We start from the raw sequence: 56,259 nt of genomic DNA on the forward strand, positions 1-56,259 counted from the left end.
TCTCTTCTTTTCTGTTGAGTTTTACCCAATATGATTTGATGAGCCCGCCTGAGTTTAACGGCATTGAAAACTACCGTTACATGGTCTCAGAGGATCCGCTGTTCTGGAAATCCCTTGCGGTCACGTTTGTGTACGTATTCGTTACTATCCCGTTGAAGCTGATGTTTTCGCTGTTCATCGCCTTCGTGCTGAATTTCAAACTGCGCGGTATCGGTTTTTTCCGCACGGCGTACTACATTCCCTCCATTCTCGGTAGCTCTGTCGCCATTGCGGTACTGTGGCGCGCGCTGTTTGCTATCGACGGCCTGTTGAATAGCTTTACCGGCGTATTCGGTCTGGATCCCATCAACTGGCTGGGTGAGCCGCCGCTGGCGCTGTTTTCCGTAACGCTGCTCAGTGTATGGCAGTTTGGTTCCTCAATGGTTATCTTCCTGGCCGCACTGCAAAACGTGCCGCAGTCGCAGTACGAAGCGGCGATGATCGATGGCGCCACCAAGTGGCAAATGTTCCTGAAAATTACCGTACCGCTGATTACGCCGGTCATTTTCTTCAACTTCATTATGCAAACCAGCGGCGCATTCCAGGAGTTTACTGCGCCGTTTGTTATCACCGGCGGCGGCCCAACCTACTATACCTACCTGTTCTCACTCTACATCTACGATACCGCCTTCAAGTATTTCGACATGGGATACGGTGCTGCGCTGGCATGGGTGCTGTTCCTGGTGGTGGCCATCTTCGCGTTATTGGCCTTTAAGTCATCGAAATATTGGGTCTTCTACTCAGCCGACAAGGGAGGTAAAAATGAGTGATCAACATATCATGACGGCAACCGCAACGGATGCGGCAAACGAGGTGGCCCGCACGCTGCGTCGCGAAAAAATCAGCCGTAATATTCGCTATGTGATTTTACTGCTGGTTGGTTTGTTGATGCTCTATCCGCTGGCGTGGATGTTCTCCGCCGCGTTCAAGCCGAATAGCGAGATATTCACCACCCTGAATCTCTGGCCGACCCACGCTACCTGGGACGGGTTTATCAACGGCTGGAAAACCGGCACGGAATATCACTTCGGCCACTACATGCTCAATACATTTAAGTATGTGATCCCAAAAGTGATTCTGACTATTATCTCCTCCACCATTGTGGCTTACGGTTTTGCCCGCTTTGAAATCCCGTGGAAGAAATTCTGGTTTGCCACGCTTATCGCCACCATGCTGCTGCCGAGTACCGTGTTGCTGATCCCGCAATATCTGATGTTCCGCGAAATGGGTATGCTGAACAGCTATCTGCCGCTTTACCTGCCAACAGCGTTTGCCACGCAAGGGTTCTTCGTCTTTATGCTGGTGCAGTTCTTGCGCGGCGTGCCGCGCGACATGGAAGAGGCCGCGCAAATCGATGGCTGTAACTCCTGGCAAGTGCTGTGGTATGTACTGGTGCCGATTCTTAAACCGGCGATTATCTCTGTTGCGCTGTTCCAGTTTATGTGGTCGATGAACGACTTTATCGGCCCGCTGATTTACGTCTACAGCGTGGATAAATATCCGATTGCGCTGGCGCTGAAAATGTCTATCGACGTCACGGAGGGGGCGCCGTGGAACGAAATTCTGGCAATGGCGAGCATCTCCATTCTGCCATCTATCATTGTGTTCTTCCTGGCGCAGCGTTACTTCGTCCAGGGCGTATCCAGCAGCGGAATTAAAGGCTAAGAGGGAATATCATGGCTGAAGTGATTTTTAATAAACTGGAAAAGGTGTACTCCAACGGCTTCAAAGCGGTACATGGTATCGACCTGAACATTGCCGATGGCGAATTTATGGTGATTGTTGGCCCCTCCGGCTGTGCGAAATCCACGACCCTGCGTATGCTCGCCGGGCTGGAAACCATCAGCGGCGGTGAAATTCGAATCGGCGAAAAAGTGGTGAACAACCTGCCGCCAAAAGCGCGCGGCATTGCGATGGTGTTCCAGAACTACGCGCTTTATCCGCACATGACCGTGCGGGAAAATCTGGCATTTGGTTTGAAACTGAGCAAACTGCCGAAAGAACAAATCAATCAACAGGTTGAAGACGCTGCCAAACTTCTGGAACTGGAAGAACTGCTGGATCGCTTACCGCGTCAGCTTTCCGGTGGTCAGGCTCAGCGCGTGGCGGTAGGGCGCGCAATCGTCAAAAAGCCGGATGTATTTTTATTTGATGAGCCGCTCTCGAACCTTGATGCCAAGCTGCGCGCATCCATGCGTATTCGTATTTCGGATCTGCATAAGCAGCTCAAGAAATCGGGCAAGCCGGCGACCACCGTATACGTGACCCACGATCAAACCGAAGCGATGACCATGGGCGACCGTATTTGCGTGATGAAGTTGGGCCACATCATGCAGGTCGATACGCCAGATAACCTGTACCATAAACCGAAAAACATGTTTGTCGCGGGCTTTATTGGCGCGCCTGAAATGAACATTAAACCGGCAAAAATTGTACGTCGCGATGACGGCCTCCATATCACCGTCGGCGAAGATTTACTGGCCCTGAACGCGAGTCAGCAGGATAAAGTGGCGCACTACGTTGATAAAGACGTGCACTTTGGTATTCGCCCTGAATATGTTGATGTTTCCACGACGTCGTTCGGCGCGAGCTGCGGGCGAGGGAAGTTAATCCGTATAGAAAACATGGGGCATGAATATTTTCTGTATTTACAGGTCGGTGATGTTGAATTGACGGCGCGGATCTCATCCGATCAGGCGAAACCGATTATCGACAATGGATTACAGCAGCAGGTGTGGTTCCGTTTTGAGATGGACAAATGCCACATTTTTGACGGGGAAACGCAGGAAAATATTTCGCTGTAAAAAAGCCCGCCAGGTTCGCTGGCGGGCTTTATGTTTACTCTTCTTTCAACAGGTGGCCCATCTTGGCCGCCTTGGTATCGAGATAGTAGGCGTTTTTCGGGTTGCGTCCCACAATCAGCGGGACGCGCTCTACGATGTTGATACCCGCTTCGGTCAGGATCTCAACCTTTTTCGGGTTATTGGTCAGCAGACGCACCTCGTCCACGCCCAGCAGCTTGAACATATCAGCACACAAGGTGAAGTCGCGCTCATCGGCGGCAAAGCCGAGCTGGTGGTTGGCTTCAACGGTATCGTAGCCCTGATCCTGCAACGCATAGGCGCGAATTTTATTCAACAGGCCGATATTACGACCTTCCTGACGATGATAAAGCAGAATGCCACGGCCTTCTTCCGCGATGTGCGTGAGGGCCGCTTCAAGCTGGAAACCGCAATCACAGCGCAGGCTAAAGAGCGCATCGCCCGTCAGACATTCGGAGTGAACGCGTGCCAGTACCGGGGTTTGCCCGGAAATGTCACCAAAAACCAGGGCGACGTGATCCTGCCCGGTTGCCAGTTCTTCAAAGCCCACCATCAGGAAATCGCCCCAGGGGGTTGGCAGTTTGGCTTCTGCCACACGTTTAAGCTGCATGTGATTCTCCAGATTATGTCAGCGCGATTAGCGCTTTCTGTTTTTTGTATTTTGCCACAACGTGCTTTGGTTCACCTAATAGTGCGCAAGTGACTGCTGTTAAAGCGCACAATTTTGACAGTTTCGCCCTTATGTTATTATTCGGTTATTATTGAGGATTCAGAGACAAAGGAGCCGTTATGCTAACAATTGCCAGACGAACTGCCGTGGGGGCCGCCGCATTGTTAGCGATGCCGCTCGCAGTCTGGATCTCCGGCTGGACCTGGCAGCCTGGACATTCAGAAATGTGGCTGAAAGCGCTGTATTGGGTCACGGAAACGGTCACTCAACCGTGGGGAATCATTACCCACGTGGTGCTATTTGGCTGGTTTTTATGGTGTCTGCGCTTTCGTCTGCGCCCGGCTATCATGCTCTTTGCGATTCTTGCCGGGGCGATAATGATCGGGCAGGGGGCAAAATCCTGGGTAAAAAGTGTGGCTCAGGAACCGCGGCCTTTTGTTATCTGGCTGGAAAAAACGCACCATATTCCCGTTGATGAGTTCTACACTTTAAAACGTAAGGATCGCGGCGTGCTGGTCAAAGAACAGCTTGCACAACAACAGGATATCCCTTCGTTCTTGCGTAAGCACTGGCAAAAAGAGACTGGGTTTGCGTTTCCGTCCGGGCATACCATGTTTGCGGCCAGTTGGGCGCTGCTGGCGGTTGGCTTGCTGTGGCCCCGTCGACGCACGTTCACCATCGCGATTTTGCTGGTATGGGCAACGGCGGTTATGGGCAGTCGCCTGCTGTTAGGCATGCACTGGCCACGCGATTTAGTGGCGGCAACGTTGATGTCCTGGCTGCTGGTTACCGTGGCGACCTGGCTTGCACAAAAGATATGCGGCCCACTGTCACCACCGGGTGAAGAAGCGCAGGAAATCAGGAAACGCGAGCAGGAAAAGTGAGTGAGGGTTGATTTTCCCCCCTTTAACCCTCAAATCCTGAACTGGCCGCGTGCTTTTCCATTTCGTCTACGCGGCGAAAATGGTACTTTATAAGGCTTGATGCGATAGATCGAACGGGATTTATCAGCTGAAACCACATAACGGGAAGTCGTGTGAAATATTTTCTCATTTTCTTATTGGTGTTAGCGGTCTTTGTCATTTCAGTGACGCTGGGCGCACAGAACGATCAGCTCGTGACCTTTAACTATTTACTGGCGCAGGGCGAGTTCAGAATCTCAACATTACTGGCGGTATTGTTTGCCGTAGGTTTTGCGATTGGCTGGTTGGTTTGTGGCCTGTTCTGGCTGCGTGTGCGTGTTTCTCTGCTGCGTGCAGAGCGTAAAATTAAACGTCTGGAAAATCAGATTGCGCCTGAGAGTGTGCCGTCCGTAAACCCGACCGTGCCAGTAACGAAGGAATAACGATTTATGCTGGAGTTGTTGTTTCTGCTCTTACCCGTTGCGGCAGCCTATGGTTGGTATATGGGGCGCAGAAGTGCACAACAGTCCAAACAGGACGAAGCAAGCCGTTTGTCACGTGATTATGTGGCAGGGGTTAACTTTCTCTTAAGTAACCAGCAAGACAAAGCGGTTGACCTGTTCCTCGACATGTTAAAAGAGGATACCGGCACCGTGGAAGCCCACCTTACGCTGGGCAACCTGTTCCGTTCACGCGGCGAGGTTGACCGCGCCATCCGTATTCACCAAACCTTAATGGAAAGCGCCTCGCTGACCTACGATCAGCGTCTGCTGGCGGTACAACAACTGGGGCGTGACTACATGGCCGCCGGGCTCTATGACCGCGCAGAGGACATGTTCAGTCAACTGGTGGATGAAACAGATTTTCGTATCAGCGCGCTGCAACAGCTGTTACAAATCGCGCAACTGACCAGCGACTGGCAAAAGGCTATCGACGTGGCCGAACGCCTGGTGAAACTCGGTAAAGAGAAGCATCGCGGCGAAATCGCCCATTTCTGGTGCGAACTGGCCCTGCAACAGATGGGCAACGATGATATGGATAAAGCAATGACGCTGCTGAAGAAGGGCGCGTCTGCCGATCCATCCAGCGCGCGCGTCTCTATCATGATGGGCCGCGTCTGGATGGCGAAGGGCGATTACGCGAAAGCGCGTGAAAGCCTGCTGCGCGTCATCGATCAGGACAAAGAACTGGTCAGCGAAACACTGGAAATGCTGCAAACCTGCTATCAACAACTGGGTAAAATCGATGAGTGGGAATCTTTCCTGCAACGCTGCGTAGAGGAAAATACCGGTGCTGCGGCAGAACTGATGCTGGCGCAGGTGCTCGATCAGCGTGAGGGCGGTGAGGTCGCGCAAACCTACGTGACACGACAGTTACAGCGGCATCCTACGATGCGCGTCTTCCATAAATTGATGGATTATCACCTCAATGAAGCAGAAGAAGGGCGCGCGAAAGAGAGCCTGATGGTGCTGCGAGACATGGTTGGCGAGCAGATCCGCAGTAAACCGCGCTATCGCTGCCAGAAGTGTGGCTTTACTGCCTATACGCTTTACTGGCACTGTCCATCTTGCCGCGCGTGGTCCACCGTTAAGCCGATTCGCGGCCTCGACGGGCAGTAATATTTAAAAAAACACTCGCTTTAGTTACAACATACTTTTCATTTTTTACCCCTCGCACATTCAGCATCGAGCGTGTCAGGCTCAGCAGGGCGAATCGCGCCTGTCAATTTGCCCCACTCGCAGGTAGAATGCTCGCCGTTTACCTTTTCTGCGCCTGAATAGCCGGGCGCCCATCAACAAGAAGGTCTGGTCATGACGTCTACTGCTTCATCTTCTTCCCGTATTGTCACATCCTCTCCTGTCGTTGTTGCTCTCGATTACGATAACCGCGATAAAGCGCTCGCTTTTGTCGATCGTATCGACCCGCGCGACTGCCGTCTGAAAGTCGGAAAAGAGATGTTCACGCTGTTTGGCCCGCAGTTCGTGCGTGATTTACAGCATCGTGGCTTTGATATCTTCCTGGACCTGAAATTCCACGATATCCCGAATACCACAGCCCATGCCGTTGCGGCAGCGGCAGAGCTGGGCGTGTGGATGGTGAACGTACATGCATCGGGTGGGGCGCGCATGATGACGGCGGCGCGCGAAGCGTTACTGCCATTCGGAAAAGATGTGCCGCTGCTGATTGCGGTCACCGTGCTGACCAGTATGGAAGCCAGTGATCTGCTGGATCTTGGCGTGACGTTGTCACCTGCGGATTATGCCGCCAAACTGGCTAAACTGACATGTGATTGCGGCCTCGATGGCGTGGTGTGCTCCGCGCAAGAAGCGGTGCGCTTCAAGCAGGAGCTGGGACAGGCCTTTAAACTGGTGACGCCAGGCATTCGCCCCGTGGGCAGTGAAGCGGGTGACCAGCGCCGTATCATGACGCCTGAACAGGCACAAGCGGCAGGCGTAGACTACATGGTCATAGGCCGTCCGGTAACTCAATCAGCGGACCCGGCGATGACATTGCGCACCATTAATGCCTCGCTGCAAAAGGAGGCGTAATGAGCGACTCCAATAGCCGTCTGGTGTACTCCACCGACAGCGGTTGTATCGACGAACCAAAGGTCGTTGTGGAACGCCCAAAAGGTGATGGCATTGTGCGTATTCAGCGCCAGACCAGCGGGCGGAAAGGCAAGGGCGTGTGCCTGATTACGGGCATCGATCAGGATGATGAATCACTGGCAAAACTGGCTGCAGAGCTGAAAAAGAAATGTGGCTGCGGCGGCTCAGTGAAAGATGGCGTGATTGAAATTCAGGGCGATAAGCGCGACCTGCTCAAAACATTACTCGAAGCTAAAGGGCTGAAAGTAAAACTGGCGGGTGGTTAAGAAACAAAAGGGCCCCGATAAAAATCGGGGCCCTGAATTCTTATTTTAAATATACGGACGATTAATTATTTGCCCACCTGGTGGCCGATAATCCCGCCGACTGCCGCGCCGCCCAGGGTACCCAGGGTGCTGCCGTCAGTTAATACTGCACCGCCCAGCGCGCCAGCGCCAGCGCCAATAGCTGTGTTACGGTCGCGTTTGGACCAGTTTGAACATGCGCTCAGTGACATTACTAAAGTGGCAGCAATTACCGCTGCAGTGATTTTTTTGTTCATTGAAGTCATCGTATTTTCTCCTGAATATTCGATTCACGGAAAAAGCCTTTTTTAATTTTAGCCGCGGGCCAGAGATAAAAACGGCTTATGTCGTGAAGCATGTTGCGCAGGTTGTAGAACTGTTACTTAGTCACGCAAGTGATAGTTACTTCCTGTTATATCGCTAACATTAATTCTACTTTCTTATCGTATATTAGACAGGTAAAAAGTCCTAATTGAGCCTTAGGAAAAATCTCATAGCGGAATAAAGAAAACAATACGAGGAATGGATGTTTTGCGAGGGGAAAGGCCCCTCACCCTAACCCTCTCTCACAGGGAGAGGGAACCGACCGAGCACTATTTAAATATTCGTGCGTTTTTCTCCCTCTCCCTGTGGGAGAGGGCCGGGGTGAGGGGGACGCACAATTGCCTATGGCCGCTTAACAATATCCACCTTCAGCCCGGATCGCTCCAGTTGAGCCTGCTGCTCTGCCGCCAGCCCGTCATCGGTGATCACCCGGCTAAACTTCGTCATCGGCCCCAGCGGGTACGCGTGAGTGACGCCAAACTTGCTGCTGTCACTCAACGCAATCGCTTCACACTCTTTTTCCAGCACTGCATTCACCACATCAGCACGCATCATGTCGCGGCCCGTAAAGCCCGTTGCAGCCTGCCAGCCGTCGATACCAATAAACGCCTTGCTGAAATGGACCTGCTGGATGTACTGGCGAGTCAGTGGGCCAACCATGCTTTCGCTTTTCTTCTGGTAGATACCGCCAAGCAGGATAACTTCTGCCGGCATCTCTTTAAGCAGGTGAGCGATATAGCTGCTGACGGTGATAATCGTGATATCCGGTTGCTCGGCAAGCGTACGCGCCAGCAGGGCATTACTGCTGCCGTTTTCGATGAACACCGTTTCGCCCGGAAGCACCAGTGATGCAGCAAAGCTTGCCAGCTCGCGCTTAAGCGCAAAATTATTCATCATGCGGGTTTCTACGTCTTCGCTGTCCAGTGGAACCGCAAAGCCGTGGGTACGGCGCAGATAGCTCTCTTTCTCGAGCAGGTTCAAATCCTGACGGATGGTGACCTCGGAGACGCCGGTCATTTTAGCCAGATCGGCGACGCTCATGCGGCCTTTATCGATAACCATCTGTAGGATGGATTGTTGTCGGGCATTCATAGTTAATTACGTATCAAAAGTCGGGGCGAAAACGCGCAGGCGCATTTTCGCGAGGTGAGCGGTGTCAGATTTCCCACGGGGATTTAGGCTGACCTGTTTGCGTAGCTTGTTGATCGGCAATTTGTGCCAGCAGTTCAGCTTTAAGAATTTCCAGGTTATTGATTGCAGAGTGGTAATCACCTGCCACCAGGATATCGAGAACGGTATCAATACGTTGAGCAACCTGATGCGCATCAAGATTGGACATGGTGTAACCCTGTTTAGAAATTTGAATGAAATCAATGATGCTAAAAATAGCGGCAAAAGAGAAGAGAAAAAAATGGCAGACGATACAACATTAAGTGAAAAGCGGCTTCGTTTAACGAAGCCGCTGTTTTATCGGGCTTAAACCGCCGGACGGGCGATGACGCTGCGGGTTTCCATGCGCACTTCGGCGATGGTCACATCGATAACGTCAGTCACTTTATAGGCGACTTCGCCTTTGATCTGTACGGTGCCGTTTTCCTGGCTGCAAACCATTTCATCACGCACGGCGTGCAGGAAAGGCGCCGGAATAAAGGCCACGGCGCCATTGTCGACCAGACGCACGCGCATACCGCCACGGCTGATATCGATAATTTCTGCCGCGAAGCGCGTTTCTTTGCCCGCCTGCGGGTGCAGATAGCGCGCGTACAACCAATCAGCGACATCACGTTCCGCCATGCGGTTCAGGCGACGGCGCTCTGCCATTTGTACCGTAACATCATCCTGCGGACGCTGAGCGCTTTCGCCTTTGATGATTGCTTTCAGCAGACGATGGTTGATCATATCGCCATATTTACGAATTGGTGAAGTCCAGGTTGCGTAGGCTTCAAGCCCCAGGCCGAAATGTGGGCCTGGATCGATACTGATTTCAGCGAACGACTGGAAGCGGCGGATGCGGCTGTCCAGGAAACCTGACGGCTGGGCATCCAGCTCACGACGCAGCTTACAGAATCCATTCAGGGTCAGAACTTCTTCTGGGTCCACATGGACGTCGTGCGTTTTCAGCAACGCCGCCAGCGCTTCCGTATTCGCCGGATCAAAACCGGTATGCACGTTATAAATACCGAAACCGAGCTTGTCGCGCAGCACGCGAGCCGCGCAGATGTTAGCCGCAATCATTGACTCTTCAACGATACGGTTAGCAATGCGGCGTGGTTCAGCCACGATATCCAGCACTTCGCCTTTTTCACCCAGCACAAAGCGGTAGTCCGGGCGGTCTTTAAACACCAGCGCGTGGGTTTTACGCCATTCGCTGCGCAACTGACACACACGTTCCAGAAGCGTGATTTGACGTGCGATAGTCTCGCTGTCCGGTTTCCAGTCGCCAGTTTTCTCCAGCCAGTTGGACACATCGTCGTAGGCCAGTTTGGCTTTCGATTCAATAGTTGCCGCGAAGAATTCGATGTTGTCTTCGATGGTGCCATCGGCGGCCAGCGTCATGCGACAGGCCAGCACCGGGCGCACTACATTGGCACGCAGCGAGCAGAGGTCGTCAGAAAGTTCACGCGGCAGCATCGGGATGTTAAAGCCCGGCAGATAGTTGGTAAACGCGCGCACTTTGGCGATGTTATCAAGCTTGCTGCCTGCGACGATCCATGCGGTTGGGTCGGCAATCGCCACGGTTAAATTCAGCTTGCCGTCGGCGGCTTCTTCCACATACAGCGCATCATCCATATCTTCGGTGCTGGCGCTATCGATGGTGACAAAGTCGAGGGCGGTAAGATCGCGACGTTCCAGTCCTTCATCCTGCATCTCTGTTGCCACGCCATCCGGCGCTTCTTTTTCCAGATTATGACGGGCGAGGGTAACCCACCACGGTACGAAATGATCGTCGCCGAAGGTGATGAACTGGGTCAGTTCTGCGTAGAAGGTGCGATCGCCTTTCAGCGGGTGGCGGCGCATTTCCGCAACAGCCCAGTCGCCTTCTTTAAAATCGTGATCCACGCCGCGCTCAGCGCGACACGGAATGGAATCTTTGATCAACGGATGATCGGGAACAATAGAGAGACGGTCATCTTTGCGGTGCACGCGCCCGACAAAGCGGCTCAGGAACGGCTCGACCAGTTCTTCCGGTTCGGCGCTCTCTTTCTCTTTTTCAGAATGGATCACAGCGATAATGCGATCGCCGTGCATCACTTTTTTCATCTGCGGCGGCGGAATAAAGTAGCTTTTCTGCGCATCGACCTCGAGGAAACCGAAACCTTTTTCCGTGCCTTTGACAACCCCTTCCGCACGCGGCGTCTGGGAGTGAAGTTGCTGTTTTAGCTGCGCGAGCAGCGGGTTATCCTGAAGCATAATGATGTATTTTCTTGGCCAAAAGAGCGGCTGACAGTTTTACGCGATTCTCACTGTTGCGGCAAGCGCTCTTTCATCCTTTTACGCAGGTTGCCGCTCGCTTCTGAGCGCGATCCGCAGTCGATTTAACCAGCCAAATAGTGCGCTCCAGGCGAGCAGTGCCGTGCTCTCTTCCGTACTGACTCCGTTTTCCGTCAGCGACGCAAATTGCGCAGGGCTAAAACGGTCCGGCGCACGCGTCAACAGACCAATAGCCTGGGTCACGGCCTGTTCGCGCGGATATTGATGACACCACGCCTGCACGGCGCGATCGCCATTACGAATGGCATCGGGAAGCCCGCTGGCGCCTTGCCACTGTGTGCTGTAGTGATTGAAGCAGCTCACACTGCCGTTAATGCGGGCAGGGACCAGTGCCGCCAGAGCGTGCAAGGGTGGATTTGCGGGGAGCGTAGCGATTAACTGCCCAAGAGCATCCAGAATCGTTTCCTCGTGCGCTAACAGTGGTGCTAACGCAGAGAGCATCGGCTGTGATTGCCAGCGTAGCAGTGATTGTGCCTGCGCTTTGCTGGCATAACGTGCATCGACGATGGGCAAATCGCTCAGCCATTCGCTTTCTGTCGCCACGAACACCTCAGCGGCGGCATCTTCCTGTGTTGGCATACCGGGGATCCAGCGAACGGGTTGCCCCAGTTGGGCCTGAAAAATAGCCACTACACGCGCCTGAAAGCCGACAAAACCCACAATCTGATTAATCAAAATAATGTCATAGGGGGTTAACCCGACATCGTCGAGTTGCTGTCGTGCCAGGGGCGTTATCACGGAAGGAGAACTGGCAAGCTGACGGGCGTACTGGGTAATTTGGGCAAGGCGATGGTTGCTTTCGCGTGACGAATCTGGGCCCGGGAGCGGCGCCAGGCGGGCGGCATAGTGATTACAGAGCCGTTGTACCCCGCAGACCTGTGCGACCGTCAGCGCGCTGCTCAGGCGGTCGTAGGCGCTGAAAGTTCTTAAGCGGCTGACAGCGACGTCATCAGGGAACAGTTCATTTGCCAGACCCCGACAGACGTTAAGCCAGGGAATGCTGTCGCGGTGTAACGATTCCGGCAGCAGTAGCCCCAATAAAAAACGGTCTTCAACGTGAGCGGCTTCAGGCACAAGGGGCAGAACATCACTGTGTTGCGATCGGGACTGGGTCTCATGATACCAGTGGCTTTTACCGTAAGCGCGGCGTTGCTCCATGGGCATTCCTTGAATGGTAAGTGGCGAACCGATGCAAGAATGAGAGGCAACACCGGATCGTTATGGATAAATATCCTGGCGTAAGCGCGCGAGAGGAGAAAATATTGTTCGGTGCTAATTAATAACTTACTGGAATAACAGAGGGAAAACGGGGGGAGGGGAAACCCTTCCGCCAACGCGGAAGGGTAAAGAACTTATTTCAGTTCCAGTTCGTTCATTGCAGCGATGCTGAAGCCGCCATCAACGTGAACCACTTCACCGGAGATACCAGCAGAGAGGTTGGAGCACAGGAATGCAGCAGAGTTACCCACATCTTCAATGGTAACGGTACGACGAATCGGGGTAACCGCTTCGCAGTGCGCCAGCATTTTACGGAAATCTTTGATACCGGAAGCCGCCAGCGTACGGATCGGGCCCGCAGAGATGGCGTTAACACGAATACCTTCCGGACCCATAGCGTTAGCCATGTAGCGAACGTTAGCTTCCAGAGACGCTTTCGCCAGACCCATCACGTTGTAGTTAGGAATAGCACGTTCTGCACCCAGGTAGGACAGGGTCAGCAGAGCTGAATCCGGGTTCAGCATGCCGCGGCAGGCTTTCGCCATTGCAACAAAGCTGTATGCGCTGATGTCGTGCGCAATTTTGAAGCCTTCACGGGTGACGGCGTTAACGTAGTCGCCATCTAACTGGTCCGCTGGCGCGTAGCCGATGGAGTGAACGAAACCGTCAAATTTCGGCCATACTTTCGCCAGTTCAGTGAACAGGGATTCGATGCTTTCATCTTCAGCCACGTCACACGGCAGCACGATGCTGGAGTTCAGTTGTGCAGCAAACTCTTCTACGCGGCCTTTCAGTTTCTCGTTCTGATAGGTGAACGCCAGTTCAGCCCCTTCACGGTGCATCGCTTGCGCAATACCGTATGCGATGGACAGTTTGCTGGCAACGCCAGTCACCAGAATGCGCTTACCGGAAAGAAAACCCATAGCTTTTAATCCTTATATTCATTGTTATGGCGACCTGCCTGAAAACGGCGAGCCGTCGTTAAATCGCGGCGATTCTAGCATGAGTCGCCGGGAGAGTTAATCCGACCACTTCATCTCTGTCGGATTGGACGTGAAAACTTTGCCAATGGCGTCTGACTATTATCTGTCTTTTCGCCACGCATCCGCCGTCAGCGCCTCGCCAAAATGCCCGGCGATCAAGCGCTTAGTCAGGTCGTGCAGCGGTGACGCCAGCACATCGGCGGTACTGCCGCGCTCGACCACTTCACCCTGGTGCATCACCAGCACCTGGTCGCTAATATGCTTCATCATGCCTAAATGCTGGGTCACATAGATATATGAAATGCCCTGTTTCTCCTGCAACTCCAGCATCAGGTTTACCAGCTGTGAGCGCATCGACATATCCAGCGACGCCAGCGCTTCATCACAGACAATCACTTTAGGGCGCAGAATCAACGCGCGCGCCAGCCCCAGACGCTGTTTCTGTCCTGGCGCCAGCATATGCGGGTAATAGCTGACGTGATCCGGCAGCAGCCCAACCATACGCAACGTTTCAATGATCCGCTTACGGCGATCCTCTGCTTCGAGTTCCGTGTTCAGGCGCAGCGGGAAATCGAGAATCTGCGAGATTCGCTGACGTGGGTTCAGCGACGTTGACGGATCCTGAAAAATCATACGAATACGTTGGCTACGGAACGAGTAATCGCCATAGTGCAGGGGATGATCGTCAATCAACAGCTCACCGGTGGTGGGCTCAATCATTCCGGCCAGCATCTTCGCCAGCGTCGATTTCCCCGAGCCGTTTTCGCCAATAATAGCCAGCGTCTGTTTTTCGCGTAGCGTAAAGCTAAGCGGTTTAACCGCCTGAAGCGTTTGACGATGAAACCAGCCAGTACGATAGCGGAAAGTTTTACTCAGATTGCGCACTTCAAGTAATGTTTCGACCACGTCACTCTCTCTCCATGTTCAGCGGAAAATGACAGGCGAAAAGATGGTTTTTCGCACCGGTCAAACGCGGCGTTTCTATGCATTCCCGCTGTGCATAAGGGCAACGCGGCCCGAGGCGGCAGCCGATCGGCAGCTGCTCCAGCAAGGGGATCGCGCCCGGCATGGTATTCAGGCGGCTTTTATGCGGCATCGGGCTTCCAAAGTCAGGGATGGCGCGAATTAATGCCTGTGTATACGGATGATGGGGAATGGTCACCAGATCTTCACTGGGCGCCGTTTCCACGGTTTGCCCGCAATACATGACGTTGATTTTATCCGCCCATTTGGTGAGCATTTGCAAATCATGTGAAATCAACAGAATCGTGGTGTTGTTGTTCTGGTTCAGGCGCGTCAGCAGGCGGAAAATCTGCGCCTGTGTGGTCGGCTCCATGGCGTTCGTCGGCTCATCGGCAATCAACAAACGCGGCTGATTCGCCAGGGCGATGGCAATCATCACTTTCTGGCATTCACCTTCCGTCAGCTCGTAAGGGAAGCTGCGCATGGCGTCTTTATGATCTTTAATTCCGACTCGGTGCAGTAGTTCGATGACACGACGCTTACGCCAGCCAAAACGTTGCCACCAGCGGCCTTTGTAGGTCCAGCCGGGGATATTCTGCTTGAGCTGCTTACCGATGCGTTCTGACGGGTCGAGACAGGATTGCGGCTCCTGGAAAATCATCGACACATTATGACCGACCAGCTTGCGTCGCTCGCGGTTGGAAAGGCGGAGCAGGTCGATATCATCAAAACGCATACGGTCTGCGGTAACACGCCAGTTATCTTTATTGACGCCACAAATCGCTTTCGCGATCAGGCTTTTTCCCGAGCCGGATTCGCCAACCAGCCCACGAATTTCGCCTTCAGCCAGCGTCATACTGACGCGGTCGACGGCTTTCACCCAGCCTTCGTTGGTTTTAAGCTCGATGGTTAAATTACGAATGTCCAGTAACGGCATTATTCCACCCCCGCGTTAATGGCGCGACGAATACCGTCGCCCAGCAGGTTAACCAGCAGTACGCTAAACATGATCGCTGCACCCGGCAGCATCACCGTCCATGGCGCAACGTAGATAAGCTCCAGCGCATCGCCCAGCATCGCACCCCATTCCGGAGACGGTAGCTGTGCGCCAAGGTCGAGGAAACCGAGCGCGGCAATATCCAGAATCGCCATCGACAGCGCGCGGGTGATTTCCGTCACCAGCCCCGCGGCGATATTCGGTAAGATCGCGAACCACAAAATATTCAGCGTTGATGCGCCATCCAGACGGGCGGCCACCACATAATCACGCTCAAGCTCATCGTGCACCATGCTGTAAATGGAACGCACCATGCGCGGTAACAATGCCAGCCAGACGGCAAACATGGCGTGCGACAGATGCGGGCCGGCGAAGGCGACGACGATAATCGCCAGCAACAGCGACGGAATAGAGAGCAGGGTATCAAGGATATGGTTCAGCATAGCGGAACGCAGGCCACGCGTTGACCCGGCGAGAACACCGAGCACCAGCCCGCACAGCGTGGCGGCCAGCGTCACCACAAAGGCACCGCCAACGGTCGGTGCAGCACCGCTCAGCAAGCGGCTCAGCACATCGCGCCCGAGATCGTCCGTACCAAGGAAGAAGGAGACTTCACCATAGCGCGACCACGACGGCGGCAGCAGTTGATAACCGAGAAACTGCTGATCGATACCATACGGCGCGAACCAGCTTCCGAATACGCACAGCAGCACCAGCCCGCCGCAGCCGTAAAGGCCAATCATCGCGGTGGTGTCGCCGTAGAATTTACGCCACACGGTGCGCAGCGCACCGGGCGGGCGCTTCTCGATGTAGACGCTATCGTAAGGCATACCATTCCTTATGTTTCAGAGGGTTAGCCATTGCACCCAAAATATCAGAGATGACGTTTACCACAATCACCAGCGCGCCAATCACCATCACGCCCGCAGAAATCGCGGCGTAATCTTGCTGGCGAATGGCATTAATCATCCAGCGCCCCAGTCCGGGCCAGCTAAAGACCATTTCTGTAATCATCGCCAGCGTCAGCATGGTGGAGAATTGCAGCCCTAAGCGCGGGATAACCGGCGGCAGCGCATTATGCAGCACATGACGACGCAAAATGGTTAACCGGGAGACGCCGCGTGTAGCGGCGGCTTTCACGTAGTTGGAATCGAATACCGCCATGGTGCTTAAACGCATCAGGCGCACCACTTCGGTTGTGGGCGCCACCGCCAGCGTCAGAACCGGCAGCACCATATGACGCAGCGCGCTGGTAATCATCTCTTCACGCCAGGGGGAATCAGAGAGCCAGGCGTCAATCAGCGCAAATCCGGTCACGCTTTTGACCTGATAAAGCAGATCAAAACGTCCGGAAACCGGTAGCCAGCCGAGCGTCAGCGAGAAGAAGAGGGTGAACAGCAGCGCGAGCCAGAACACGGGCACAGAAAAACCGACCAGCGCCAGCGCACTGATTAATTTGTCCTGCCATTTATTGCGCGTAATACCGGCTACCATTCCCACCGGAATACCGACCAGTAGGGCAAAACCGAAGGCGAGGATACATAACTCCATCGTCGCCGGGAAAACCTCTTTTAGCTGTTCGGAAATCAGCTGGCCGTTGATGCTCGAAACGCCGAAATCCCAGTGCAGCATGCCGTTAAACCAGAACACCAGCGCATTCCAGAACGATGCACCCTGTAAAGGTGCATGCGGCGTGAAATAGCTCAGGCTGAAGCCGACAAGAGCAAGAAAGATGAGCGTCACCAGCAGAAGCAGTAAACGACGAAGGGTAAAAATGATCATGGCTTTTTCACCTCATCTTCTTTCTCACGTGAGACGCCGGCAAACGAAGCGTTGCCGAACGGACTTAGCACCAGGCCTTTAATATCATAGCGATAAGCCTGTAAACGCAGTGAAGAGGCCAGCGGCAGCACCGGCAATTCGCGCGCCAGGATCTGCTGGGCTTCATCGTAGGCATCGATGCGCGACGCCAGTTGCTGTGAAGCCAGCGCTTTGCGCAGCACGTCATCGAACTCGCGGTTACACCAGTGGGCAAAATTGGTTTGCGAGGATATGGCCGCGCAGCTTAACAACGGGCGGAAGAAACTGTCCGGATCGTTACTGTCTGTCGCCCAACCGGACAACGTCAGATCATGGTTCATATCCATCAGGCGCGCCTCCTGGAAACGGCCTTCAACTGGCACAATCACTACCTTCACACCAACCTGAGCCATATCGGCCTGAATCAGTTCGGCGGTTTTCAGCGGGCTGGGGTTCCATGCCTGGGAACTGGTCGGCACCCATAACTGAAGCGTCAGGTTTTCCGCACCCAGCGACTTCAGCAACTGACGTGATTTTTCCGGATTGTATTCGGTAATTTTAGCCTCGTTATCGTAAGCCCAGGAGGCACGAGGCAAAATTGAGGCCGCAGTTTCCGCCGTACCATAATAAATCGACTGCATCAGGCGCTGGTTATTAATTGACAGGGCCAGCGCGTGGCGAATTTCCGGATTATTCAGCGGCGGTTTATCAGTATTAAACGCGAGATAAGCGATGTTCATCCCCGGACGCAGCGTCAGGCGCAGACGTGGGTCGTCACGCAGAATGGTCAACTGACTGGCAGCGGGCCAGGCCAGTACGTCACATTCACCGGTCAGCAATTTCGATAAGCGACCGGTTCCGCCGGAGCCTAAGTCAACAACAACCTGCGGCATCAAAGGCTTACCACGCCAGAAATTTTCGTGACGTTGTAACCGAATGTATTGCCCGGTGCGATACTCATCGAGCAGGAATGGCCCTGTACCTACTGGCTGGCGATCGAGTAGCTCTTCGCGATCCTGCTTCGCCAGTTGATTGGCATATTCCGACGACATGACGGAAGCATAGTGGGTCGCCAGGTGCCATAAGAAGGAGGCATCCGGGCGATTAAGACGGAATTCTACCGTGTGGCTGTCGAGTTTACGTACGCTCTGAACGGTATCGGCGAATTGCAAACTGTCGAAATACGGGAAGTTGCCGCCATTGACGTTATGCCAGGGGTGATTACGGTCAAAAATACGTTCGAAGGTGAAGACGACATCGTCTGCATTAAGGTTTCTGGACGGTTTAAACCAGCGAGTGGTCTGGAACTGCACGTCGTTGCGCAGGTGGAAGCGGTAGGTTGCGCCGTTATCCAGCACCTCCCAGCGTTCCGCCAGTTCCGGAACCAGACGATAAGTATACGGGTCGACATCCAGCAGGCGATCATAAAGCTGGGCCGCCAGCGTGTCGACGATAAGACCGCTGCCTGCTTTTTGCGGGTTAAACGTGTTGACCTGCCCACTGACACAGTAGACAAAGCCGCTATCGCGAATGTCGGCATTGGCGGGCAGGGAAGCGGGCGGCGCGGCAATCGCCTGGCCACAAACTAACCCTACTGCCGCCATGAGTGATGACAAATTCAGGCGCATAATTCTTTTGTATTTTAGAGTGATCTGCAAAGTGTATCGCACTTCAGGCACTCAGGTACAAATGTCTGAAAACAACTGCTGAAAAAGCCGTCAGATTACAGGGGGAATTCGCCCAATGGGGGATATTACGGAACATAAAAGCCTATGGCTATGCAATTCATTGACGTTACAGTTGCTGTTTTTTTATCCGTTTCCTCGGTCGATTAAACCAGGACATCACCCCTGACAAAAGCAGCACCACCCACACGCATTCGTGTAAAAACACGCCGATATAGACGCGATTGAAGATGAAAAGCAGGTACAGGAGCGTTACACAGCAAAAAATCGTGAAGCTATAGCGAAAGGTTTTAGCGCGCATTATGAGGTTTCATTTGATAAAGATAAGTAAGTATACGATCACAACCGCATGTATACGTAATCAGTTTTTGCTTAAGCAATCAGTCCACTTCAGGCATCCCTTGACCTAAACTTTACCTAACCCCTTTTCTCAACTTATCGACGACGATAGGAGGTAATAATGAGCCTCTATCAACGTATTCATGGCGACCTCTGGCGCAATATCTGGGTGGTGGGCGATCTCCACGGTTGCTACGGGTTATTGATGCACCATCTTGACCGCGTTGCGTTTCAGCCGATGCAGGATCTGCTGATTTCGGTGGGAGATTTAATTGATAGGGGAAGTGAAGATGTAGAATGCCTGATGTTGCTGAATCAGCCCTGGTTCCGGGCGGTGCGCGGCAATCATGAGGAGATGATGCTGGACGCGCTGGAGGGGAACGGTCACGCAAATCTGTGGGTGGCCAACGGCGGTGGATGGTATTTTGACCTGAACGTAAACGAGCAACATCGCGTGAAAACGCTGCTGTATCGTATTGCCGAATTACCGTTGATTATCGAAGTGGTGACCGGGGATAAAAAAATGGTTATCTGTCATGCGGACTACCCGGACGATCATTATGCCTTCAACAAACCGGTTGACCCTTTTCAGGTGGTGTGGAACCGCCGGCGCATCAACCGCGCCCAGCGCGGTTCCATGAGTTTGATTGGTGGGGCCGATCAGTTTTTCTTCGGCCACACGCCTGTGCGTAAACCCTTCAAATCGGCTAATCAACTCTATATCGACACGGGCGCCGTGTTTTGCGGTAACCTGACGCTGATTCAGCTTCAGCATCGTGTTAAAGCTGGTGTTTCTTCAGTAACGCCCGTAGCTGGTGATAGGTAAGCCCAAGGAGTTCTGCCGCCTGCTTCTGATTAAACCGCGCCTGATGCAAACTCGTTTGCAGCAGATCTTTTTCCTGATCCAACTGAAACTGGCGTAAATCGAGCGGTAATTCAGGCGTGTTCTGACTGCTTTTTTCCACGGCTTTTAGCTCACTTCGCCGTTGGAAAGGATCGATAATAATGTCGTCCAGCGGGATTTCGCTGCTGCCATGTCGATAAACGGAGCGCTCTACAACGTTTTTCAGTTCACGAATATTTCCGGGCCAGCGATAATCCATCAATGTTTCACGGGCATGCTCAGTGAAACCTGGAAACAGCGGCATCCCGAGTTCACGGCACATCTGAATAGCAAAGTGGTTTGCCATCAGCATGATGTCGCTTTGACGCTCGCGCAGCGGCGGGAGCTGTACGACGTCAAAGGCTAACCGGTCAAGCAGGTCGGCGCGGAACGTACCGTCTTCTACCATCTGCGGTAAATCGGCATTGGTGGCGCACACCAGACGTACATTAACCTGCAACGGCTGGCTGCCGCCGACGCGCTCCAGTTCGCCATATTCAATCACGCGCAGCAGTTTTTCCTGCACCAGCATGGGCGCGGTCGCCAGCTCATCAAGAAACAGTGTGCCGCCGTCGGCACGTTCAAAACGCCCCGGATGACGCTTTTGCGCGCCAGTAAATGCGCCTGCTTCATGGCCGAATAATTCCGAATCGAGCAGATTTTCATTTAGCGCCGCGCAGTTAAGCGAGATAAACGGCCCTTGCCAGCAGGAGGAGAGATAATGCAGACGGTTAGCAATCAGCTCTTTCCCCGTACCTCGTTCACCGATGATTAACACCGGTTTATCCAGTGGCGCGAGGCGTGAAACCTGCTCCAGTACTTCCAGAAAGCGGTTGGCTTCGCCGAGAAGATTGTCTTTGTATTCTGCCATGATGAAATTCACCACTTGTTAGTGTAATTCGCTAAGTCACTCTACGTCTAAAGCGGGTGAATTTCAATCACCTTAAGTAGAATCAATAAGATACAAAGTTGGCACGCGAATTGTATTATCCATACAGCAGGCTAATGCCTAAAACAGAAATTATGAGGACTATATTATGGGTATCTTTTCTCGTTTTGCCGACATCGTGAACGCCAACATCAACTCCCTGCTGGAGAAAGCGGAAGACCCGCAAAAGCTGGTACGTCTGATGATTCAGGAAATGGAAGACACGCTGGTGGAAGTGCGCTCTACATCGGCGCGTGCGCTGGCAGAGAAGAAAGATCTGACGCGTCGCGTTGAGAAAGCCTTTGCACAGCAGGCCGAATGGCAGGAAAAAGCCGAACTGGCGCTGCGTAAAGAGAAAGAAGATCTGGCGCGTGCGGCATTGATTGAAAAGCAGAAGCTGACTGATTTAATCACCACCCTGGAACATGAAATTACCCTGGTGGATGAAACTCTGGCGCGCATGAAGAAAGAGATTGGCGAGCTGGAAAATAAACTGAGCGAAACGCGTGCTCGTCAACAGGCGCTGGCATTGCGTCATCAGGCGGCAAATTCGTCCCGCGATGTGCGTCGTCAGTTAGACAGCGGTAAACTCGATCAGGCGATGGCGCGTTTTGAATCCTTTGAACGCCGTATCGATCATATGGAAGCGGAAGCTGAAAGCCACCGTTTCGGTAAACAACCGTCGCTGGATCAGCAATTTGCCGAGCTGAAAGCCGATGATGAAATCAGCGAACAGCTGGCGCAGTTGAAAGCCAAAATGAAGCAGGACAATCAATAATTATTCAGGCGGCACGCGGCGTGCCGCTGCTCATCATTGTAAGGAGTACCTATGAGCGCGCTTTTTCTTGCCATTCCGCTGACATTGTTTGTGTTGTTTGTTCTGCCGGTATGGATTTGGCTGCATTATAGCAACCGCTCACGCAGCAGTGGATTAACGCAAAATGAACAGCAACGTCTGTTACGCCTCACCGATGATGCCCAGCGTATGCGCGAACGTATCCAGGCACTTGAAGCCATTCTGGACGCTGAGCACCCGAACTGGAGGGATAAATAATGGCCTTAGATTTTAATAAAAAACTGTGGCGTATTCCCCAGCAGGGCATGGTGAAAGGGGTTTGCGCAGGTATTGCCCACTACCTGGATGTCCCGGTAAAACTGGTGCGAATTATCACCGTGCTGGCGATGTTATTTGGCCTGTTTTTCTTTGTGGTTGTCGCCTACATCATTCTGACTTTCGCGCTTGATCCGATCCCGGAAGGGGCGATGGGCGAGGCGAATAGCCCTACCAGCAGTGAATTGTTGGATGCGGTGGACGCACAACTTGCTGCAGGCGAACAGCGCCTGCGTGAGATGGAACGCTACGTCACGTCCGATACTTTTTCACTGCGTAGCCGTTTTCGTCAACTGTAATTGAGGATACACATGAATACTCGCTGGCAACGTGCCGGGCAACAGGTAAAACCCGGTTTAAAAATCGCAGGTAAGCTGGTGCTTCTGACCGCGTTACGTTACGGCCCGGCAGGGGTTGCTGGCTGGGCGGTGAAATCTGTCGCCCGACGTCCGTTGAAGATGCTGCTGGCCGTGGCGCTGGAGCCTTTACTCAGCCGCGCGGCGGCGAAACTGTCGAAACGGTATAACCGACAGTAAAATAAACTAAGCGGCACAACAGGGGTTGTGCCCATTGTTTTCTCTGAGCTTTTACATCTTTCCTTTTCACCCTCATGTAATATCTACCTAATACGTTTTTCCTTCAGGGCATAATGGAACCGCTATGAAGCGACTAAAAAATGAATTCAACGCGCTGGTTAATCGTGGTGTTGACAGACACCTGCGTCTCGCCGTTACCGGCCTGAGCCGCAGCGGCAAAACCGCGTTTATCACCGCGATGGTGAACCAGCTATTAAGCCTGCATGCCGGGGCGCGTTTGCCGTTGCTGAGCGCAGTACGGGAAGAGCGTCTGATCGGTGTCAAGCGCGTGCCGCAACGTGATATGGGCATTCCGCGCTTTACCTACGATGAAGGGCTGGCGCAGTTGTATGGGCAACCGCCGACCTGGCCTACGCCTACGCGTGGCGTCAGTGAAATTCGCCTGGCGTTACGTTTTCGCTCCAATGAATCGCTTTTACGCCACTTTAAAGACACGTCGACGCTGTATCTGGAAATTGTCGATTACCCCGGCGAATGGCTACTGGATTTGCCAATGCTGGCCCAGGATTACCTGAGCTGGTCGCGACAGATGACCGGCTTGTTACAGGGGCAACGCGGCGAGTGGTCTGCGCATTGGCGTAAGCTGTGCGAAGGGCTCGATCCGCTGGCGCCTGCCGATGAAAATCGTCTGGCGGCGATTGCTCAGGCGTGGACCGATTACCTCCATACCTGTAAACAGGAAGGACTGCACTTTATCCAGCCGGGGCGCTTTGTGTTGCCGGGTGATATGGCGGGTGCGCCTGCGTTGCAGTTCTTCCCGTGGCCGGATGTCGATGGCGTCGGCGAGGCAAAACTGGCACAGGCCGATAAACATACCAATGCGGGTATGCTGCGCGAACGTTTTAACTACTATTGCGAAAAAGTGGTGAAAGGCTTCTATAAAGAGCATTTTCTACGCTTTGACCGTCAGATTGTGTTAGTTGACTGCCTGCAGCCGCTTAACAGCGGGCCACAGGCCTTCAATGATATGCGTCTTGCCTTAACGCAGTTAATGCACAGTTTTCACTACGGTCAGCGCACGCTGTTCCGTCGGCTGTTCGCGCCCGTTATCGACAAGCTGCTGTTTGCCGCCACTAAAGCGGATCACGTTACCGTCGATCAGCACAGCAACATGGTGTCGTTGCTCCAGCAACTGATCCAGGATGCCTGGCAAAACGCGGCCTTTGAAGGCATCACGATGGATTGCCTGGGGCTGGCGTCGGTTCAGGCGACGCAAAGCGGGCTGATTGAGGTGAACGGAGAGAAGATCCCGGCGCTGCGCGGTCACCGACTCAGCGATGCTCAGCCGCTCACGGTTTATCCGGGGGAGGTTCCTGCGCGTTTACCGGGACAAGCGTTCTGGGATAAGCAGGGTTTTCAGTTTGAAGCGTTTCGTCCGCAGGTAATGGATGTTGACCAGCCGCTTCCGCATATTCGTCTTGATGCGGCGCTGGAATTTTTGATTGGAGATAAATTGCGATGAACGAACCGTTAAAACCGCGCATCGATTTCGACGGCCCGCTGGAAGCGGAAAAAAGCGAACAATTCCGGCAGTCACAAACCTTCGTTGATGATGTGGCAGACAAGTTTGCACCTGCGGTGCTTGATGAAACCCTGCCGGAAGAGGGACAGGCGGAAGCGGTTGTAGAATCAGTGCTGCGCCCTAAGCGCAGTTTGTGGCGCAAGATGGTGACTGCCGGGCTGACTATCTTTGGTATTAGCGTGGTGGCGCAGGGCGTACAGTGGACGATGAATGCCTGGCAAACGCAGGACTGGGTGGCGCTGGGCGGTTGCGCTGCCGGGGCGCTAATTGTCGGCGCGGGTGTGGGGTCGGTGGCAACGGAATGGCGGCGCTTGTGGCGTTTACGTCAGCGTGCGCAGGAGCGGGATGAAGCCAAAGAACTGATGCAGAGTCACGGTGTCGGCAAGGCGCGCGCGTTTTGTGAAAAACTGGCGCAACAGGCGGGAATCGACCAGGCGCATCCGGCGCTGCAACGCTGGTATGCGGCTATCCACGAAACACAAAACGATCGTGAAGTGGTGAGCCTTTACGCGCATCTGGTGCAACCGGCGCTGGATGCACAGGCGCGGCGGGAAATCAGCCGCTCAGCGGCGGAATCTGCCATGATGATTGCCGTCAGCCCGCTGGCGCTGGTGGATATGGCGTTCATCGCCTGGCGCAATTTGCGTTTAATTAATCGCATCGCCACGCTTTACGGCATTGAACTGGGCTATTACAGCCGCCTGCGCCTGTTCAAACTGGTGCTGCTCAATATCGCTTTTGCCGGGGCCAGTGAACTGGTGCGCGAAATCGGTATGGACTGGATGTCGCAGGATCTGGCCGCACGGCTTTCCGCCCGTGCCGCGCAGGGGATTGGCGCCGGGTTGCTGACCGCAAGACTGGGCATTAAGGCGATGGAACTGTGTCGTCCACTGCCGTGGATTGACAACGATAAACCCAAGCTCGGCGATTTCCGTCGTGAGTTAATTGGTCAACTAAAAGGCGTCGTTCAAAAGAGCGGCGCGAAGTAACCTTTTACAGGCCGACGGCGCGTCGGCCTGTACAGATTTCCTCTCTGAACGTTAATCTTTACGGCGCAATGGCGTTTTTTCCGCCATACTGTCAATAATTGTTGACAGCCTGCTTCCCGCCGAACGATAAGTGTCTTATTATTCACGAGTCTTTGGCTTATAAGGGTGAAAATTCCCATGCGTCTTGAAGTCTTTTGTGAGGACCGCCTCGGTCTGACACGTGAATTACTCGATTTGTTGGTACTGCGCGGCATTGATTTGCGCGGAATCGACATTGACCCTATTGGCCGAATCTACCTCAATTTTGCCGAGCTGGAGTTCACCAGCTTTAGCACCTTAATGGCGGAGATCCGCCGCATTGCGGGTGTGACTGACGTGCGCACCGTGCCGTGGATGCCCTCAGAACGTGAGCACCTGGCATTAAGCGCGCTACTCGAAGCGATGCCCGAGCCGGTGCTCTCGCTCGATACCCGCAGTAAAATCGAACGCACTAACCCGGCAAGCTGCCAGCTGTTTGGCATGAGCGCCGACAAAATGCGCAACCACAACGCCAGCCAGCTTATCAGCGGCTTCAACTTCCAGCGCTGGCTGGAGAGCGAGCCGGTGGAAACACAGGCGGAACACGTGGTGATCAACGGGCAAAACTTTTTACTGGAAATCACCCCGGTATACATGAGCGGCGAGCATGAGCAACGTATTCTTGCCGGGGCCGTTGTGATGCTGCGATCGACCGTTCGTATGGGCCGTCAGTTACAGACGCAGACGCCACAAGATGTAAGCGCATTCAGCCAGATCGTCGCCGTGAGCCCGAAAATGCGACATGTGGTCGATCAGGCGCGCAAACTGGCGCTGTTGACCGCGCCGCTGCTGATTGTCGGTGAAACAGGTACCGGTAAAGATCTGCTGGCGCATGCCTGCCATCTGGCGAGCCCACGCGCGGCAAAACCGTATCTGGCGCTAAACTGCGCGTCGATTCCGGAAGATGCGGTTGAGAGCGAGCTTTTTGGTCACGCGCCGGAAGGCAAGAAAGGATTCTTTGAGCAGGCGAATGGCGGTTCGGTACTGCTGGACGAAATTGGCGAGATGTCGCCGCGCATGCAAACCAAGCTGCTGCGTTTTCTGAACGACGGTACTTTCCGCCGCGTCGGGGAAGATCATGAAGTGCACGTTGATGTGCGCGTGATTTGCGCCACGCAGAAAAACCTGGTGGAGCTGGTGCAGAAAGGGTTGTTCCGCGAAGATCTCTACTATCGTTTGAACGTCCTGACGTTGAATCTGCCGCCGCTGCGCGACCGTCCACAAGACGTGATGCCGCTGACCGAGCTGTTCGTGGCGCGCTTTGCCGATGAGCAGGGGATCTCTCGCCCGAAACTCTCAGCCGATCTCAGCAATGTGTTAACCCGTTACGGTTGGCCGGGCAACGTTCGCCAGCTGAAAAACGCGGTCTATCGCGCGTTAACGCAGTTGGAAGGTTACGAATTGCGTCCAAATGATGTGCTGCTGCCGGATTATGACGTTACTACCGCGGCGGTAGGCGAAGAGGCAATGGAAGGTTCGTTAGATGAGATTACTCGCCGCTTTGAGCGTTCGGTGCTGACGCAGCTTTATCGCAGCTTCCCGAGTACGCGTAAGCTGGCGAAACGTCTTGGCGTATCACATACGGCGATTGCGAATAAACTGCGGGAATACGGTTTAAGCAATAAGAAAAGTGAAGAGTAAATAAAATAGCCTCCAGTCGGAGTAATACTGGTCAGATAAGCGTTGATTCGCTTTTCAAAGCATCTTCCCGTTGCGCTCCTGTCTGGCTCCATGCCATATAAATTGTGCAGGCGCAGGGAGCGCGCAGGGGGCGGCCAATCGCCGCCGCCCCCTGCACCCCCGGGCTTCGGCGGAAAAATCGCCGCTTCGCGGTTCCCTCAGCTTATCCCTTACGGCTTTCGGGTCGGGCGCGAGGTAACATCCCTGTAAAGCCGCGCCCTCAGCCCACATCCATGTGGGCTGCCCCGGCCTCCAGGGAACGCTTCGGCGATTTTGACGCCACCAACAGCGGTGCGGCCCTTACGTTAACAGCAAAAACCGGTGTATCTGAAACCGACGAGTCCCCGCTGGAAATCGGCGAGCCGGAGAAGGGAAGACAAGGTCAGTCCGCCATGGATGGCGGACTGAGGCGAACCGAGACAGGACGTCGAGTTTCGCCGTGCCGCAGGCTGGAGTTCGGAGGAGAGCGTAGTGCGAAGCACCGATTTCCCTGCGGGGCCGCGGGGATTGCGAAGGGGGTCGCGGTTGACCCCCTTTGCCCGTTCACTGATGCTGAAGTTACATATTGCGCAAAACATAAAGTGAACGGAACTTTGCGCTTAACTGATCAGCATTATCCCTCCAGTCGGAGGCTATTTTTTCATGCGTAACGCGTTTGCAGCTTACGCTTTCAGCGCAGCCAGCGCCGCATCGTAGTCTGGTTCGTTGGTGATTTCGTCAACCAGTTGGCTGTAAACCACGTTGTCGTTTTCATCAATCACCACAACCGCACGTGCCGCCAGGCCTTTCAGGGCGCCGTCAGCGATACCCACGCCGTAGGTTTGCAGGAATTCTGGCGCACGCAGGGTGGACAGGGTAACCACGTTGCTCAGGCCTTCTGCGCCGCAGAAGCGAGACTGGGCGAACGGCAGGTCAGCAGAGACGCACAGCACAACGGTGTTGTTCAGCTCGGAGGCCAGCTGATTGAATTTGCGAACGGATGCCGCGCAAACGCCGGTATCGATGCTCGGGAAAATATTCAGCACTTTGCGTTTGCCCGCATACTGGCTGAGTGCGACGTCAGAGAGGTCTTTCGCGGTCAGCGTGAAAGGCTGAGCTTTGTCGCCTGCCTGCGGAATAGCGCCTTGAACAGAAACGGGATTGCCCTGGAAATGTACAGTTTGTGACATGATAATCTTCCTGTTTACATATAATTAACGTCGAAACTAGTGTATGTCATCAGGTGTTAACACGGCAAACCCTATTTACGGGCTTAAAAGGAGCAGGGGATGAGAAATGTAAGAGTTTTTGAAGAGGCGTGGCCGTTACATACACCGTTTGTCATTGCCCGCGGTAGCCGCAGCGAGGCGAAAGTGGTCGTGGTTGAGCTGGAGCAGGACGGCATTAAAGGCGTCGGCGAATGTACGCCTTATCCACGCTATGGCGAAAGTATCGCCTCGGTAATGGCGCAAATTGTTTCGATTGGCGAACAGCTGGAAAAGGGCCTTACCCGTGAAGCGCTTGCTGAATTACTTCCTGCAGGGGCGGCACGCAACGCGGTGGATTGTGCGTTGTGGGAGCTTGAGGCTGGCCTTGCGAAAGCGACGGTCCCCGCCATGCTCCATCAGACACTGGCAAAAACTGTCACCACGGCGCAAACCGTGGTGATTGGTACGCCGGAGCAGATGGCGGCCAGCGCTAAAGCGCTTTTTGAAGGCGGCGCGCGCCTGTTGAAAGTGAAACTCGACGATCGCCTGATTGCCGAACGCATGGTGGCTATCCGCGCCGCTGCGCCGGATGCAACATTGATAGTTGATGCTAATGAGTCGTGGCACGGTGAAGGTCTGGCGGCGCGCTGTCAGTTGTTGGCCGATCTCAACGTGGCGATGCTTGAGCAGCCGCTGCCTGCGACAGATGACAGCGCGCTGGAAAACTTTATTCATCCGCTGCCTATCTGTGCTGACGAAAGCTGTCATACGCGTGCGAGCTTGCCCGCGCTTCGGGGACGATATGATATGGTCAATATCAAGCTCGATAAAACCGGCGGCTTAACCGAAGCGCTGGCATTGGCACAGGAGGCGCGTGCGCAGGGTTTTTCTCTGATGCTGGGTTGCATGCTCTGCACCTCGCGCGCCATTAACGCCGCGTTGCCGCTGACCCCGCAGGTCACCTTCGCGGATCTCGACGGTCCAACCTGGCTGGCGGTAGATGCAGAACCCGCATTACATTTTACCACCGGGCAGCTTCATCTGTGAGCCGCAGAACGCCAGCGTAGCAACGCTGTCATCGCGCCGAGGTATTTCTCGCTCGCTTCATCTGAGGAGATGGGCGGAAACTCGGCGGTGATGCAGTGCAGGCCAATATCGTTGCACCAACTGCCAAACGAGCCCGGCGTCTCATATCCGACGCTGCCGACCAGCGGCAGCGCGAAGGATTCAGCCAGCCAGCGGCCCAGCTCAGTGTGACGCGGGTCCTCAATACAGGCCAGCGGATCGTGAAAAGAGACGACCCAGGCGGGGTGAATCTGATGAATCAGCTGGCAAAGCGCCTCGCTTTCCGGTTCAGAACCTGGGTTATCACCCGTCAGCAGCACGACGTCACGGCTATCTGCCGAACTGTTCCAGCGATACACGGTCTCACCGGCTTTCCAGTTTGCCGACGGGAAATTACGATTTAAATCCACGCCGTTGGCATTAGCGCGTAATCCCAACTGACAGCCATCCGGATTCACCGTTAACACCACATGATGCCGCCGTAACTCGGGTGAAAGCGTTCGCAACGCGCAGGAGAGGGTGACGATGGAGGAATTTTCGTCGCCATGCGTCCCGGCAATAATTAACCCGCTGGTATGATCGGCGAGCGGTGCGGGAAACCAGATAAGCGGCGCACCCAAAAGTGAACGACCATAGTGTTGCGTGCCGGGCGGAAAAGCGCCCCGCTGGGCGCGAGGACGAGTGGCGGACATAGAGAATCCTGATGATGAGTGTTGATATAAGCAGTGTTGTGCAAAATTCACCGTGAATCAAATGGTTTCCGTGTCAGAAAAACATTCGTTATATCAATTTTATGTGATAAGCCGTTTGCATTTAAGACGCCTGAAACAAATAATATTTTCATCAAGTTGGCTTATTAAGGGGATGTCATGAAGTATCCTTTCACGTTGTCGTGCTGTGCGTTGTGGCTCAGTAGTCTGAGTTCTGTTGCCCTGGCGGCAGAGGTTCCTGCCGGGACGGCGCTGGCAGCGAAGCAGGAGCTGGTTCGTCACATTAAAGATGAGCCTGCGTCTCTGGACCCGGCAAAAGCGGTAGGCCTGCCGGAAATCCAGGTGATCCGTGACCTCTTCGAAGGGTTGGTTAACCAGGATGAAAAAGGGAACATTGTTCCCGGCGTCGCGACGCGCTGGCAGAGTAATGACCATAAAATCTGGACCTTCACGTTGCGTAACAACGCAAAATGGTCCGACGGTACACCTGTCACTGCTGAGGACTTTGTCTATAGCTGGCAGCGTCTGGTTGATCCTAAAACCACCTCACCGTTTGCCTGGTTTGCGGCGCTTGCCGGCATTAATAACGCCCAGGCGATTATTGATGGTAAAGCGAAGCCGGAAACGCTGGGCGTGACGGCAGTCGATGCGCACACCTTGCGTATCCAACTGGATAAACCGCTGCCGTGGTTTGTGAATCTGACGGCCAATTTCTCGCTCTATCCGGTGCAAAAAGCCAATGTTGAAAGCGATAAAAACTGGACGCGTCCGGGCAAGCTGATTGGCAATGGCGCGTATGTGCTCACCGACCGTGTAGTGAATGAAAAGCTGGTGGCGACGCCTAACGTTCACTACTGGGATAACGCGAAGACGGTTATCAAGAAGGTTACCTTCTTACCGATCAATCAGGAGTCATCGGCCACGAAACGTTATCTGGCCGGAGATATCGATATTACCGAGTCCTTCCCGAAAAATCTGTATAAGAAACTACTGAAGGATATTCCGGGGCAGGTCTATACCCCGGCCCAGCTCGGGACTTACTATTATGCCTTCAATACCCAGAAAGGGCCGACCGCGGATGCGCGCGTCCGTTTAGCGCTGAGCATGACCATTGACCGTCGCATTATTGCGGAGAAGGTACTGGGTACCGGCGAAAAACCGGCGTGGCACTTTACCCCAGATGTTACCGCCGGATTTAAAGCCGATCCTACCCAGATGGAGCAAAGCAGTCAGGAAGAACTGAACGCGCAGGCGAAAACGCTGCTTCAGGCTGCGGGATATGGCCCGAATCGCCCGTTGAATCTGACGTTGCTGTATAACACCTCGGAAAACCACCAGAAGATTGCGATTGCGGTGGCATCAATGTGGAAGAAAAACCTGGGTGTAGATGTGAAGCTGCAAAATCAGGAGTGGAAAACCTATATCGACAGCCGCAACACCGGCAATTTCGATGTGATCCGCGCATCCTGGGTGGGCGACTATAACGAGCCGTCAACCTTCCTGTCGCTGTTAACGTCGAACAATACCGGGAATATCTCCCGTTTCAGCAATCCGGCGTATGACAAGGTGGTGAATCAGGCTACGCTTGAGAACACTGAAAAAGCGCGGAATGCCGATTACAACGAAGCAGAGAAAATTCTTGCTGAGAAAGCCCCTATTGCGCCGATTTATCAGTATACCAATGGCCGTTTAATTAAACCGTGGCTGAAGGGTTACCCTATTGAGAACCCGGAAGATGTGGCGTATACCCGTACAATGTATATTGTGAAGCACTAAGCCTACGAACATCCCCTGACACACCACTGTGCGTCAGGGGCTTTTTACGCATGTTTCATCATATTGCGTCGAATGGGAACAGGCGGCGCAACGCTGCTCGTGGTCGTGATATTAAACGGCATTCGGTTTAATGTGGCGTCAATATCCTGAGGGGGTACCGGCTCAGAGAAGAGCGAACCCTGCAAGGCATCACACCCCAGTTGGGTCAGCAAACGCTGTTGTTCCTCCGTTTCAATACCCTCCGCCACGACATTCATGTTCATTGAATGTGCGATATGAATTATCGATGAGACAATTTTCACATTTTTACTGTCATCACGAATATCTTTCATAAAGCTGCGATCTATTTTTAGCTCGCGGGCGGGCAGGTTTTGTAACAGCAACATATTGGAATAGCCGGTTCCAAAGTTATCGATAGATACGGTCAAGCCAATGCGGTTGAAGTCATGGAATATCTGTAAGTTGCGATCGAGACCGCGCATGGCTGTCGTTTCGGTTAATTCAATGGTTAGCCGAAGCGGTGAAAGATGATATCGTGAAAGCGTATTGCACAGTAATTCGTAGATATTCTGCTGTTCGAACTGGTTAGCCGAAATATTAATGGAAAGCGTCCAGTCATCATGACCCTCTTTGCTCCACTGACGCAATTGCTTGCAGGCCTGGTCGATTGCCCAGTTGCCCACAGGAAGAATTAAACCGGTATTTTGCAAGGTGGGTAAAAACACACTCGGCAGTAAAATCCCTTTTTTGGGATGACGCCAGCGCAGCAACGCCTCAAAACCGTAAATGCGATTTTCCTGAACGTGATATTTGGGCTGATACCACAGCTCAAACTGGTTACGCTCCAGCGCCTGCGTAAGGTCCTGTAACAGATGCACCCCTTGCCATGAGTTATCGAGCATCGCATCACCATAGACCGCCCAGCCGTTGCGCCCATTGCGTTTGACATGGTACATCGCGGTGTCCGCGCACAGTTTGAGTTCCTGCGGAGAATCACCATCAGCAGGATACATACTGATGCCCGCGCTCAGAGAGATTTGCAGGATCTGGCCGGAGTGATAAAAAGGCCGGCGAATGCTCTCGACCATGCGATTACACAGTTCCGCCAGTTCAGATTCGGTGCTATGAGGCGCCAGCAGAATAAACTCGTCGCCGCCAATGCGGGCCAGGGTCATTTTAGGCGGCAGGAAACTACTCAGCCGATTGGCAACGGAAACCAGCAGGTTGTCGCCGACGTGGTGCCCCCAGGCATCGTTAATCAGCTTGAAGCGGTCGAGATCCATCAGCACTAAGCCAAACTCAGCGCCGGTGAGTCGCGCCTGTTGCAGACAGGCAAGAAGCCGCATGTCTATCTGGCTACGATTCGCTAATCCTGTCAGCCCGTCATAGCGTGCCTGCTGTTCGAGCTGCTTATTGAGTCGTTGCAGGTTCTCGGTCAGGCGGGTAGTGCGCATTTGCGAATCCACCATCGAAATGACCAGCATCGTCCCCAATAGCAGTAGCGTGATGGCAGAAACCCAGACCGAAAGCCCTTCTTCACCAACCTGATGGGCGTGGTTGATCATCATATGGGCATGGCTTGAAAACGTGGCCGCGCTCATCCCGGTGTAGTGCATCGCAGCGATGGCGATGCCCATGGCTATCGCTGCGGCGATACGACAGAGTAGCACGCGCTTGCTGTTCAACCGTAAGCTAAAGGCCAGCCATAGGCCCACGCAGGAGGCAATAACCGCAATCACCACGGAGATGATAATCCGGGGGATATTCCAGACAATGCCATCATGCATCATCAGCGCTGCCATGCCGACGTAGTGCATCGTCACGACGCCGCTACTGAGTAACACAGTCGCGAGCGCCAGCCGTTTTGGCGATAATGTGGGCCCGGCTACGGCGATGTTAATCGCCAGCGTGGCTGCAAGAATGGCTGCCAGCAGCGAGATCAGGGTTAATTCCAGGTGATAGCTCATCTCCATCGGCATTTTCATCGCCAGCATACCGATGAAATGCATTGACCAGATGCCAATCCCCAACGTTGCGCCACCTGATACGCGCCAGAACATGGCCGCGTTTTTATTAGATGCGGCAATTTTCCCAGCGCTATCAAGGGCAACGAAAGATGCGATGAACGCCACCAAAAATGAAATGCCAACCAGAACCGGGTCCCACGAAACATGCAGCATCATGTCATCCACATTTCTTAGATTTTGGAATTAATCTATCAGGAATAATCTGAAATAAGCTACAGAAATAACATGATAGATCACGGTTTTTTAACGGATTGACGGTATTTAACTGAAATAAGTATTGCTGAATCGCGTTAAACTAAAAGGGCGCTGATAATTTATTTTAAAATATCCACATTCGCAGTGTTGTTTAATTTATTGCGTGGTTTTAAATTTTATTCAATATGTGAAGTAGACTGGATTGTGAAAGAATATATTCTTGCGTATAGCAATATTTTAAGCATTGGCAATAATGCTTTTACATTAAAATGCTTTATTGCGCAGGTGTGCTGCTTTTATGAGCAATTTCAGCGGGATGGATGCCGGAGTGATTGCGTATACGGAGCAGATGGCTAGACTAGCTGAATAGTGAGTTGTCAGTGGAGGTAAAGTGGAAGCCATAAAGGGATCGGACCTTAACGTACCGGATGCGGTGTTCGCGTGGATACTTGATGGTAAGGGTGGGGTAAAGCCGCTTGAAGCGAGCGATGTGATCACCAAAGAAAATCCATGCTGGCTGCATCTTAATTACACCAATCCGGACAGCGCGCAATGGCTGGCGTCGACGCCGCTGTTGCCAAATACCGTGCGTGATGCACTGTCCGGTGAAAGCCTGCGCCCGCGCGTGAGTCGGATGGGTGAGGGCACGTTGATTACGCTGCGCTGTATCAACGGCAGCACCGATGAGCGCCCCGATCAACTGGTGGCGATGCGTCTTTATATGGATGAGCGGCTCATCGTCTCCACGCGTCAACGCAAAGTGCTGGCGCTGGATGATGTGATAAGCGATCTCGAAGAAGGTAGCGGGCCGACAGATTGCGGTGGCTGGCTGGTGGATGTCTGCGATGCACTGACCGATCACGCGAGCGAATTTATCGAACAACTGCACGATAAAATCATCGATCTGGAAGACAACCTGCTGGAGCAACAAATTCCTCCGCGCGGTTTTTTAGCGCTGCTGCGTAAACAACTCATTGTGATGCGTCGCTACATGGCTCCCCAGCGCGATGTTTACGCCAGACTGGCAAGCGAACGTCTGCCGTGGATGACGGACGATCATCGCCGCCGTATGCAGGATATCGCCGATCGCCTGGGGCGCGGGCTGGACGAAATTGATGCCTGTATCGCACGAACGGCCGTCATGACCGATGAAATTGCGCAGGTGATGCAGGAATCCCTCTCTCGTCGAACTTATACCATGTCGTTGATGGCGATGGTTTTTTTACCCACCACCTTTTTAACCGGTTTATTCGGTGTCAACCTTGGCGGAATACCCGGTGGCGAATGGCACTTAGGCTTCTACTCCTTTTGTATCATGCTACTGGTACTCGTCGGTGGTGTTACCTGGTGGTTACATCGCAGTAAATGGCTGTAAAAATTAACCTTTTTAACAGTAATTGAACATAAAAACGGCAATTAAATTGAGCGAGGTCAATAAACGCTACCCCCAATCAGGGCAATATCTCTCTCGCAGGTGAATGCAACGTCAAGCGATGGGCGTTGCGCTCCATATTGTCTTACTTCCTTTTTTTGAATTACTGCATAGCACAATTGATTCGTACGACGCCGGCTTGAATAGTCGGCTTTTTTTTTACCTGAATGCCTGCGGCATCTACCCTTAAAGAACCAACCTGATTTTCAGAGGGGAAGATGATGTACCAGGTTTTACGACTCAACGCACACCTTCACATTCATTCGATTCCGACCGATCCCATTCCGGTAGAGCCGCCTCCGGGGCGAGATCCCATCCCGCGTCCGCAGCCCATGCCGGACCCGCCACCGGACGAAGAACCGATTAAATTGTCGCATCAGACGCGCAGATCTGCGAGGATACGCGCCTGCTGACGATAGCTTTTTACCGCGAGAAAATATTGTGACCGCTTTTTCAACACTGAATGCACTGCCCGCCGCCCAGATCGACAACCTTAATGATCTGGGCTATCTCTCCATGACACCTGTTCAGGAAGCCGCGCTGCCTGCGGTGCTTGCCGGGAAAGATGTCCGCGTACAGGCGAAAACCGGGAGTGGGAAGACGGCGGCATTCGGGTTGGGTCTGTTGCAACATATCGACGCCGGGCGTTTCCAGACGCAGTCGCTGGTACTGTGCCCAACGCGCGAGTTAGCCGATCAGGTGGCCAGTGAGATCCGCCGTCTGGCGCGCTACCTGCCGAATATTAAAGTGCTGACCCTGTGCGGCGGTCAGCCGTTTAGCGCGCAGCGCGATTCCCTCCAGCACGCGCCGCACATTATTGTCGCCACGCCGGGCCGTTTGCTGGATCACCTGCAAAAGGGCACGGTTTCACTGGAGAATCTGCAAACGCTGGTGATGGATGAAGCTGACCGCATGCTGGATATGGGCTTCAGCGACGCCATTGATGAAGTGATTCGTTTCGCGCCAGTCAGCCGCCAGACGCTGCTGTTTTCCGCCACCTGGCCGGCGGCTATCGCCGCCATCAGTGGCCGCGTTCAGCGTGATCCCGTCACCATTGAAATCGACAGCGTGGATGCGCTGCCCGCTATCGAACAGCAATTTTTCGATGTTCCCCGTCAGGGTAAAATTACCCTGCTGCAAAAACTGCTTACACAACATCAGCCTGCATCATGCGTTGTGTTCTGTAATACCAAAAAAGATTGTCAGGCGGTATTTGAAGAGCTCAATGCCGCAGGTCAAAGCACGCTGGCGCTGCATGGCGACCTTGAGCAGCGAGACCGTGACCAAACGCTGGTGCGTTTTGCTAACGGCAGCGCACGCGTTCTGGTAGCAACCGATGTCGCTGCGCGTGGTCTGGATATTAAATCCCTGGAGCTGGTGGTGAACTACGAGCTGGCATGGGATCCTGAAGTGCACGTACACCGTATTGGTCGTACGGCGCGTGCGGGGAACAGTGGCCTGGCGATCAGCTTCTGCGCCCCTGAAGAAGCGCAGCGCGCGAATATTCTGGCCGAAATGCTACAACTGAAGCTGAACTGGATGCCAGAACCGTCTCAAAGCCGCATTGCGCCACTGACGCCGGAAATGGCGACCCTGTGCATCGACGGCGGCAAAAAGGCCAAGATGCGCGCGGGAGACGTGCTGGGCGCGTTAACCGGCGATATGGGCTTAGTGGGCGCGGATATCGGCAAGATTGATGTGCATCCGGCGCATGTTTATGTTGCCGTGCGTGAGAAAGTTGCTCACCAGGCCTGGAAGCAGTTGCAGAAAGGGAAGATTAAAGGGAAGGCGTGTCGCGTCAGACTGCTGAAGTAATTTTATGCGCCTGGCCAGCAATGGCTGTGACCAGGCGCTTTGCGTTTATTTCACTTCAACCACATTCAGACGCAACTCATCAAGCTGAGCATCGTCTTCTTCAGGCTGCCAACCCGCCGGTTGTAACGGCATCTCTTCGCGGTCAAACGCCAGATCGCCGCCGTTAACCACTTCAGAACCGTGCGTAATTCCTTTGAAATCGAACAGTTCGGTGTCGCACAGATGCGACGGCACCACGTTTTGCATGGCGCTGAACATGGTCTCGATACGGCCCGGATAACGCTTATCCCAGTCGCGCAGCATGTCGCCGATAACCTGGCGCTGCAGGTTTGGCTGCGAGCCGCACAGGTTACAAGGGATTATCGGGAAGGCTTTGGCTTCAGAGAAACGCTCAATGTCTTTCTCGCGGCAGTAGGCCAGCGGACGAATAACAATATGTTTGCCATCGTCGCTCATCAGTTTCGGCGGCATCCCTTTCATTTTTCCGCCATAGAACATGTTCAGGAACAGGGTCTGTAAAATATCGTCACGGTGATGGCCGAGGGCGATTTTTGTTGCACCCAGTTCAGTCGCCGTACGGTAAAGGATCCCGCGACGCAGACGTGAGCAGAGTGAGCAGGTGGTTTTGCCTTCCGGGATCTTCTCTTTAACGATACCGTAGGTATTCTCTTCAACAATCTTGTACTCGACGCCCAATTTTTCCAGATACTCTGGCAGGATGTGCTCAGGAAATCCTGGCTGTTTTTGGTCGAGGTTGACTGCCACCAGGCTGAAGCTAATCGGCGCGCTTTGTTGCAGATTGCGCAGAATTTCCAGCATGGTATAGCTGTCTTTACCGCCAGAGAGGCAAACCATAATACGGTCGCCATCTTCAATCATGTTGAAGTCAGCAATGGCTTCACCGACGTTACGACGCAGGCGCTTTTGCAATTTGTTGAGGTTGTATTGCTCTTTCTTACTGATATCTTGATTCTGTTGCATTTAATGATTACTCAAAAATCGAAAGGGGCGCGATGCATACGCGGAAACGTCCGCTAAGCATAGGCTAGCCTGGGTTAGCTTACGACAGTGTGGCGTGTATGGTACGGATTACGGCGACGAATGCCAGCATGTTTTGCAGTGGCGTTGCCCGACGACGACAGCTAATGAGACTGTGAATCAACCTGCGAACCAGGCCCGGGCTTAAAAAGATGGCTTTGAGGAGAGAGTTAATCCGTATTATGCGACAGCATGACGCTGAGGGACGGGCGATAAAATGTTCTCGCTATGTAACAGGTGATTGTCTTTTGACCAATAACTACGGGTCAGGCTGTGCAGGTCCACAACCCATTTGAACACGCCTGCATATGCCAGTTCATTATAGAATTGCTCATAGGTAGATTCCCCTGAGAAAATCCGTCTGGCTGCTTCACGGGTTAATTCGCCGCAGGAACAACTACTTACCTTCACCAGGCGGCGATGATTTTTTAGCGAGATATACGAATCAGTACAGGTAATAAGTTTAATATTCCCCGTTGCAACAAAATAGATGTAATGAGAGATGTTGTTACGGCGTAAATCCGATGTCAGAGAAATAAAGTCCAGGTTATGTCTGACTCTTTCGAAAAATCCATCAAATTCATCATGTAATTCCATTTTTCCCTCATACATTGTGTTTAGTTCTAATGATTATAATTGATATGCTAATGCTCAAAGGTTAGTGTTATTCATATTCTAATAGTCACTGCGGGTTATTTTATATGGCTGGATAAAAAGGAACAGTGTTTCAATTGTTACTGAGTATTGCTGTCCTGGTTTGGGGCGCAAAGCATGGAGCGAATAATCGCGACATTATTGATACTCAGGCATTTTGGCTTTTCCCTTACAGAAAGTGAGCAGCCTGTTATGTGGTAAATGTATAGGGTTATCCTTGCAGGTAAATGTTTGACGCATTTTGGTTATACCGATTAAATGTTTCTTCTTTTCATTGAATATCTCAAAAATGGCTTATACTGTTACAGGCTAAGACAAAACGTTAACAGGAGAGTATGCGATGAAAAAAGTATTGTTAGGGACAATGGCTGCGTTATCTATGGTGGCATTTAGTACTTCTGCAGCAGACCTGATTTCTAAGGATGAAGCCCATCACTTTAAACTGGAATACATCGGTAACGTTTCAGTAGGGGCTACTAATGGACAGGTTTCTTCGCCGTCCGATCTGCACAAAAAACTGTCCGAGTTGGCCGATAAAAAAGGCGGCAAATATTACGTGATTATTGCGGCGCGTGAGCATGGCCCAAACTTTGAAGCTGTTGCAGAAGTCTTTAAGTAAAAACTAAAGCACTCGTTATTGATAAGGCTCGCTTCGGCGGGTCTTTTTTGTATTTTGAGGCGGTTAACGCGATATGCGTGAAACTGGATGTTGTCGAGTGGGCTGTGTCGCCGCATAATAACGCCGACCTCCGCAGGTGCGGGGTTAAGTTCGAGCTTTTACTCGTGACTGAAGGAATTGTAATGGAACGGCGTAATTTTCTAAAAAGCGCAGCCGCACTCTCCACGCTGGGTCTTGTCAGCCCGGTCTTCTCTGAAAGTAAACAGGTTGCTCAACCTGCCGTTGTCTCCTCAGGCAAAACCCGTCGCTTCGTGATGACGCAAACCTATAGCCTGAAAGCGCCGAAAGGGTCTGAAGGGCGGGTGAATTTGTGGATCCCGGTGCCAGAAGATACCGCCTTCCAACAGTTACTCGATCTCTCCTTCAGTGGTAACTATCAGAAAGCAACGCTCAATGCCAACAACCGCTATGGCGCGAAAACGTTGTTTGTAACCTGGCCTGATTCGAAAGGCGCGTTGGATATTAAAGTCGAAATGACCATTGAAACGCGCGACTGGGAAGTGCTTAAAGAAAATAAACTGGCGGACTGGCAGTTGCCTGAAAGCGATGCCGTGATTCCGGATGAAATTAAACCGTTCCTGCAGGCGACGGCCCATATTCCGGTTGATGGTCTGGTGAAAGAGACGGCGCTTAAGATCATCGGAAAGGAAAAAGCCCCGATTAAACAGGCTCACCTGATTCATGACTGGGTCAGCACCCATATGCATCGTGACGATGCGGTGATTGGCTGCGGTACCGGTGACGTCGGTGAGATTCTGAAGACCAATAAACTCGGCGGAAAATGCACCGATATCAACTCCGTTTTTGTCGCGCTGTGCCGTGCTGTCGGTATTCCGGCGCGCGAGATGTTTGGTATTCGTCTGGGCTCGACCATCAAGCTCGATAACTATTCCAAAAAAGCCTTTGGCAGCGCGGATGCTCAGGGCGTAGCGAAAGTGAGCGGGGGGCAGCACTGTCGTGCAATGTTCTGGCTGGCCGGTTTTGGTTGGGTGCCTGCGGACCCGGCGGATGTGACAAAAATGCGCCTCACCGAGAAAAAAGAAAACGGTGACCCGGCGGTGAAAGCGGTTAACGACTATCTCTTCGGCAACTGGGAGATGAACTGGGTCGGCTTTAACCACGCACGCGATTTCGCGCTGTTCCCGGCGTCTGAACAGGGTGACATTAACAACCTTGGCTACCCGTATGCGGAAGTGGACGGCGACCCGCTGAACTTCTACGATCCTGCGCTTTTCAGCTATGACTATGTCAGCGTCGAACAGCATTAAGGGCGGGCTGGTTACGCTTCTGGCGGCGGTTATCGCCGCCGGAGCGTCAACGCTGTGCTGCATCGGGCCGCTGTTGTATCTGGTATTTGGTATCTCTGCGGCGGGGCTTATCGGTATTCCTGGCGCAACCTGGCTTCAGATCCCTATGCTGCTGCTGTCGCTCGGTCTGATGGCGCGCGGTTTCTGGCGTTTATATCTGTCGCCGAAGCCCATCTGCGTGAACGTGGTGAGCCGCCAGGCGCTGGTGTGGCTGTACTGGCTGTCGGTGCCGCTGGTGCTGGCTCTGCTCACGTATCCGTACGTGCTGCCCTGGATTTGGGAGATGATGGAATGAAAAAATTACTGTGTATCGCGCTGTTGTTGGCCGCGCCCCTGAGCTGGGCGGGAGATAAGCTGGTAACCATCGATGTGGGTGAAATGAACTGTTCGCTGTGCGTGATTTCCATTAATCAGGCGTTGCGTAGCACCGATGGTGTGATTAAAGCGAAAGCCTCGTTGAAGACGCGTCAGGCGCTGGTGACTGTTCCTGATAACTTTGATAATCAGCGACTGCTTACGGCAATTGCGAAGACCGGTTTTAAAGGCGAAATAAACAACGTCTCTGAAGTACAATAAGGCCTGGTTGGCGAGTCGGATAAAAACGGGCTCGCCACGATTGCCCTCATTTTATTTATATCCTGAATGTATTCTGTTTTTGGCTGATCGGCGCCATGAGCTCTTTTAAACGTTCATAGCGTTGCTCTGGGGTTAAATAATAGACTAAAAAGGAATTTTTAATTTTTGGCTCCCGCTGCCAGAGTATTTTCATAATCTGAAGATATGATTCAATGTTTTTCATTGTGCACCTCCTGTGGTGTGATAAAAATATAACCCACAAAAAGATGAAGAAAAACGGATGGGATGGTTTGAAGTGTTCCGGGTTTAGGAAATGCCCGCCGTTGCCAGCGGGCGAATACCATTAGAATTGATATACCAGGCCGACACCGACAACGTCATCGGTAGAAATACCGTTGTTATTGTAGAATGCGTCGTCTTCGTCCAGCAGGTTGATTTTATAATCAACGTAGGTGGACATGTTTTTGTTGAAGAAGTAGGTCATACCCACATCCGCATATTTGACCAGGTCTTTATCACCCACACCATTGGTGGTTTGCAGGTCTTTTCCTTTAGACATCAGGAAGGAAATGGCCGGGCGCAGGCCGAAGTCGAACTGGTACTGTGCGGTCACTTCGAAGTTCTGCGTTTTGTCTGCAATACCGCCGCCATTGTCGCTGCTGGAGCTGCCGTACGGCGTCATGTTGCGGGTTTTAGAGTACATGGTCGCCAGATAAATATTATTGGCATCGTACTTCATACCTACGGTCCATGCGTCGGCTTTATCGCCGCCTGCATAAGCACTGTTTGCCGGGATACCCGCGTTAACCTGGTCATTAGTACGGTCAGAGGAGGCGTAGGCGGCGCCAACGGTGAAGCCCATACCGATGTCATAGGTTGATGCGAGACCCCAGCCGTCGCCGTTCTCGTTACGGATGTTACGGCCATTGCTGTTGCCTGTGCCTTCGTTGGCGCTACAGAAATTCTCGTCGCAGTTGTTACCTTCGTTATTCCCCTGATACTGCAGCGCGAAATTCAAACCATCTACCAGACCAAAGAAGTCGCTGTTGCGATAGGTTGCCACGCCGTTAGCACGGCCTGTCATAAAGTTATCTGCTTTGGTGTAAGAGTCGCCGCCGAATTCCGGCAGCATATCGGTCCAGCCTTCAATGTCGTACAGGACACCGTAGTTACGGCCATAATCGAAGGAGCCGTATTCCCCAAATTTAAGGCCCGCGAACGCCAGACGTGTCCAGGACTGATCGCTACTGGATTCGGTATTGTTCGCCTGAACGTTGTATTCCCACTGACCGTAGCCAATCAGCATGTCGTTAATCTGCGTTTCACCTTTAAAACCCAGACGCACATAGCTCATGTCACCATCGCTGTTAGTGTCATCAGAGAAATAATGCAGACCATCCACTTTGCCGTAGAGATCTAATTTGTTGCCATCTTTGTTATAAATTTCTGCTGCGTGAGCGGCGCCTGCGCAAAGCAGTGCAGGGATGACAAGGGCCAGTACTTTTCTTTTCATTTAATTATTCCTTTAGTTTGTTTTTATACACTCGATTCCCGTTGGGGAACTCACGCATGCTAATTGAGTCAAAGAGGAGATGGTAAAAAACAATTGTTACGGAATAAGCAAATTCTCAAGAATATAATTCCTGTGAAACAGTGATAGTTGTGATGAATATATTCAGTGGATATATACAAAATATAAATTATACAAAGCGGGGTTTTCGCAGTAAGATGCTGCCGTTATATGCCTTTATTGTCACACACTGTTTTATTGACGTGTGCCGTTTTTATTTTCGTCTTTATAAAATTTAAGCCCGAATAACTATTCGGGCTTTTTTTTACTGATTGAGCAAAAACTTATTCTCCGGCGGCCGGTTTTTCTGCTTTACCCGCCAGCATCGCCAGGAAGTCATAACGTTTTTGCAGATCGTCTGCCGCATCCTTCCAGAGCTGTTCTGCCACTTCCGGCTGCTGCGTATTAAGACGGCGGAAGCGCTGCTCGTTCATCAGCGTTTCATCCAGCGCCGCTGACGGCGGGCGAGAGTCCAGCATCAGCGGAATTTTGCCTTCATCGGCACGACGCGGGTCGAAACGGAACAGCGGCCAGAAACCGGATGCAGTCAGCTGACGCATCTGATCGTGGCTCAGAGCCAGGTCGTAACCGTGCTCTTCACACGGGCTATAGGCAATAATCAACGACGGCCCCGGATACGACTCCGCTTCCTGTATTGCTTTCACCGTCTGGTTAAGCTGCGCGCCCAGCGAAATCTGCGCCACGTACACATGCCCGTACATCATCATGCTTACGCCAAGGTCTTTACGCGCTTTGCGCTTCCCGTGCTCGCCAAATTTCGTGACTGCGCCGAGCGGGGTGGCTTTCGAGGCCTGACCACCGGTGTTGGAGTAACACTGAGTGTCCAGCACCAGAATGTTGACGTTCTCGGTCAAGCTCATCACGTGATCCAGACCGCCAAAGCCAATATCATAGGCCCAACCGTCGCCGCCAATCAGCCAGACCGATTTCTCGACCAGCGCATCGGCGTCCGTCAGCAGCTCTTGCGCGCCTTCAACATTTGCCAGTGCCGCGCGAAGCTGAGCGACCTGTTCCCGGCGAACTTCCGGCGTGGCATCGGCGTGCAGCGCCTCATGCAGTTCTGCCGGAATGTGCTCTGCAAAGGCGTCCAGCAGACGCATCACGCGCTGGCGATGCTGGTCGACCGTCAGGCGGAAGCCAAGGCCGAATTCGGCGTTATCTTCAAAAAGTGAGTTCGCCCATGCCGGGCCGCGACCATTAATATCGGTGGTGTACGGCGTAGAGGGCAGGTTCCCGCCATAGATTGAAGAACACCCGGTGGCGTTGGCAATCAGCATACGGTCACCGTAAAGCTGGGTCAGTAACTTAATGTACGGCGTCTCGCCGCAACCAGAACAGGCACCAGAGTATTCGAACAGCGGGGTGATCAACTGCGAAGTTCGGATGTCGATACGTTCCAGTTTGCTGCGGTCTATTTCTGGCAGGTCAAGGAAGAAGTCATAGTTCACTTTCTCTTCTTCCACATGCTCCAGCCGCGACATCATATTGATGGCTTTGATTTCCGGGTTCTGTCGGTCTTTGGCCGGGCAAACTTCGACGCACAAATTACAGCCAGTGCAATCTTCCGGCGCGACCTGCAGAACATATTTCTGACCGCGCATATCGCGGGATTTCACATCCAGCGAGTGCAGGGAAGATGGCGCGTTTTCCATTGCTTCCGGGGAGACCACTTTGGCGCGGATTGCCGAGTGAGGGCAGGCAGCGACGCAGTGGTTGCATTGGGTACAGAGTTCCTCTTTCCAGATGGGGATCTCTTCGGCAATGTTGCGTTTCTCCCATTTTGTGGTGCCTACGGGCCAGGTACCATCCGGCGGCAGCGCAGAGACGGGCAGGGCATCGCCCAGGCCCGCCAGCATCGCGGCGGTGACGGTTTTCACAAAATCAGGCGCGGCGTCGGAAACGACCGGTGGGCGGTTCGGGCTGCTGGCAACCACTGGCTCCAGCGGTACGGCAAACAGCGATTCGCGGGCCAGCGCCAGCGCCTGCCAGTTACGCTCAACCAGATCCTGGCCTTTGCTGCTGTAGCTTTTGGCAATCGCGCCCTGCAATTCCATTAGCGCACTATCGCCCGGCAGGATTTGCGTCAGGTGGAAGAACGCCATCTGCATCACCGTGTTAATGCGCGCTGCCAGGCCGCATTCTCGGGCGATTTTCGCGGCGTTAATCACATAGAAACGCGCTTTTTTTTGATTCAACACCGCCTGCACTTCCTGTGGCAGACGCGCCCACACTTCATCCGCGTGATACGGCGTATTGAGCAGGAAAATACCGCCAGGTTTGAGGCGTTCCGCCATCTGGTACTTATCAATAAACTGTAGCTGGTGGCAGCCGACGAAATCGGCCTGAGCCACCAGGTAAGCTGAGCGAATCGGCTCCTCGCTGACGCGCAAATGCGACACGGTCAGACCGCCGGCTTTTTTCGAGTCATAAACGAAATAACCCTGCGCAAACCACGGCGTCGAGTTACCGATAATCTTAATATTATTTTTCGTCGCAGAAACGCTGCCGTCGCTGCCGAGGCCGTAGAAGAGGGCTTCCAGCTTCGCGCGTGACGGCAGGCTGTTTTCTGGCAGCGCCAGCGACAGGTTGGTAACGTCGTCATAAATCCCGACGGTAAAGCGCGGTTTCGGTTTTGCCTGCGAGAGTTCGCTGAAGATGGCCAGTACACATTCCGGCCCGAACTCTTTCGAGGAGAGACCGTAGCGGCCACCGATAACGCGCGGCAGCGTTTCGCGCTCGCCCTGATTAAAGGCTTCCGCCAGTGCGGTCATCACGTCGAGGTAAAGCGGTTCGGCCTGTGCACCGGGTTCTTTTGTACGATCGAGCACCGCCACGCTACGCGCGCTTTCCGGCAGCGCCTGTAGCAGATGTTGCGCTGAGAAAGGACGATACAGTCGTACTTTGAGAACGCCCACTTTCTCACCGCGCGTCAGCAGTTCATCGACAACTTCTTCGCAGGTGCCGATGGCGGAACCCATAATGACGATGACACGTTCCGCCTGGGGATGGCCGTAGTATTCAAACGGTTTATATTCGCGACCGGTGGCATCAGCGAAGTCGCGCATGGTTTGCTCGACATGCGTGTAAACAGCGTTGTACCACGGATTAGTGGCTTCACGAGACTGGAAATAGGTGTCCGGATTGGCAGAGGTGCCACGGATAACCGGATGTTCCGGATTTAGCGCCCGGGCGCGGTGCGCGGCAATCTCTTCCTCTGGCATCAACGCACGAAGGGTGTCATCAGCCAGCGGCACAATCTTGTTAATTTCGTGCGACGTCCGAAAACCATCGAAGAAATGAATAAATGGAATGCGGCTCTTCAGCGTAGCGACATGGGAAATCAGCGCAAAATCCTGCGCTTCCTGTACGCTACCGGCGCACAGCATGGCACAACCGGTCTGTCGGACGGCCATCACGTCAGAGTGATCGCCAAAAATTGAAAGCGCGTGTGTGGCCACAGTACGCGCGGCGACGTGCAGCACAAACGGCGTTAACTGACCGGCCAGTTTGTACAGGGTTGGGATCATCAGCAGTAATCCCTGCGATGACGTGAAAGAGGTGGAGAGGGCGCCGGTCTGCAATGCGCCGTGCACGGCGCCGATGGCCCCGGCTTCAGACTGCATTTCGACCACGCGAGGCGTATCGCCCCACACGTTTTTCAGGCCGTTGCCTGCCCAGGCGTCAGCCTGTTCAGCCATCGTGGAACTGGGTGTAATGGGGTAAATCGCGATAACTTCGCTGGTGCGAAACGCGACGCTTGCTACTGCGCCATTACCATCAACTGTGATCATTGAGAACACCTTACATTGCGCAAAAAGACGCTCGGGGAAAAATCCGCGAACCTGATAAACATCATTCTGTACGTCGTAAAGCCAACAAAAATCCGCGACGTTACTGGGGATGATTTCTTATAAAGTCTAGCAAACGTCAGGCTGAATCATTTTTGCTTTTGTGTCCTTGATGCAGAGTAGTGACCCGCATCAGATGATTCTGGTCATAAAAATTGACAGAAAATGTTTCTGGAGCGCATAAATGCGCGTTCCCTCTCTCGACGGACCGGCTTCTGATGCCTATGATGCATAGGTTTGCTAATTATTTTGCTACGGAGAGAGACACATGCGAGCAGCGTTTTTCGTGGGGTGTGCTGCCTTATTATTGTCGGCGTGCAGCAGTGAGCCCGTTCAGCAGGCTACCGCCGCACACGTTTCACCAGGAATGAGAGCAGCCATGTCCAATTCCGGGCAAGCTAACTGCGCCATGATTGGCGGCTCACTTTCTGTGGCCAGACAGCTCGACGGTTCCAGTATCGGCATGTGTGCGTTACCTAACGGTAAACGTTGCAGCGAGCAATCCCTCGCCGTCGGAAGCTGTGGGAATTACTAACCCGGTTAATTTACCAGGTCAGACAGTTTATAAATCAGCGTATGCTGCGCCGTGGCCAGGGTCAATTGCGACTCGGTCAAATCAACCTGTGCGCCTTGAGAAAGCATAGTGCTGATTGTTTTATCCAGTTCGTTAAGCTGCGGGTCGGTGCAGAGCTTGCGCGTCATCGCCAGTTCTTTAACTTTCAGCTCACCGTCAGACACACGACCCGTACCATTGAACTGGTTACACATATTGCCCGAAACGTGCAACTGATGAATGATCCCCGTTTGCTGGCCGAAACTGAGTTCCAGTGGCGTTTTACTCTTCGTTAACGCTTTGCCATCTACGCTTTCCAGTACGAAGCGATGGTGCTGAAGTTGTTCCGCGCCCGTCGAGACTTTGCTGTTGTAGACACATCCCGCCAGCAGTGCAACGGCTGCTACCAGGTAGACCTTTCTGTTCATTAGTATCCCCGAGAGATTATTCACTCAATCAATGTTTCTGGAGTGTAACTTTACAACCAACAGAGTCTGTGGGGATTATCTGAAAGTGCTTCGTGAAAGTCTTATGCGGGCATTCGTATCACCTTATGCCCGCAGACAAAAAGTTTAGCGGTCGGCGACTCTTTTCCCAAGCGCATCAAAAAGATGGAGGTGAGATTCCTGCACGCTGAGCGTGAGGGTTGTGCCCGGAGTGAAGCTCAACTGCTGGAATGATTTCAGACAAAGTGAATGTCCGTTAAGGTCCATCCACACCAGCGTGGAATCCCCCTGAAGTTCACAAAGTCGCGTTTGTGCCGTCAATGAGAAATCGCCCGCCTGCTGGTACTGAATGTGTTCCGGACGAATCGCGACAAACACTTTATCACCTTCGCTAACCCCTGTTAGCGGCTGAGAAAGAGGGAAGGTGATCGTGTCTGCTATATGCAATGCCCCTTCGCGCCAGACGGCCGGCAGAATATTGATTTTAGGCGTGCCGATAAACTCCGCGACAAACAGGTTTGCCGGATGATTGTAGAGCTCCAGGGGCGTACCAACCTGCTCAATTTTCCCTTTATATAACACCACAATCCGGTCTGCGAGGGTCATTGCTTCAACCTGATCGTGCGTTACATAGATCATGGTATTTTGCAGGGTATTATGCAGTTGCTGAATCTCCTGGCGCATCTCGACACGCAGTGCGGCATCCAGGTTGGAGAGCGGTTCGTCAAACAGAAAGAGCTCAGGCTGCTGGACAATGGAGCGGCCAATTGCCACGCGCTGGCGCTGACCGCCTGACAAATTTTGCGGTAAACGTTCGAGCATTTCATCAAGCTTAAGCATTGTCGCCGCATGGGTGATGCGTTTATCGATTTCATCGGCCGGCGTGCGCAGGTTGCGCAAACCAAACGACAGGTTTTCTTTCACCGTCATATGTGGGTAAAGGGCGTATGACTGGAATACCATCGACAGATTGCGCTTGCCAGCGGCGACGTCCGTAACATCGCGATCGCCCATTTTAAGTGTGCCGCCATCGGGCGACTCCAGCCCGGCGATAATGCGCAGCAGGGTTGATTTCCCGCATCCTGACGGCCCCACCAGCACGATGAATTCCCCGGACGCGATCTCCAGCGACAAATTTTCAATAATGGTGCTTTTATCATAAACCTTGTGAATGTTTTTCAGGCTCAGCGCGGTCATAGCGTCTCCTTGTCATTTCGATGCACGGCAATCAGGGTGAGGAGTTCATCAGTTTTATCCGCCAGCAGGGCAACACTGGCGCGGGTTTCCACATTCAACCGTAACAGCGGTTCGGTGTTGGAGGCGCGCAGATTAAAGCGCCAGTCGGTAAAATCGAGACTTAGTCCGTCGCAGTCGTCGCGCTGTGCTTTATCATGCTGATAGTGCTGCGCCACGCAGGCCATCACATGCGCGGGATCGGCAACGGTCATGTTCAATTCGCCAGATACCGGAAAACGTGCCTGTGCCAGCGTCACTAAAGAGGAGAGAGAGCACTTATCCTGGCCGATAATTTGCAGCATCAGCACCAGCGGGATCATGCCGCTGTCGCAGTAGCCAAAATCACGGAAATAGTGATGACCGCTCATTTCGCCGCCGTAAATCGCGTCTTCCTCGCGCATACGGGCTTTGATAAATGCATGGCCGGTTTTGCTGATAATTGGTTTACCGCCTGACTGGGCGACCCTCTCCAGCGTGTTCCAGGTCAGGCGCGGGTCCAGGAGGATGGTTTCTCCTGATACCTGCCGGAGAAAATGCCCGGCGAACAAGCCCACGAGATAGTAGCTTTCGACAAATTCGCCGCGCTCGTCGAAGAAGAAGCAGCGGTCAAAATCGCCGTCCCAGGCAACGCCAAAATCGGCGTGATGATCGATGACCGCCTGACGGGTGGCCTGACGATTTTCGGCCAGCATCGGGTTAGGGATGCCCGCCGGGAAGGTACCATCCGGCTGGTGATGTATGCGGATAAACTCGACGTTAATCCCCCGTGATTTCAACCCGGCGTCCAGCGCATCCAGCGCCGGGCCAGCGGTACCATGCCCGGCATTCACCACAATGCGTAACGGGCGAATCGGTGCATGATGCATAAATCGCAGCAGGCAGGCGACCCATGCCGGACGATTATCGTAGTGAATCACCTGGCCGCGATGGACGGTGGGGGGGAACTGATTCTTTTCGGCCAACGCTTTCACTTCCAGCAATCCATTATCATTACTGACCGGCCGCGCTTCTTCGCGCACCAGCTTCATACCGTTGTAGTTGGCTGGATTGTGGCTGGCGGTGACCTGAATACCGCCGTCCGCGCGCAGTTCGCGCGTGACGAAGTAGATCTCTTCTGTGCCGCTCAGGCCAATATCTATTACATCGACGCCACTGGCGGTCAGCCCATCGATCAGGGCGTTTTTCAATGTTTCAGAACTCAGGCGGATATCGGCACCGACCACGACCCGGCGCGGATGCAGCCACGCCGCCCAGGCGCGGCCAATGCGAAAAGCGATTTCCGGGGTCAGATTGACGCCCACTTCGCCACGAATGTCATAGGCTTTAAAACAAGTTAGTTCGTCCATAATCTACTCTTCGGTTTACTGAATTCTCAGGCCGATTCCCGGATGACGAGCTGCCTTGGCAGTTCATAATGGGTAACGGGCCCGGTGTTTAAAAGTAATTCCACAGCGATTTCCCCTTTACGCTCTGCGTTTTGCGCAATGGTGGTTAGCCCTACGCCATCAACGTCGACCGCCAGATTATCGAACCCGGTAACGGCGACTTGTTGAGGCACTGCCAGCCCGGCGCGATGGCAATAACGAAGGGCGCCGACGGCAAAGCGGTCAGAAAGGCATATCAGAGCGGTAATGTCAGGGTGAGCGGTGAGGAGCGCCTGTGCAGCGGTTTCCCCGTGATCTTCATCGTGGCGAGTTTCGTATAGCCAGCAGCGATCAACATTCACGTCATTGGCCAGAAAAGCGTCGCGGCAGGCGTTGACGCGGGTCAGCATCAGGGTGTTATCGCCCGTGATGGGCTCCCTGAGGGAGCGCATTCCGAGGGCATTGGCCTGTGATGCGAAGGCGATAATGCCAAAGCGACGATGTCCTTTGCCCAGCAGATAGTGGGCGACGTCGTGCATCGCCCCCGCGTTGTCGATAGACACGCTGCTGTAACCCGGAAACTGGAAATCCAGCGTGACCACGCGTTGGCCGCGAACCAGGATCTGCTGGATGACATCTGCGCTGTTGTGGGTGGCATTGAGGATGTAGCCATCAACCAGTGCGGTGAGCGAGGTGGTTCCGGTTTGCTGCGATTTACGCAGAGGAATTAACGCCAGATTGACGTCCTGTGCCTCGCAGCGCGAAGCGATGCCACGCATCAGCGCGATGTCATGGGGATCGATAAACACATAGCTCATTGAGTCATTAAAAATGACGCCAATGGTGTTGGCTTTCCCGGTACGCAGTGCGCGTGCCAGTTTGTCCGGACCCTGAAAACCAATTTCATTGGCATAACGTAAAATGTGTTCGCGTAATTCAGGCGACAATTTTTCCGGATTATTCCATGCATTAGAAACCGTGGTGTGCGAGACGCCTAATACCGTTGCCAATGATTTGATGGTAATGCGTGGTGTATTATTTTTATCACGTGGATTTATTTTCATCTGATAATCTATATTTTTTATTTATATATTCTCTTAGTAAATGTTTTTGTGTTTTTTAAATTCAACTGGCGCTGAGTTTAACGTTAAACAAAAATAGTTTTGTGATGTGTTTAACGTTAAACAAAAAAGCAGGGTGCTAATTTACGCTCCATTCAAAAGCAGCTTTCAATGATTTAATTGTCCTTTCTATGGAAGAGGAGAGATAAAGTGAAGACCGCAATGATTGCTAAATTAACGGCATCAGCATTACTGATGCTTTCACTGTCTGGCTGTGGCCCAGATGAAAAACCGGCGGATGAAACGGCGAAAACGCCAATTAAAATGTGGGTGGCGCCGAATGAGAATGAAGAAGCTTTCTGGAATACGATGGTAAAAGAGTGGAATAAAGATCCGTCACATACCCCCGTCGAATTCACCACTATTCCTGCGGCAAATAGTTCCGAAGAAGCCATAATGAATGCGCTGGCATCCGGAACGGAACCTGATTTATCCAGCAATATCTTTATCGGTTTCGCGAGCCAGCTCGATGAAATTGGCCAAACTGAAGACCTGTCGAAAATGCCGGGTTACGATGAGCTGATTAAAAATCGTCAAATGACAAATATTGTTCCTGCGTGGAAACTAAACGGCAAACAGACCGTGTTGCCGATTTATGTTAACCCCATCGTTTGGTGGTGGCGCGGTGATTTGCTCAAGCAATACGGTTTTGACCATGTGCCTACGCGCTACGATGAACTCTACCAACTGGCGGAAAAACGCGCGCAGGATAACAACGGCTACACCATCCAGCTCACCGCCGGGAAAAACTGGTGGGAGCGCTGGTTCGACCTTATCCCACTGTACTACGCGCAGAGCAATGGACAATCCTATATTATTGATAATAAAGCGCAGTTTAACGACCCTTCGGGGCTGTCTGTACTAACGTTTATGGGAAAAGTCTTCAACAGCAAATGGAGTAGCTACGACTTCACCTCTGCAGACGATCCGCTGGCAAGCGGGCAGGTGCTGGCTTCCGCGCGTGGCCCTTGGGATCTTGCCCGTTATCGTAAGCAGTACCCGGAAGTGCTGAAATCCATTCAGATTGGCCCTATGCTGACGGAAAAAGGTTCCGCGCATCCGCACACCTTTGGCGACAGTAAAGGAATGGTTATCTTCAATTCCAGTAAGCACAAAGCCGAAGCCTGGGCATTTATGCAATGGGTGTTCAGCAATGCCGAACATGACCGTACCTGGCTTGAGCTGACCGGGATGCCGCCAGCGCGTGCCGACCTGCTCAGCAACCCAACCTTTGTCAGCTACTTTGATAAAAATCCGCTGGAAAAAGAGATAGCGTCGTATGTTGATGTTGCGCTGCCACCGGTTGCTACCACGCAAACCACGGAAATTCAGCGCAGCATGACGCAAATGCTGGAAGAAGTGATTTTCAAAAATACCGATCCCGTTAAAGCGCTTGAGCAATCATCCCAGGAAATTAACACCCTACTGGCGAAATAAGGGGAAATAATGGCTGGATATGATTCCCGCACCGGAGGCCTTTTGGCCTCCACCTGGGTCGGATATTCACTTGTATTCTGGTTTTATCCTTTGGCCTGGTTGGCAGTACTTAGTGTGACCCAATGGCAGTTTATTGGCACACCGAAATTCACCGGTCTGCAAAATTTAATTGGCGTAATGCAGGATAAACTCTTTTGGCAATCCATGTGGAACGTGTGCCGTTTTTTAATGTGGTATTTGCCGATTGTATTTATTTCATCAATGTTATTTGCGGCCGGCCTGAAGAAAATTAAGTACGGTAAATCGTTTATTGCCCTCAGTTTTCTTTTGGCCAATATTTCGTCGGGCGTGGCTTACTCCATCGTTTTTTCTAAATTGTTTAGCGAGTACGGGCCGGTGAATCAATTTTTACGTGAATGGTTGGGCGTTTCAGTGCCCTGGTTCACCAACCCGGACTGTGCGATGTTATCCATTGCGCTAATCGTTACGTGGAAATTTGTGGGTTATTATGGGCTCATACTTTATTCCGGCATGCTGGCTATTCCGAAGGATATTTACAGTGCGGCGTTATTAGACAAAACCGGGAAATTTAAACAGAGTTGGGCAATCACCTTACCGATGATGAACGCGCAAATCGTGATGGTGGTGGTGCTGGCGATGACCGTGGCTTTTGCCATCTTCAACGAACCGTACCTGATTACCGGCGGCGGCCCACTCAACAGCACCACCAGCCCGATGGTGGTGATGTATGAAGTGGCGTTCCAGAAAATGAAACCCACCTGGGCGGCAACCATGTCGATTATCGTGGCGGCATGCAGCTTCCTGGCGATCTGGATCTTCCGCAAACTGTATGAAAAAAATATCGAGATTGTGTGAATGAAAAAGCTCACTCCCTTGAGTCTTGTAATCCACGCGCTGATGTTTCTGCTGGCGCTAACCTGGCTCTATCCGTTTATCTGGATGGTCATCTCGTCACTGAAACCGACGGCGGAAATCTATACCACCGGGTTGTTCTCCGGTCATTTGACGCTGGAGAACTACACCTTTTTGTTTGATAACAGTAATCGCGCTGATAAACCGTTTTTACGGACATTATGCAACTCGCTGTTTGTCTCCATCACCATTACCGCCTGCGTGACAATCACTTCCATGCTGGTGGGGTATGCTGTGGCAAAAACGGAGTTTCGTGGCAAAAATGCATTTCGTAACCTGTTGATTGTGCAAATGGTCTTCCCGGTATTCATGTTCATTATTCCGCAGTTTGTACTGATGCGGGAACTGGGGCTTATCAACAGGTATAGCGCGATGATTCTGCCTTATGCCATGAGCGCGTGGGGGATTTTTATGGTGTCGCAAAGCTTTAAGGGTACGCCAAACGATTATCTCTACGCGGCACGTCTCGATCACGCCAGCCTGTGGGGCATCCTGCGTCATGTCATGATGCCATTGAATAAATCCATTCTGGCGATTGTCGCGTTGTTCACCTTTTCCAGTTCGTGGGACAACTTCCTGTGGCCGCTTATTGTGATGCGCGAGGTGGACAAAATGCCGTTCTCCGTGCTGCTGGCGACCTTCAGTAAATCGTATGGCGTTTACCTCGGGCCGGTGCTTGCGGGTTCAGTGGTGCAAATGTTGCCTATCGTCATTCTGTTTATTGTGTTCCGCAAATACTTCCTTGAAGGGATGTCGTTGTCACTCAAATAAGGTGCGCTATGGAGAGTAAACCGTGGTGGCAGGCGACAACCTGCTATCAAATTTATCTGCCGTCGTTCTGCGATGGCAATAACGATGGGCTGGGTGATTTCCCTGGCCTTATCTCAAAACTGGATTACCTGCAGTCGCTCGGGATAGGTGCGGTGTGGATTACGCCGTTTTATCCATCGCCGCTGGTGGATAACGGCTACGACATCAGCGACTACTGCGCGGTGGATGAACGTTTTGGCGATATGGATGATTTTCGCCAGTTAGTGGCGGGCTGCCATGCGCGGGGTATTCGCGTCATTATTGATCTGGTGGTGAACCACGTTTCCTCTGAGCATCCCTGGTTTAAAGACGCCTGGAATAACCCGGCCAGTCGCTATCGTGATTACTTTATTTTTCGCGACCAGCCCAATAACTGGCAGTCGTTTTTCTCGGGTAGCGCGTGGGCCGCAGAGCCAGATACCGGCCAGTACTATTATCATAAATTTGCGCCTCAGCAGGTTGACCTGAACTGGGCGAATCCGCAGGTCGAGAAAGAGATTCATCGCGTTATTGATTTCTGGATTGCACAGGGCGTCGATGGATTCCGCTTCGACGTAATTAACTTTCTCACCACAGACGGCGTGCTCGCCGATAACCCGCAAGAAGAGGGGGCGCAGAAGCACGAATACGATATTAACCAGCCAGGCATTATTACCACCCTGGAACGGCTTTGCCGTTATGTACGTCAGCGGGGGGATTTTTTCCTGATTGGCGAGATTGGCAGCGACGACTTAGCGGTACTCAAACGTTATCAAAGCCCTACGCTGATGGACGTGGTGTTTAACTTTAACATTGGTAGCCAAAAAACTTTTGATGTCGCCAGCCTCTACGCGGCGTTGAAGGCCACACTTGAGCAACAGACCGGCCTGCCCACGCTCTTTTTCTCCAGCCACGATATGTCTCGCATGATCAGCCGTTTTGGCGAAAGCGAGCGGGATACTGCACGTGCGTTGGCAGTATTGGCGCTGCAACTGACCGTCAGCGGTGTACCGTTTATTTTTCAGGGGGAAGAGCTGGGGCTGACCGACTATCGTGCGCAAAGCGCAGAACAACTGTTTGATATCCAGGGTATCACCCATTATCAAACGGCGCTGGCCGCAGGGAACTCGCCTGAAGCGGCGCTGTCCGTGGCGATGAATCACTCGCGCGATGGCTCGCGAGCCCCCATTCCCTGGCGGGATGCGCCTAATGGCGGTTTCTCATCGGTCGCACCATGGATGCCTGTCACCGGTGATGTTGCCACGCTTAATGCGCAGGCGCAGCAAGAGGACGCATCATCGCTTTGGCATCAATACCAGCAACTTATCTCGCTGCGTCGCCGCACCGACGTCTTACACCACGGTCAGCAAGGTCCGTTGATGCTAAGCAATGCGTGCATTTGGTTTTCACGTAGCAGTGCTACCGAACAGGTGTGGGTCGCAGTCAATTTTGGTGAACCTCTGCCTAACCCGTGGCACGCCATCGCAGCCGACGTTCTCTATGGCGAGGATGTCCCTGAGCTTGCGAAGAATCACTGTTTAATTAAAAGGAGAGTTTATGAACAGG

57 protein-coding genes (3 of these 57 running past the window's edge) are annotated in these 56,259 nt (G+C 52.9%); 32 read left to right on the forward strand and 25 right to left on the reverse strand.

Annotation, left to right across the window (positions count from 1 at the left end; translation table 11 throughout):
• The 3 genes in view from F0Q32_RS20805 to F0Q32_RS20815 are tightly spaced (at most 11 nt apart) and all read left to right on the forward strand, a layout consistent with a single transcriptional unit that may run on beyond the window.
• Positions 1 to 809, forward strand: partial view of a carbohydrate ABC transporter permease gene (locus F0Q32_RS20805; protein ID WP_149464607.1) — the 3' portion only. 82 nt of this gene lie to the left of the window's left edge; only the last 809 of its 891 coding nucleotides appear in the window; the start codon falls outside the window, past its left edge; its stop codon occupies positions 807 to 809.
• Complete coding sequence (locus F0Q32_RS20810) at positions 802 to 1,704, forward strand: carbohydrate ABC transporter permease (RefSeq protein ID WP_149464608.1); 903 nt, start codon at positions 802 to 804, stop codon at positions 1,702 to 1,704. The genes F0Q32_RS20805 and F0Q32_RS20810 overlap by 8 nt, the downstream gene beginning before the upstream one ends.
• A gap of 11 nt (positions 1,705 to 1,715) precedes the next feature.
• Positions 1,716 to 2,843 carry an ABC transporter ATP-binding protein gene (locus F0Q32_RS20815; RefSeq protein ID WP_149464609.1) on the forward strand — a complete coding sequence of 376 codons (1,128 nt, stop codon included), beginning with the start codon at positions 1,716 to 1,718 and terminating at the stop codon, positions 2,841 to 2,843.
• A 34-nt stretch (positions 2,844 to 2,877) separates the two neighbouring features.
• Here the strand turns inward: F0Q32_RS20815 and ribA are convergent, their stop codons facing one another.
• A complete protein-coding gene (gene ribA / locus F0Q32_RS20820; protein WP_015964640.1) occupies positions 2,878 to 3,471 on the reverse strand; it encodes a GTP cyclohydrolase II in 594 nt (197 codons plus the stop codon).
• A 179-nt stretch (positions 3,472 to 3,650) separates the two neighbouring features.
• Here ribA and pgpB point away from each other — a divergent pair, with 179 nt between their 5' ends.
• The 5 genes from pgpB to yciH all read left to right on the forward strand — a co-directional run bounded on the left by pgpB (position 3,651) and on the right by yciH (position 7,308).
• Positions 3,651 to 4,415, forward strand: a complete 765-nt coding sequence (pgpB, locus tag F0Q32_RS20825) for a phosphatidylglycerophosphatase B (RefSeq protein WP_149464610.1) — start codon at positions 3,651 to 3,653, stop codon at positions 4,413 to 4,415.
• Positions 4,416 to 4,567: 152 nt separating this feature from the next.
• A complete protein-coding gene (locus F0Q32_RS20830) occupies positions 4,568 to 4,876 on the forward strand; it encodes a LapA family protein (RefSeq protein WP_015964638.1) in 309 nt (102 codons plus the stop codon).
• A gap of 6 nt (positions 4,877 to 4,882) precedes the next feature.
• Positions 4,883 to 6,052, forward strand: a complete 1,170-nt coding sequence (lapB, locus tag F0Q32_RS20835) for a lipopolysaccharide assembly protein LapB (RefSeq protein ID WP_149464611.1) — start codon at positions 4,883 to 4,885, stop codon at positions 6,050 to 6,052.
• Positions 6,053 to 6,244: 192 nt separating this feature from the next.
• The gene (pyrF, locus tag F0Q32_RS20840) at positions 6,245 to 6,982 is read left to right on the forward strand and encodes an orotidine-5'-phosphate decarboxylase (protein WP_149464612.1); all 738 of its coding nucleotides are present in this window, start codon (positions 6,245 to 6,247) and stop codon (positions 6,980 to 6,982) included.
• Positions 6,982 to 7,308 carry a stress response translation initiation inhibitor YciH gene (yciH, locus tag F0Q32_RS20845; protein WP_149464613.1) on the forward strand — a complete coding sequence of 109 codons (327 nt, stop codon included), beginning with the start codon at positions 6,982 to 6,984 and terminating at the stop codon, positions 7,306 to 7,308. The genes pyrF and yciH overlap by 1 nt, the downstream gene beginning before the upstream one ends.
• Before the next feature lie 65 nt (positions 7,309 to 7,373).
• Here the strand turns inward: yciH and osmB are convergent, their stop codons facing one another.
• The 3 genes from osmB to F0Q32_RS20860 form a co-directional block, all read right to left on the reverse strand.
• Positions 7,374 to 7,592, reverse strand: a complete 219-nt coding sequence (gene osmB, locus F0Q32_RS20850) for an osmotically-inducible lipoprotein OsmB (RefSeq protein ID WP_015964634.1) — start codon at positions 7,590 to 7,592, stop codon at positions 7,374 to 7,376.
• A gap of 400 nt (positions 7,593 to 7,992) precedes the next feature.
• Positions 7,993 to 8,742: a DNA-binding transcriptional regulator YciT gene (locus F0Q32_RS20855; RefSeq protein ID WP_015964633.1), complete on the reverse strand. Its 750-nt coding sequence runs from the start codon at positions 8,740 to 8,742 to the stop codon at positions 7,993 to 7,995.
• A 64-nt stretch (positions 8,743 to 8,806) separates the two neighbouring features.
• Positions 8,807 to 8,989, reverse strand: coding sequence for a hypothetical protein (locus F0Q32_RS20860; protein WP_113856780.1), 183 nt, complete (start codon positions 8,987 to 8,989; stop codon positions 8,807 to 8,809).
• Between F0Q32_RS20860 and F0Q32_RS26230 the strand changes: the two genes are divergently transcribed.
• A complete protein-coding gene (locus F0Q32_RS26230) occupies positions 8,969 to 9,130 on the forward strand; it encodes a hypothetical protein (RefSeq protein ID WP_188016898.1) in 162 nt (53 codons plus the stop codon). The genes F0Q32_RS20860 and F0Q32_RS26230 overlap by 21 nt on opposite strands.
• On the opposite strand, the gene F0Q32_RS20865 is transcribed toward F0Q32_RS26230, so the two are convergent.
• From F0Q32_RS20865 to sapA, 8 genes are all read right to left on the reverse strand, one after another.
• Positions 9,127 to 11,061 (reverse strand): exoribonuclease II, encoded by a 1,935-nt coding sequence (locus F0Q32_RS20865; protein WP_149464614.1) that lies wholly within the window; start codon positions 11,059 to 11,061, stop codon positions 9,127 to 9,129. The genes F0Q32_RS26230 and F0Q32_RS20865 overlap by 4 nt on opposite strands.
• Before the next feature lie 81 nt (positions 11,062 to 11,142).
• Entirely contained in the window at positions 11,143 to 12,300 is a 1,158-nt protein-coding gene (locus tag F0Q32_RS20870; RefSeq protein WP_149464615.1) for a carboxymuconolactone decarboxylase family protein, read from the reverse strand.
• 194 nt (positions 12,301 to 12,494) lie between these two features.
• Positions 12,495 to 13,283 (reverse strand): enoyl-ACP reductase FabI, encoded by a 789-nt coding sequence (fabI, locus tag F0Q32_RS20875; protein ID WP_149464616.1) that lies wholly within the window; start codon positions 13,281 to 13,283, stop codon positions 12,495 to 12,497.
• Positions 13,284 to 13,442: 159 nt separating this feature from the next.
• Positions 13,443 to 14,249: a putrescine export ABC transporter ATP-binding protein SapF gene (gene sapF / locus F0Q32_RS20880; protein WP_015964628.1), complete on the reverse strand. Its 807-nt coding sequence runs from the start codon at positions 14,247 to 14,249 to the stop codon at positions 13,443 to 13,445.
• Between the two features lies 1 nt (position 14,250).
• Positions 14,251 to 15,243, reverse strand: coding sequence for a putrescine export ABC transporter ATP-binding protein SapD (gene sapD, locus F0Q32_RS20885; protein ID WP_015964627.1), 993 nt, complete (start codon positions 15,241 to 15,243; stop codon positions 14,251 to 14,253).
• Positions 15,243 to 16,133 (reverse strand): putrescine export ABC transporter permease SapC, encoded by an 891-nt coding sequence (gene sapC / locus F0Q32_RS20890; RefSeq protein WP_149464617.1) that lies wholly within the window; start codon positions 16,131 to 16,133, stop codon positions 15,243 to 15,245. Before sapC ends, sapD begins: the two co-directional genes overlap by 1 nt.
• Positions 16,120 to 17,085: a putrescine export ABC transporter permease SapB gene (sapB, locus tag F0Q32_RS20895; protein ID WP_149464618.1), complete on the reverse strand. Its 966-nt coding sequence runs from the start codon at positions 17,083 to 17,085 to the stop codon at positions 16,120 to 16,122. Before sapB ends, sapC begins: the two co-directional genes overlap by 14 nt.
• Positions 17,082 to 18,731 (reverse strand): ABC transporter substrate-binding protein SapA, encoded by a 1,650-nt coding sequence (sapA, locus tag F0Q32_RS20900; RefSeq protein ID WP_149464619.1) that lies wholly within the window; start codon positions 18,729 to 18,731, stop codon positions 17,082 to 17,084. The genes sapB and sapA overlap by 4 nt, the downstream gene beginning before the upstream one ends.
• A gap of 517 nt (positions 18,732 to 19,248) precedes the next feature.
• On the opposite strand from sapA, the gene F0Q32_RS20905 reads away from it, so the two are divergent.
• On the forward strand, positions 19,249 to 19,953 hold the full coding sequence (locus F0Q32_RS20905; protein WP_149464620.1) for a metallophosphoesterase: 705 nt from the start codon (positions 19,249 to 19,251) through the stop codon (positions 19,951 to 19,953).
• On the opposite strand, the gene pspF is transcribed toward F0Q32_RS20905, so the two are convergent.
• Positions 19,907 to 20,881, reverse strand: a complete 975-nt coding sequence (gene pspF, locus F0Q32_RS20910) for a phage shock protein operon transcriptional activator (protein WP_149464621.1) — start codon at positions 20,879 to 20,881, stop codon at positions 19,907 to 19,909. The genes F0Q32_RS20905 and pspF overlap by 47 nt on opposite strands.
• A 166-nt stretch (positions 20,882 to 21,047) precedes the next feature.
• Here pspF and pspA point away from each other — a divergent pair, with 166 nt between their 5' ends.
• The 7 genes from pspA to tyrR all read left to right on the forward strand — a co-directional run bounded on the left by pspA (position 21,048) and on the right by tyrR (position 26,875).
• On the forward strand, positions 21,048 to 21,716 hold the full coding sequence (gene pspA, locus F0Q32_RS20915) for a phage shock protein PspA (RefSeq protein WP_015964616.1): 669 nt from the start codon (positions 21,048 to 21,050) through the stop codon (positions 21,714 to 21,716).
• 51 nt (positions 21,717 to 21,767) lie between these two features.
• On the forward strand, positions 21,768 to 21,992 hold the full coding sequence (gene pspB, locus F0Q32_RS20920) for an envelope stress response membrane protein PspB (protein ID WP_015964615.1): 225 nt from the start codon (positions 21,768 to 21,770) through the stop codon (positions 21,990 to 21,992).
• On the forward strand, positions 21,989 to 22,348 hold the full coding sequence (gene pspC, locus F0Q32_RS20925; RefSeq protein ID WP_149464622.1) for an envelope stress response membrane protein PspC: 360 nt from the start codon (positions 21,989 to 21,991) through the stop codon (positions 22,346 to 22,348). The genes pspB and pspC overlap by 4 nt, the downstream gene beginning before the upstream one ends.
• Positions 22,349 to 22,360: 12 nt before the next feature.
• On the forward strand, positions 22,361 to 22,585 hold the full coding sequence (gene pspD / locus F0Q32_RS20930; RefSeq protein ID WP_015964613.1) for a phage shock protein PspD: 225 nt from the start codon (positions 22,361 to 22,363) through the stop codon (positions 22,583 to 22,585).
• A 124-nt stretch (positions 22,586 to 22,709) separates the two neighbouring features.
• Positions 22,710 to 24,107 (forward strand): YcjX family protein, encoded by a 1,398-nt coding sequence (locus F0Q32_RS20935; protein ID WP_149464623.1) that lies wholly within the window; start codon positions 22,710 to 22,712, stop codon positions 24,105 to 24,107.
• Positions 24,104 to 25,156: a YcjF family protein gene (locus F0Q32_RS20940; protein ID WP_149464624.1), complete on the forward strand. Its 1,053-nt coding sequence runs from the start codon at positions 24,104 to 24,106 to the stop codon at positions 25,154 to 25,156. Before F0Q32_RS20935 ends, F0Q32_RS20940 begins: the two co-directional genes overlap by 4 nt.
• A 177-nt stretch (positions 25,157 to 25,333) precedes the next feature.
• Positions 25,334 to 26,875, forward strand: coding sequence for a transcriptional regulator TyrR (tyrR, locus tag F0Q32_RS20945; RefSeq protein WP_149464625.1), 1,542 nt, complete (start codon positions 25,334 to 25,336; stop codon positions 26,873 to 26,875).
• Between the two features lie 701 nt (positions 26,876 to 27,576).
• On the opposite strand, the gene tpx is transcribed toward tyrR, so the two are convergent.
• Entirely contained in the window at positions 27,577 to 28,083 is a 507-nt protein-coding gene (gene tpx, locus F0Q32_RS20950; RefSeq protein ID WP_015964609.1) for a thiol peroxidase, read from the reverse strand.
• A 99-nt stretch (positions 28,084 to 28,182) separates the two neighbouring features.
• On the opposite strand from tpx, the gene ycjG reads away from it, so the two are divergent.
• Complete coding sequence (gene ycjG, locus F0Q32_RS20955) at positions 28,183 to 29,148, forward strand: L-Ala-D/L-Glu epimerase (protein ID WP_149464626.1); 966 nt, start codon at positions 28,183 to 28,185, stop codon at positions 29,146 to 29,148.
• Here ycjG and mpaA read toward each other — a convergent pair.
• Entirely contained in the window at positions 29,139 to 29,858 is a 720-nt protein-coding gene (gene mpaA / locus F0Q32_RS20960; protein WP_149464627.1) for a murein tripeptide amidase MpaA, read from the reverse strand. The genes ycjG and mpaA overlap by 10 nt on opposite strands.
• Positions 29,859 to 30,035: 177 nt before the next feature.
• Here mpaA and F0Q32_RS20965 point away from each other — a divergent pair, with 177 nt between their 5' ends.
• Positions 30,036 to 31,652: an ABC transporter substrate-binding protein gene (locus F0Q32_RS20965; RefSeq protein ID WP_149464628.1), complete on the forward strand. Its 1,617-nt coding sequence runs from the start codon at positions 30,036 to 30,038 to the stop codon at positions 31,650 to 31,652.
• Between the two features lie 44 nt (positions 31,653 to 31,696).
• Here the strand turns inward: F0Q32_RS20965 and F0Q32_RS20970 are convergent, their stop codons facing one another.
• Entirely contained in the window at positions 31,697 to 33,832 is a 2,136-nt protein-coding gene (locus F0Q32_RS20970) for an EAL domain-containing protein (RefSeq protein WP_149464654.1), read from the reverse strand.
• Between the two features lie 433 nt (positions 33,833 to 34,265).
• Between F0Q32_RS20970 and zntB the strand changes: the two genes are divergently transcribed.
• From zntB to dbpA, 3 genes are all read left to right on the forward strand, one after another.
• Entirely contained in the window at positions 34,266 to 35,249 is a 984-nt protein-coding gene (gene zntB / locus F0Q32_RS20975; protein WP_149464629.1) for a zinc transporter ZntB, read from the forward strand.
• 314 nt (positions 35,250 to 35,563) lie between these two features.
• Positions 35,564 to 35,719 (forward strand): hypothetical protein, encoded by a 156-nt coding sequence (locus F0Q32_RS26595; protein ID WP_366938229.1) that lies wholly within the window; start codon positions 35,564 to 35,566, stop codon positions 35,717 to 35,719.
• 28 nt (positions 35,720 to 35,747) lie between these two features.
• Complete coding sequence (gene dbpA, locus F0Q32_RS20985) at positions 35,748 to 37,121, forward strand: ATP-dependent RNA helicase DbpA (RefSeq protein WP_149464630.1); 1,374 nt, start codon at positions 35,748 to 35,750, stop codon at positions 37,119 to 37,121.
• A gap of 45 nt (positions 37,122 to 37,166) precedes the next feature.
• On the opposite strand, the gene ttcA is transcribed toward dbpA, so the two are convergent.
• Together ttcA and F0Q32_RS20995 are read right to left on the reverse strand one after the other, a co-directional pair.
• Positions 37,167 to 38,102, reverse strand: a complete 936-nt coding sequence (ttcA, locus tag F0Q32_RS20990) for a tRNA 2-thiocytidine(32) synthetase TtcA (protein ID WP_149464631.1) — start codon at positions 38,100 to 38,102, stop codon at positions 37,167 to 37,169.
• A 237-nt stretch (positions 38,103 to 38,339) separates the two neighbouring features.
• Positions 38,340 to 38,756 (reverse strand): DUF1398 family protein, encoded by a 417-nt coding sequence (locus tag F0Q32_RS20995; RefSeq protein ID WP_149464632.1) that lies wholly within the window; start codon positions 38,754 to 38,756, stop codon positions 38,340 to 38,342.
• A 397-nt stretch (positions 38,757 to 39,153) separates the two neighbouring features.
• Between F0Q32_RS20995 and F0Q32_RS21000 the strand changes: the two genes are divergently transcribed.
• The 4 genes from F0Q32_RS21000 to F0Q32_RS21015 all read left to right on the forward strand — a co-directional run bounded on the left by F0Q32_RS21000 (position 39,154) and on the right by F0Q32_RS21015 (position 41,375).
• Positions 39,154 to 39,432 carry a DUF1471 domain-containing protein gene (locus tag F0Q32_RS21000; protein ID WP_015964590.1) on the forward strand — a complete coding sequence of 93 codons (279 nt, stop codon included), beginning with the start codon at positions 39,154 to 39,156 and terminating at the stop codon, positions 39,430 to 39,432.
• 182 nt (positions 39,433 to 39,614) lie between these two features.
• Complete coding sequence (locus F0Q32_RS21005) at positions 39,615 to 40,760, forward strand: transglutaminase-like domain-containing protein (protein WP_149464633.1); 1,146 nt, start codon at positions 39,615 to 39,617, stop codon at positions 40,758 to 40,760.
• Positions 40,738 to 41,094: a hypothetical protein gene (locus F0Q32_RS21010; RefSeq protein WP_255475681.1), complete on the forward strand. Its 357-nt coding sequence runs from the start codon at positions 40,738 to 40,740 to the stop codon at positions 41,092 to 41,094. Before F0Q32_RS21005 ends, F0Q32_RS21010 begins: the two co-directional genes overlap by 23 nt.
• On the forward strand, positions 41,091 to 41,375 hold the full coding sequence (locus F0Q32_RS21015) for a heavy-metal-associated domain-containing protein (protein ID WP_149464635.1): 285 nt from the start codon (positions 41,091 to 41,093) through the stop codon (positions 41,373 to 41,375). The genes F0Q32_RS21010 and F0Q32_RS21015 overlap by 4 nt, the downstream gene beginning before the upstream one ends.
• A 55-nt stretch (positions 41,376 to 41,430) precedes the next feature.
• On the opposite strand, the gene F0Q32_RS26235 is transcribed toward F0Q32_RS21015, so the two are convergent.
• From F0Q32_RS26235 to nifJ, 3 genes are all read right to left on the reverse strand, one after another.
• Positions 41,431 to 41,598: a hypothetical protein gene (locus tag F0Q32_RS26235; protein ID WP_188016899.1), complete on the reverse strand. Its 168-nt coding sequence runs from the start codon at positions 41,596 to 41,598 to the stop codon at positions 41,431 to 41,433.
• A gap of 120 nt (positions 41,599 to 41,718) precedes the next feature.
• Entirely contained in the window at positions 41,719 to 42,888 is a 1,170-nt protein-coding gene (ompC, locus tag F0Q32_RS21020) for a porin OmpC (protein WP_149464636.1), read from the reverse strand.
• 341 nt (positions 42,889 to 43,229) lie between these two features.
• Positions 43,230 to 46,757: a pyruvate:ferredoxin (flavodoxin) oxidoreductase gene (gene nifJ / locus F0Q32_RS21025; protein ID WP_149464637.1), complete on the reverse strand. Its 3,528-nt coding sequence runs from the start codon at positions 46,755 to 46,757 to the stop codon at positions 43,230 to 43,232.
• 325 nt (positions 46,758 to 47,082) lie between these two features.
• Between nifJ and F0Q32_RS21030 the strand changes: the two genes are divergently transcribed.
• Positions 47,083 to 47,349 carry a DUF333 domain-containing protein gene (locus F0Q32_RS21030; RefSeq protein WP_015964583.1) on the forward strand — a complete coding sequence of 89 codons (267 nt, stop codon included), beginning with the start codon at positions 47,083 to 47,085 and terminating at the stop codon, positions 47,347 to 47,349.
• Between the two features lie 5 nt (positions 47,350 to 47,354).
• On the opposite strand, the gene hslJ is transcribed toward F0Q32_RS21030, so the two are convergent.
• The 4 genes from hslJ to F0Q32_RS21050 form a co-directional block, all read right to left on the reverse strand.
• On the reverse strand, positions 47,355 to 47,795 hold the full coding sequence (hslJ, locus tag F0Q32_RS21035) for a heat shock protein HslJ (RefSeq protein ID WP_149464638.1): 441 nt from the start codon (positions 47,793 to 47,795) through the stop codon (positions 47,355 to 47,357).
• Between the two features lie 144 nt (positions 47,796 to 47,939).
• Positions 47,940 to 49,010 (reverse strand): ABC transporter ATP-binding protein, encoded by a 1,071-nt coding sequence (locus F0Q32_RS21040; protein WP_149464639.1) that lies wholly within the window; start codon positions 49,008 to 49,010, stop codon positions 47,940 to 47,942.
• Positions 49,007 to 50,395 (reverse strand): phosphomannomutase CpsG, encoded by a 1,389-nt coding sequence (locus F0Q32_RS21045; RefSeq protein ID WP_149464640.1) that lies wholly within the window; start codon positions 50,393 to 50,395, stop codon positions 49,007 to 49,009. The genes F0Q32_RS21040 and F0Q32_RS21045 overlap by 4 nt, the downstream gene beginning before the upstream one ends.
• 26 nt (positions 50,396 to 50,421) lie before the next feature.
• Positions 50,422 to 51,477, reverse strand: coding sequence for a LacI family DNA-binding transcriptional regulator (locus F0Q32_RS21050; RefSeq protein ID WP_149464641.1), 1,056 nt, complete (start codon positions 51,475 to 51,477; stop codon positions 50,422 to 50,424).
• A 219-nt stretch (positions 51,478 to 51,696) separates the two neighbouring features.
• Here F0Q32_RS21050 and F0Q32_RS21055 point away from each other — a divergent pair, with 219 nt between their 5' ends.
• Positions 51,697 to 52,971 carry an ABC transporter substrate-binding protein gene (locus F0Q32_RS21055; RefSeq protein WP_149464656.1) on the forward strand — a complete coding sequence of 425 codons (1,275 nt, stop codon included), beginning with the start codon at positions 51,697 to 51,699 and terminating at the stop codon, positions 52,969 to 52,971.
• Between the two features lie 9 nt (positions 52,972 to 52,980).
• Entirely contained in the window at positions 52,981 to 53,847 is an 867-nt protein-coding gene (locus tag F0Q32_RS21060; RefSeq protein ID WP_149464642.1) for a carbohydrate ABC transporter permease, read from the forward strand.
• Complete coding sequence (locus F0Q32_RS21065; protein WP_149464643.1) at positions 53,848 to 54,675, forward strand: carbohydrate ABC transporter permease; 828 nt, start codon at positions 53,848 to 53,850, stop codon at positions 54,673 to 54,675.
• Positions 54,676 to 54,683: 8 nt separating this feature from the next.
• Positions 54,684 to 56,259 carry the 5' portion of an alpha-glucosidase gene (locus tag F0Q32_RS21070; protein ID WP_149464644.1) on the forward strand. Its footprint extends 8 nt past the window's final position, so only the first 1,576 of its 1,584 coding nucleotides appear in the window; the start codon lies at positions 54,684 to 54,686; the stop codon falls past the right edge of the window.
• A protein-coding gene (locus F0Q32_RS21075) for a glycoside hydrolase family 130 protein (protein ID WP_149464645.1) crosses the window boundary here: on the forward strand, positions 56,251 to 56,259 show its 5' end (the start). Its footprint extends 1,050 nt past the window's final position; only the first 9 of its 1,059 coding nucleotides appear in the window; its start codon is at positions 56,251 to 56,253; its stop codon lies off the right edge, out of view. Before F0Q32_RS21070 ends, F0Q32_RS21075 begins: the two co-directional genes overlap by 17 nt.

The organism is Pseudocitrobacter sp. 73 (assembly GCF_008369545.1).
In the GTDB taxonomy this organism is placed as follows: domain Bacteria; phylum Pseudomonadota; class Gammaproteobacteria; order Enterobacterales; family Enterobacteriaceae; genus Pseudocitrobacter; species Pseudocitrobacter vendiensis.

What these genes read in the sequence shown, in the direction of transcription:
- F0Q32_RS21040 (WP_149464639.1), bottom strand. Translation starts at nt 49,010, where the DNA reads ATGACCGCGCTGAGCCTGAAAAACATTCACAAGGTTTATGATAAAAGC.
- pspF (WP_149464621.1), bottom strand. Translation starts at nt 20,881, where the DNA reads ATGGCAGAATACAAAGACAATCTTCTCGGCGAAGCCAACCGCTTTCTG.
- F0Q32_RS21055 (WP_149464656.1), top strand. Translation starts at nt 51,697, where the DNA reads ATGATTGCTAAATTAACGGCATCAGCATTACTGATGCTTTCACTGTCT.
- F0Q32_RS21010 (WP_255475681.1), top strand. Translation starts at nt 40,738, where the DNA reads ATGTCAGCGTCGAACAGCATTAAGGGCGGGCTGGTTACGCTTCTGGCG.
- yciH (WP_149464613.1), top strand. Translation starts at nt 6,982, where the DNA reads ATGAGCGACTCCAATAGCCGTCTGGTGTACTCCACCGACAGCGGTTGT.
- F0Q32_RS21030 (WP_015964583.1), top strand. Translation starts at nt 47,083, where the DNA reads ATGCGAGCAGCGTTTTTCGTGGGGTGTGCTGCCTTATTATTGTCGGCG.
- pspA (WP_015964616.1), top strand. Translation starts at nt 21,048, where the DNA reads ATGGGTATCTTTTCTCGTTTTGCCGACATCGTGAACGCCAACATCAAC.
- pspB (WP_015964615.1), top strand. Translation starts at nt 21,768, where the DNA reads ATGAGCGCGCTTTTTCTTGCCATTCCGCTGACATTGTTTGTGTTGTTT.
- F0Q32_RS20940 (WP_149464624.1), top strand. Translation starts at nt 24,104, where the DNA reads ATGAACGAACCGTTAAAACCGCGCATCGATTTCGACGGCCCGCTGGAA.
- F0Q32_RS21065 (WP_149464643.1), top strand. Translation starts at nt 53,848, where the DNA reads ATGAAAAAGCTCACTCCCTTGAGTCTTGTAATCCACGCGCTGATGTTT.
- hslJ (WP_149464638.1), bottom strand. Translation starts at nt 47,795, where the DNA reads ATGAACAGAAAGGTCTACCTGGTAGCAGCCGTTGCACTGCTGGCGGGA.
- sapA (WP_149464619.1), bottom strand. Translation starts at nt 18,731, where the DNA reads ATGCGCCTGAATTTGTCATCACTCATGGCGGCAGTAGGGTTAGTTTGT.
- sapB (WP_149464618.1), bottom strand. Translation starts at nt 17,085, where the DNA reads ATGATCATTTTTACCCTTCGTCGTTTACTGCTTCTGCTGGTGACGCTC.
- F0Q32_RS20810 (WP_149464608.1), top strand. Translation starts at nt 802, where the DNA reads ATGAGTGATCAACATATCATGACGGCAACCGCAACGGATGCGGCAAAC.
- F0Q32_RS26230 (WP_188016898.1), top strand. Translation starts at nt 8,969, where the DNA reads ATGCGCATCAAGATTGGACATGGTGTAACCCTGTTTAGAAATTTGAAT.
- F0Q32_RS20965 (WP_149464628.1), top strand. Translation starts at nt 30,036, where the DNA reads ATGAAGTATCCTTTCACGTTGTCGTGCTGTGCGTTGTGGCTCAGTAGT.
- F0Q32_RS20870 (WP_149464615.1), bottom strand. Translation starts at nt 12,300, where the DNA reads ATGGAGCAACGCCGCGCTTACGGTAAAAGCCACTGGTATCATGAGACC.
- tpx (WP_015964609.1), bottom strand. Translation starts at nt 28,083, where the DNA reads ATGTCACAAACTGTACATTTCCAGGGCAATCCCGTTTCTGTTCAAGGC.
- pyrF (WP_149464612.1), top strand. Translation starts at nt 6,245, where the DNA reads ATGACGTCTACTGCTTCATCTTCTTCCCGTATTGTCACATCCTCTCCT.
- F0Q32_RS21000 (WP_015964590.1), top strand. Translation starts at nt 39,154, where the DNA reads ATGAAAAAAGTATTGTTAGGGACAATGGCTGCGTTATCTATGGTGGCA.
- ompC (WP_149464636.1), bottom strand. Translation starts at nt 42,888, where the DNA reads ATGAAAAGAAAAGTACTGGCCCTTGTCATCCCTGCACTGCTTTGCGCA.
- F0Q32_RS26235 (WP_188016899.1), bottom strand. Translation starts at nt 41,598, where the DNA reads ATGAAAAACATTGAATCATATCTTCAGATTATGAAAATACTCTGGCAG.
- F0Q32_RS21015 (WP_149464635.1), top strand. Translation starts at nt 41,091, where the DNA reads ATGAAAAAATTACTGTGTATCGCGCTGTTGTTGGCCGCGCCCCTGAGC.
- lapB (WP_149464611.1), top strand. Translation starts at nt 4,883, where the DNA reads ATGCTGGAGTTGTTGTTTCTGCTCTTACCCGTTGCGGCAGCCTATGGT.
- ribA (WP_015964640.1), bottom strand. Translation starts at nt 3,471, where the DNA reads ATGCAGCTTAAACGTGTGGCAGAAGCCAAACTGCCAACCCCCTGGGGC.
- tyrR (WP_149464625.1), top strand. Translation starts at nt 25,334, where the DNA reads ATGCGTCTTGAAGTCTTTTGTGAGGACCGCCTCGGTCTGACACGTGAA.
- F0Q32_RS20970 (WP_149464654.1), bottom strand. Translation starts at nt 33,832, where the DNA reads ATGCTGCATGTTTCGTGGGACCCGGTTCTGGTTGGCATTTCATTTTTG.
- pspD (WP_015964613.1), top strand. Translation starts at nt 22,361, where the DNA reads ATGAATACTCGCTGGCAACGTGCCGGGCAACAGGTAAAACCCGGTTTA.
- sapC (WP_149464617.1), bottom strand. Translation starts at nt 16,133, where the DNA reads ATGCCTTACGATAGCGTCTACATCGAGAAGCGCCCGCCCGGTGCGCTG.
- F0Q32_RS20995 (WP_149464632.1), bottom strand. Translation starts at nt 38,756, where the DNA reads ATGGAATTACATGATGAATTTGATGGATTTTTCGAAAGAGTCAGACAT.
- F0Q32_RS20860 (WP_113856780.1), bottom strand. Translation starts at nt 8,989, where the DNA reads ATGTCCAATCTTGATGCGCATCAGGTTGCTCAACGTATTGATACCGTT.
- F0Q32_RS21045 (WP_149464640.1), bottom strand. Translation starts at nt 50,395, where the DNA reads ATGGACGAACTAACTTGTTTTAAAGCCTATGACATTCGTGGCGAAGTG.
- ycjG (WP_149464626.1), top strand. Translation starts at nt 28,183, where the DNA reads ATGAGAAATGTAAGAGTTTTTGAAGAGGCGTGGCCGTTACATACACCG.
- sapD (WP_015964627.1), bottom strand. Translation starts at nt 15,243, where the DNA reads ATGCCGTTACTGGACATTCGTAATTTAACCATCGAGCTTAAAACCAAC.
- F0Q32_RS20935 (WP_149464623.1), top strand. Translation starts at nt 22,710, where the DNA reads ATGAAGCGACTAAAAAATGAATTCAACGCGCTGGTTAATCGTGGTGTT.
- nifJ (WP_149464637.1), bottom strand. Translation starts at nt 46,757, where the DNA reads ATGATCACAGTTGATGGTAATGGCGCAGTAGCAAGCGTCGCGTTTCGC.
- pgpB (WP_149464610.1), top strand. Translation starts at nt 3,651, where the DNA reads ATGCTAACAATTGCCAGACGAACTGCCGTGGGGGCCGCCGCATTGTTA.
- ttcA (WP_149464631.1), bottom strand. Translation starts at nt 38,102, where the DNA reads ATGCAACAGAATCAAGATATCAGTAAGAAAGAGCAATACAACCTCAAC.
- F0Q32_RS21060 (WP_149464642.1), top strand. Translation starts at nt 52,981, where the DNA reads ATGGCTGGATATGATTCCCGCACCGGAGGCCTTTTGGCCTCCACCTGG.
- F0Q32_RS21050 (WP_149464641.1), bottom strand. Translation starts at nt 51,477, where the DNA reads ATGAAAATAAATCCACGTGATAAAAATAATACACCACGCATTACCATC.
- osmB (WP_015964634.1), bottom strand. Translation starts at nt 7,592, where the DNA reads ATGACTTCAATGAACAAAAAAATCACTGCAGCGGTAATTGCTGCCACT.
- F0Q32_RS20865 (WP_149464614.1), bottom strand. Translation starts at nt 11,061, where the DNA reads ATGCTTCAGGATAACCCGCTGCTCGCGCAGCTAAAACAGCAACTTCAC.
- F0Q32_RS20815 (WP_149464609.1), top strand. Translation starts at nt 1,716, where the DNA reads ATGGCTGAAGTGATTTTTAATAAACTGGAAAAGGTGTACTCCAACGGC.
- F0Q32_RS20855 (WP_015964633.1), bottom strand. Translation starts at nt 8,742, where the DNA reads ATGAATGCCCGACAACAATCCATCCTACAGATGGTTATCGATAAAGGC.
- mpaA (WP_149464627.1), bottom strand. Translation starts at nt 29,858, where the DNA reads ATGTCCGCCACTCGTCCTCGCGCCCAGCGGGGCGCTTTTCCGCCCGGC.
- fabI (WP_149464616.1), bottom strand. Translation starts at nt 13,283, where the DNA reads ATGGGTTTTCTTTCCGGTAAGCGCATTCTGGTGACTGGCGTTGCCAGC.
- F0Q32_RS21005 (WP_149464633.1), top strand. Translation starts at nt 39,615, where the DNA reads ATGGAACGGCGTAATTTTCTAAAAAGCGCAGCCGCACTCTCCACGCTG.
- F0Q32_RS20905 (WP_149464620.1), top strand. Translation starts at nt 19,249, where the DNA reads ATGAGCCTCTATCAACGTATTCATGGCGACCTCTGGCGCAATATCTGG.